The organism is Frigoribacterium sp. CFBP9029, from assembly GCF_034045305.1.
GTDB lineage: Bacteria > Actinomycetota > Actinomycetes > Actinomycetales > Microbacteriaceae > Frigoribacterium.
Window position 1 is genome coordinate 1 of sequence record NZ_JAXCWB010000004.1, and the last position, 55,559, is coordinate 55,559.

Below are 55,559 nucleotides of genomic sequence, written 5' to 3' on the forward strand. Positions count from 1 at the left end.
GCCGGCGCGCCCGCCGCGCGCACCGCGCGCGCCGCGGGCCGCGCGCGCCGCGGGCCGCCCCATCGAAGTGACGCGTCGGGGGGGGGGGGCCTGGCGATGCGCGGCGGGCCCTTTCGGGTCACCTCGATCGGCGGGGCGCGGTGCGTTGCGGCGCGCAGGGGCGCTGCCCAGCACACTGCGCAGCGTGCGTCGAAGTGACGCGTCGGGGGGCTTGGCGGCGCGCGGCGGCCCGTTTCGGGTCACCTCGATCGACACAGGGCGGGCGGCACGGCCCCACGCCCATCGAAGTGACCCAAAGGTGGCCTTCCCGGTGCGCGGCGGGCCCTTTTGGGTCACTTCGATCGAGACAGGGCTGGCGCGGCACGGCCCGGGGCCCATCGAAGTGACGCGTCGGGGGGCTTGGCGGTGCGCGGCGGGCCCTTTCGGGTCACCTCGATCGGGGGGCGCCGCGCAGCGGCGCTGCGCGGGCCTCAGCGGCGTGAGAAGACGTGGTCTGGTTCTCGCCCGTCGAGGGCGCCCGTGTAGAACCCGAGCGAGAACGACTCCGCGAAGAAGCCGTCGAAGTCGCGGTACCCGACGGCGAGGAGTCGTCCGTCGACGTCGAGTTCGAGCATGCCCTGCTCCTCGTCGAGCACAGACCAGGTGCCGTCGGTCGAGATCGAGCTCGGCCGCGGGTCCGCGCGGCAGGCCTCGAGCTCGGGGTCGCCGGCCGATCCGCCGCACGCGAGGGCGGCCGGGAGGTCGTGCGCCTCGAACGTGCCGTCCTCCGACAGGACGATCGCCGCGGCCCCGTCGCCTGAGCTCTCGATCCACGTGCCGGAGAGTCGCTCCGCGAAGGCCTCGGAGCTCCGGTCGCCGACGAACGGGGCACCGGCGCAGGCGCTCAGCACCATCGAGGTCGACGCGATCATGAGCACCGCCAGGGCCCTGCTGCGACTCGGCACCTGATCCGCCCCTCCCCCGGGACTCCTCGGCGACACGATGCACCGGTCACCGGCGACAGTGCCGCGACCCCACCGAGGAGGCGCGCGACAGTAATCGGAGCGAGTGACGGGAATCGAACCCGCGCTACCAGCTTGGGAAGCTGGAGTTCTACCATTGAACTACACTCGCGCACCGCGTCGGACGCGGACCAGTCCACTATAGCGACCCGCGCCTCCTCGGCCGCTCACGACCCCTGCGGTCAGAGGCCGCCGACGCCGACGATGCGGAGGTCGAGCGAGGGCTCGACGAGTTCGGACTCGACGGCGAGACGCCCCAGGAGGCGCTCGGCGACATCGCGCGCGACCCGCGGCCCGGCGGCCTCGTCGCTCACGGCGATGTCGAGTGTGATCCGGGTCTCGGCCTTCGTGACGACGATCCCCACGATCGGAGCCGAGGGCCCCGTCACCGTCGCCACGGCACCCGAGCCGTCCACGACATCTGCCGCACCAGCAGCACCAGCAGCACCCGCCGCACCCGCGGCACCGGCATCCGCCCCACCGCCGAGCCCCGTGCCTCCGCCGACCACGCTCGTCAGTCCGTCGACCGCGCGCCGCACGACCGTGCCGAACCCCGGGCGGGCCTGGACGCGCACGACGCCCGGTGTGCCCGCGGCGAGCGCCCCGAGCTCGGTCGCGAGCTGTGAGAGTCGGCTGTCGTCCATCACAGGCCTCCGTCGGCTTCGTCGTCGAGCTGGTGCACGTCGCGCACCGTCACATCGACACTCTCGACCACGAGCTCGGTCTGCTGCAAGAGGTGTCGGGCGACGGCGTCGCGGACCTCGTCGGCGAGCGGCTGCACGGCCACGCCGTAGAGGGCGCTGATGGCGACGTCGACCGTCACGATCGCGTCGGGCTGCGCGACGTCGCCCACGATGGCGCACGAGATCACGAGCGCCCCGTCGACCGAGTCGCCCGCCTCGCGGATCAGCCCGCGGACGGCCCCCTCGGTGATGTGCAGCGTCGTCCGCTCGTGGGTCGACGTGAGCGGGATCTCGCGGCCCGAGCGCGACTCGAGTCGTACGCGGCTCATGACGTCGGCGATCCACGACGGCGCGGGCGCGGGGGTCGCGGCGACCTCGTCGGTCAGCAGCTGGGCCGAGATGCCGCGCAGCCGCTGCAGCGCGTTGAGCTGGGCGAGCGCCGACGGGTCGTCCTCGATGAGGGGGTCGTAGGGCTGCCGGCCCTCGTCGAGGTAGTCGGCGATCCGCTCGATGCTCACGCCGTCGTCGGGGGCGGCGTCGACGGCCGCGTCGAGCTCGGCCTCGGCGTCGGCTGCGGTCACCGCGTCGCCGGCCGCGGTCGCGTGCTCGGGGTCGAGTCCGTGCGCGATCGCATCGGCGGTCGTCTCGGCGCCGGTGGGCGGCGGGGTCGCGTCGGGAGCCTCCGAGGAGGCGCGGGTCGGCCCGCTCTCGTCGCCGTCGTACCCGGAGGAGCGGGTCGGGTCGTCGCTCATCGCCAGGCCTCCATCTCTCGGGTCAGTGTCTCTCGGGCCCGGGCCAGGAGGCCTCGGACGGCGGTCACGGTCGTGCCGGTGGTCTCGGCGATGTCGGCGTACGACTCGCCTCCGATCTCGCGGAGCGTCCAGACCTGGCGTTGACTCTCGGGCAGTCGACGCAGCGCCGAACGGAGACCCGACATGGCGTCGCCGGTGACGACCGCGCGCTCGGGGTCGTCGCGGCCGCCGGGCTCGCTCGGCAGCTCCAGCTCGTCGACGTCGCTGGCCGGACGCCGCGAGCGCACCAGGTCGAACGACTTGCGCGACACGATCCGCATCATCCAGCCGCGCACGGCGGCCGGCTCGCTGAGGGTCGGCAGCTCGCGCCAGATCGCGATCGAGGCCTCCTGCACGGCGTCGTTCGCATCAGCGCGCGAGCTCGTGAGACGGGTCGCGTAGGCGGTCATCAGACCGAGGTGCCGGCGGAGCAGCTGCTCGAAGGCCCTCTCGTCTCCCTCCGCGGCGCGCGACGCGAGCACCGCGTCGGACGCTTCGGACAGGTCGACCGCCACCGCGCCTCCTCGGCTGGATCCGATCGGGGCGCATCGCTGTGACCCGACCTCCGGTGCTCCGGTAGAACGGAGCGGAACAGAGTGCCGACGGACACCGTGACGATTCGGTCGCGGCATGCGTCTCGTAGACGACTAAACCACGAACGACTCCACCGCACATCCGACAGACAGGATCCGATCATGACCGACACGACTCCCCCCATCGTCACCCCCGCTGCGACCGGCGCCGCGAGCACCCCCGTCGCGGGCACCGCCGCGGCGACCGGCACGGCGCGCGCGACCGGGCGCACCGTCATCGCCGACACCGTCATCTCGAAGGTGGCCGGCATCGCCGCCCGCGCTGTGCCCGGCGTCCACGCGCTCGGCGGCGGCGCCGCACGCGCGTTCGGTGCGATCCGCGACGTGGTCGGCAGCCAGGACCTCGCCCAGGGCGTCCGCGTCGAGGTCGGCGAGACCCAGGTCGCGGCCGACGTGTCGATCGTCGTCGAGTACCCGCTGCCCATGAGCCGGATCGCCGACGACGTGCGCGCCAGCGTCGCCGACGCGATCGAGCAGCTCGTGGGCATGCAGGTCGCCGAGGTCAACGTCGCCGTCGTGGACGTGCACATCGCCGGGGTCGACGACGACGAGGGGTCCGCACCCGTCGCGACCCGCGTCGTCTAGCGGTCAGCGGGAGCCGGGCGTCCGGGCGTCCCCGGGCGTCCGGGCCACCCCGGCCACCCGGGCCACCCGGGCGTCCGTCAGGCCTCAGCGCACGGCGAGGAGGATCTTGCCGCTGTGCCCGCCCGACTCCATGCGCTCGTGCGCGGCCGCCGCGAACTCGAGCGGGAACACGCTGTCGAGCACCGGGCGCACGTCGCCCCGCTCGACGAGCGGCCAGACGTGCTCGCGCACCTGCGCCATGATCTCGCGGCGCTCCTCGAGGGGGCGGGCACGCAGGGTGGTGCCCCAGATGCGGGCGCGCTTGGCCATCAGGCGGCCGACGTCGATGGTGGCGTCGCGGCCGCCCTGAGCGGCGATCACCATGATGCGACCCCCGACGGCGAGCGCGTCGACGTCGCGGGCGAGGTAGTCGCCGCCGACGAGGTCGAGGATCACGTCGACTCCCCGGCCGCCGGTGAGCTCGTGCACGACCTCGACGAAGTCGTCGCTCTTGTAGTCGATGCCGCGGTCGGCGCCGAGCTGCTCGCAGAACTCGACCTTGGCCGGGGTGCCGGCGGTCGCGTACACGGTCGAGCCGAGGGCCTTGGCGAGCTGGATCGCGATCGACCCGACCCCGCTCGATCCGCCGTGCACGAGCAGGGTCTCGCCCGGCTGCAGCTGCGCGTTCATGAACACGTTCGACCAGACGGTCGCGACCGCCTCGGGCAGACCGGCCGACTCGACGAAGTCCATGCCCTTCAGGTACGGCAGCAGCAGCCCCGCGTCGACCGACACGCGGTCGGCGTAGCCCCCGCCGGGCAGCAGGGCCACGACGTGGTCGCCCAAGGAGGCGCTGGTCACCTCGCTGCCGACGGCCACCACCGTGCCGCTCACCTCGAGCCCCGGCCACTCGGGCGCTCCGGCGGGAGACGGGTAGTGCCCCTCGCGCTGGTTCACGTCGGCGCGGTTGACGCCGGCGGCCGCGACGTCGATGACGACCTCGTGCGCTCCGGCGACGGGCTCGGGCACCTCGCTGACGATCAGGGCACGGGGCCCTCCGGGCACGGGGACGGTGACAGCACGCATGCGCCCATCCTCCCCCAACCGGGCTGACCGGGCCTCCCCGCGGTGCCGAGCGCGCCTCCAACCGGGCTGACCGGGCCTCCCCGCGGTCCTGACTAGGCTGGCCGCGTGCTGCTCTCCGACCACGACATCAAGCTCGAACTCGACGCGGGCCGCATCGGCCTCGACCCCTACGACCCGGCGCTGATCCAGCCGTCGAGCATCGACGTGCGGCTCGACCGGCTGTTCCGCCTGTTCGACAACCACAAGTACCCCTTCATCGACCCCGCCGTCGAGCAGCCCGAGCTGACCCGGCTGGTCGAGACGAAGGCCGACGAGCCGTTCATCCTGCACCCGGGCGAGTTCGTGCTCGGCAGCACCTACGAGCTGGTCAGCCTGCCCGACGACGTCGCCGCGCGACTCGAGGGCAAGAGCTCGCTGGGGCGTCTCGGTCTGCTGACGCACTCGACGGCAGGGTTCATCGACCCCGGATTCAGCGGTCACGTGACCCTCGAGCTGTCGAACGTCGCGACGCTGCCGATCAAGCTCTGGCCCGGCATGAAGATCGGGCAGCTGTGCTTCTTCCGGCTCAGCTCGCCGGCCGACCACCCCTACGGCTCGAGCGAGTACGGCTCGCGGTACCAGGGTCAGCGCGGGCCGACGGCGAGCCGGTCGGCGCAGTCGTTCGTGCACACCGACGTCAGCCGCTAGCCCCGCGGCGCGGCGCGGCACCCGCGCCGCGCCAGTTCGGTCGATGAGTCACGACACGCCGCGGCACCCCGAGGAGGCGCGGCGCGTCGTGACTCATCGACTTCGGTAGCGAGACCCCCGGGCCCGGCACAGAGCATGAGAAGGGGGTGCGGGGAGAAACCCGACATCTCGACCCGCACCCCGTGACTCGCGATCCTGAACCGGTCATCGCGAGGCATCAACATCTTGTAACGAATACTCACTTTTGTGAGCGTCCTGGACGAAGAACGAAGTATCAGGACGCCGCGCGAAGGTCAATCCCTTGCACGCTCGCACCTCGCACCCCTGTCGACCCGCGCCTCCTGAGCCCGGCGGCCGCAGCCGTGGCGGCGGCAGCGGCCGCAGCCGTGGCGGCGACTCGTCGTGCGTCAGGACTCGAGGGTCTCGCGCGGCGAGCGGCCGTACGCCTCGAGGTGGAGCGCCGAGAAGCGGCCCGCGTGGGCGAAACCCCAGTTCGCCGCGATGCCCGCGACGGTGTGCCCCAGGGTGGGGTCGCTCGCCAGCAGCTCGTCGTGGGCGCCGCGCAGCCGAGCCTTCCGCAGCTCGGCCATGGGGGTCGAGTCGAGGTGCTTGCGGAACGCGAGCTGCAGCCCGCGCGGGGTCAGCCGGGCGGCCTCGGCGATCTCGGCGACGCCTATGTCGTCGTGCGCGTGCTCGGCCATGAACGTCATCGCGCGGCGCACGGTCGAGGGCAGCAGGGGCCCTTCGCTCCGCTCGTCGAGCCCGACGGCGGTGGTCGAGAACCCCTCGACGAACGCCGCGACCACGGTGCGGAACGCGGCCGACCGCACGAGCTGACTCTCCATCGCCGCGTCGTTGCCGACCAGCTGCCGCAGATGCCCCGACACCGACCGCCAGTGCTTCTGGTGCGCGGGCGAGACGGGGTTCATCGAGGTGAGGTGCAGTCCGCGCGGGGCGGTGAGACCGAGCACGGCGAGCTCCTTCTCGACCGCCTCGCGATCGAGCATGATCTGCGACAGCTCGAGGTGCTCCGACCGGGTGTCCTTGACGCGACTGCTCGAGAAGGCGACGGTCTGGCCCGTCGTGCCCCGCACCTCCTCGACTCCGTCCGAGACGGTCACCCGACCCGCGACGACGGTCGCGATGCTGAAGTACGGGAGGGGGTCGCTGAGGGTCCGCACGACTCCGCCGTACTCGAGGTGACCGACGGCGAAGCGGGATTCGCCGGTGACCGATCGGCGGAACCGGAAGTCGTCGGAGACGGCGGCGTCGAGCGACTGCAGACGGTAGACGCGGTGCAGGATCTCGTGCGCGACGGCGCGGTCGGTCGTCTCGATGCTGCGGACGCGCGGGTCCGCGAAGGGATTCGGTGACATCGGTGTCGGCCCGGGTCGGGTGGTGGCCGCGGCGAACGGGGTCCGGGTTCGCGTGAGCTCGTCGACCTGATCCGTCGACTGGGCGAAGGCTACCGCGGAAACCCGCGCGACAGCAGGCTCCGCACGGGTGGGATCCCGAGCCGCGGGACGGGGCGTAGCGTCGCCGACATGGACTACAGAACTCTGGGAAACAGCGGCGCCTCCGTGTCGGAGCTGACACTCGGCACCATGACCTTCGGCGCCGAAGCCGACGAGACCACCTCCTTCGCCCTGCTCGACGCCTTCGTCGCGGCGGGCGGCACCCTGGTCGACACCGCCGACGTGTACAGCGCGGGCGTGTCGGAGGAGATCATCGGGCGCTGGCTCGCGAAGCACCCGACCGAGGAGGCGCAGGTCGTGCTCGCGACGAAGGGGCGGTTCCCGATGGGGGCCGGCCCGAACGACGTCGGGCTGTCGCGCCGTCACCTCGCGACCGCCCTCGACGCCTCCCTCACCCGGCTCGGCGTCGAGCACGTCGACCTCTATCAGATGCACGCGTGGGACCACCTGACGCCGATCGACGAGACCCTGCGGTTCCTGGACGACGCCGTCAGCGCGGGCAAGATCGGCTACTACGGCTTCTCGAACTACCTCGGCTGGCAGGTGAGCAAGGCCGTCGGTCGCGCCGCGGCCCTCGGCTTCACGCCGCCCGTGACCCTGCAGCCGCAGTACAACCTGCTCGTGCGCGACATCGAGCACGAGATCGTGCCGGCCTCGCTCGACGCCGGCATCGGCCTGCTGCCGTGGTCGCCCCTGGCGGGCGGCTGGCTGAGCGGCAAGTACACCCGCGACCAGGCCCCGACCGGCGCCACCCGCCTCGGCGAGGACCCGAAGCGCGGAATGGAGGCCTGGGAGGCTCGGAACGCGGACGAGCGCACCTGGGCCGTCCTCGACGAGGTCACCTCGATCGCCGCCGCCCACGACGCGTCGGCGTCGCAGGTCTCGCTCGCGTGGCTGCTGCGTCAGCCCGCGGTGACGTCGGTCATCCTGGGCGCGCGGTCGGTCGAGCAGCTCTCCGACAACCTCGGGGCGTCGGACGTCGCGGTCGCGCTGACCGACGACGAGGTCGCCCGCCTGTCGGCCGCCAGCGCCCCGCGGATCGACGACTACCCGTACGGCACCGCCGGGGTCGCGCAGCGCGACCGCAAGCTCGCCGGCGGCCGCTAGCCGCTCGCGCCGCCCCTGCCGCGCGCTTCGCCGCAGCGCCCGGCGCCGGCGACAGCGCGCTACACCCCGTTTTCGGCGCTACACCCGGATCTTCCGGGGTGTTGCGCCGAGAACGGGGTGTCGCGCTGAGCGGCGGCGGCGCCGGCGGCGGCGCTCAGCGGTGCAGCGAGCGGGTGGCGCCGACACGACCGCGCGCCACCCGCACGGCCACCGTCACGCCGAGCACGACGACCGCCGCGATGATCGCCGCGACGCCGGCCACCGTGTTCTCGGGTTCGCCGAGCAGACGGCCCACGGCGATCCACGACAGGCCCCAGCTCAGCGACAGGGCGGGGGCGATGCGCCCGCGCCCGGCGAAGGCGATCGCGACGCCGACCAGGGCCGCGACCCCGAGCACCACGGCCGACCAGAAGCCCGCCGGCAGACCGAAGCCGTCGAAGCCGGCGTCGACGAACCCGGCGGCCACGTTCGCGACCGTCGCCACGCTGACCCAGCCGAGGTAGAGGCCGAAGGTGCCGTCGGTCACGACCGCGTCGACCCAGCCGCTCGAGGCGGTGTGGAAGCAGATGACGAAGATGCGCGCCAGCACGAGCAGCAGCGCGACGATCACTGCCGCGCCCAGCCAGACGCTGCCGAGCTGCACGGCCGCGAAGAGCCAGCCCGCGTTCAGCAGCATCGAGGCGGCGACCCAGTAGCCGAGGCGGCGGTGCCGCGTGACGGCCCGCTGACGCGGCAGGGCCTGGTAGACGGCGTAGGCGACGAGGCCGAGGTAGATGACGCTCCAGATGCTGAACGCGGTGGTCGCGGGGGCGACGGTCGTGGCGGTGGCGCTGAGGGCTCCCCCGGCGGCGTCGGCGACCGCGGTGCCGCCGAAGGCGCCCGAGCCGACGGCCGCGAGCACGATCGCGACGACCGCGCTGACCAGCACGACGATCTGGCGGACGACGTCGGCGCCGGTGGCGGGCGAGGCGCCGGTGGCGGGCGAGTCGCTCGTGGCGCGCGAGTCGCCCGCCGCGGGCGACGGGGTGCGGGCGTGGCTGCTGGTCTGCGGGTCGGAACTCATGCGGACGACGCTAGTCGCGCCTCCTGCAGATTTCTCTTAGCAACTAAAACAATCAGCGACCTGTCAGGCGGCGGGCTTCCAGCGACGCAGCAGCTGGGCGTTGAGCGCGACGATCACGGTCGACAGGCTCATCAGCACCGCGCCGGCCGCGGGCGAGAGGACGAAGCCGACCCCTGCCAGGACTCCGGCGGCGAGCGGCACCGACAGCACGTTGTAGCCGGCGCCCCAGACGAGGTTCTGGATCATCTTGCGGTAGCCGACCCGCGACAGTGAGATGACCGACAGCACGGCCCGCGGGTCGTTCGAGGCGAGCACGACGCCGGCCGACTCGACGGCGACGTCCGTCCCGGCGCCGATCGCGATGCCCACGTCGGCGCGGGCGAGCGCCGGAGCGTCGTTCACCCCGTCGCCCACCATGGCGACCTTCTGGCCGCGCTGCTGGAGCTCGGCCACGCGGGCGTCCTTCTCATCGGGGCGCACCTCGGCGAACACCTCGTCGATGCCGAGCTCGCGCCCGACGGCCTCGGCGACGGGCCGGGCGTCGCCGGTGATCATGGCGACGCGCACGCCCGCCTCGTGCAGACGTCGCACCGCCTCGGCCGACTCGGGGCGCACCTCGTCGCGGAGGGCGAAGGCCGCCTCGACCGCGCCGTCGCGCACGAGGTAGAGCACGGTCGCGCCCTCGTCGGACCACGATGCGGTCGCGGAGGCGATCTCGTCGGGCACCTCGTGGTCGCCGTCGCGCAGCAGACCCGGGCCGCCGACCGCGACCCGCACGCCGTCGATCGTGCCCTCGACGCCGCGTCCCGTGACGGTGCGGAAGTCGGTGACGTCGACCCGCGCCTCCTCGGGTCGGGCCTGAGGCGACTCGGCCGCGGCGCGGACGATCGCCCGGGCCAGAGGGTGCTCGCTGTCGCGCTCGACGGCGGCCGCGAGGCGGAGCGCGGCGTGCCGGTGGTGGTCGGAAGAGGCGGAGGCGGAGGAGGCGGCGGCGGAGGAGGCGGAGGCGGCGGAGGCGGCGGAGGCGGCGGTGGCGGTGCCGGAGGCCGAGGAGGCGGTCGTCACGTCCGTCACGACCGGCTCGCCCCGCGTGAGGGTGCCCGTCTTGTCGAACAGGACGGTGTCGACCAGACGCATGCGCTCGAGGGCGAGGCGGTCTTTGACGAGGACTCCGGCGCGCGCGGCGCGTTCCGTCGAGATGGCGATCACGAGCGGGATCGCGAGGCCGAGGGCGTGCGGGCAGGCGATGACGAGCACGGTGACCGTGCGCGTGATGGCCTGGTCGACGTCGCCGATCAGCAGCCAGACGACGAAGGTGATGACACCCGCGCCCGCGGCGAACCAGAACAGCAGGGCGGCGGCCCGGTCGGCGAGCGCCTGAGCGCGCGACGACGACGCCTGCGCCTCGGCCACGAGACGGCGGATCCCGGCGAGCGCCGTGGCCTCGCCGACCGCCTCGACCCGCACGCGCAGGGTGCCGTCGGTGGCGACCGTTCCGGCGACGACGCGGTCGCCGACAGCGCGGGAGACCGTGCGGGACTCGCCCGTGATCATCGACTCGTCCATCGCGGCCTCGCCGTCGTCGATGCTGCCGTCGGCGGGGACCCTCCCGCCCGAGCGGACGAGCACGACATCGCCGACCGCCAGCTCGGCGATCGCGACGGGCTCGGTGTCGCCTGTGGCGGGGGTGGCGTTGGCGTTGGCGTTGGCGGTGTCGCCGGTGGCGGGGGCGGCGTGGGCGGTGTCGCCGGTGCCGGGGGCGGTCGCGGCGGGGGCGGTCGCGGCGGCGTGGGTGGCGGCGGGTGCGACGACGCGGTCGGCGGTGTCGGGCAGCAGCGCCGCGAGGGCGTCGAGGGCTCCGGAGGCGGCGCCGAGCGCCCGCATCTCGATCCAGTGGCCGAGCAGCATGATGACGACGAGGAGGGCGAGCTCCCACCAGAAGTCGAGGTCGAGCCCGCCGATGCCGAGCTGGGTCGCCCAGCTCGCGGCGAAGGCGACGGTGATCGCCATCGCGATGAGCAGCATCATGCCGGGCTGCTTGGCGCGGGCCTCGGCGACCCCTCCGCTGAGGAACGGCCAGCCGCCCCAGAAGAACAGGAACGTGCCGAGCACCGGCGAGATCCACGTCGAGCCGGGGAACTCGGGCACGTCGTAGCCGAGCAGCCCCGCGAACATCGAGCTGAAGACGATCACCGGGATCGCCACGACCAGACTCACCCAGAACTTGTCGCGGAACTGCGCCGCGTGATCGCCGTGCCCGCCGTGGCCGGCGTGACCGTGTCCGCCGTGCCCGTGTCCGCCGTGCCCAGCGTGCGCGTCGTGACCGGCGTGCGCGTCGTGGGCGGCGTGGTCGTCGTGACCCGCACCTCCTGCGTGGTCGGCGTGCGGGGTGCTGTCAGGGTGCCCGGTGCTCATACACATACCCTAGGGGGGTATACGTCAGACCGCCAGCATCCGGTCGATCCCGAGTCGAGGAGGCGCGGCGCGGCAACCCCTGCCCGTCGCGCCGGTCAGCCCCCGACCGGAGGCCCGACCACGAGCAGCACGACGAACACGACCACGACACCGGCGACGAGCAGCCCCAGGGCGAGCCCGAGGTGCGTGAGCATCCAGCGCAGCAAGCGGTCGAGCGGGCGGCGATCGCGCGGGTCATCGGTGGCGGTGCGTCGCCAGTCGCCGCGGAGTCGCCCGCTGCGGTCGATCCAGCGCTCGATCGGGACCGACGCGTACGGCACGACGGCGCTCGCCAGCGCGGCCAGCGTGACACCGAGCGACCAGCGCTGGTTGACCGCGACGACGACCCCGGCGACGAGATACGCCAGGAACACGAAGCCGTGGATCGGCCCGGCGACGCTGACCGGCCAGTCGCCGACGCGGGCGACGTACTTCAGCAGCATGCCGCCGATCAGCAGCGACCAGGTCACCACCTCGGCGACGGCGAACGAGCGGAAGAGGGTGCGAGGCGACACGAGTTGCTCCTGGTCAGGGGCCGACGGGGTACTGCGTCCATGCTCGCAGCCCCCGCCTGGGCGTGCGCCCGCGCGCCGCGGCGCGGCGCGCTGCGCGCCTCCCCTCCCCGAACGAAGTGACCCGAAACGGCCCCTCACCCGCTTGGAAGCCCCCTATTGCGTCACCTCGATGACGCGGTACGGGGCGCAGGGGGCGGCGGGCTCCCTGGGGGTCGACCCGCGCCTCCCGCACCTCCCGCCCGAACGAAGTGACTCGAAACGGGGCCTGGGGCGCCAGGAGGCCACGCTTTGCGTCACCTCGATGGGGCCGCGCGCAGGCGGGGGCCGCCGGCGCCGAACGATGTGACGCGGAACGGGCGCTGGGGCACCGGGAGGCCGCGCTTTGCGTCACCTCGATGAGGCGGGACGGGGCGGGACGCGGGGCGCAGGGGGCGGCGGGCTCCCTGGGCGCCGACCCGCACCTCCCACCCGAACGAAGTGACTCGAAACGGGGCCTGGGGCGCAGGGAGGCCACGCTTTGCGTCACCTCGATGGGGCGGCGCGCGGACGGGGGCCGCCGGCGCCGAACGATGTGACGCGGAACGGGCGCTGGGGCACCGGGAGGCCGCGCTTTGCGTCACCTCGATGGGGCGGGACGGGGCGGGACGCGGGGCGCAGGGGGCGGCGGGCTTCCTGGGCGCCGACCCGCACCTCCCACCCGAACGAAGTGACTCGAAACGGGGCCTGGGGCGCAGGGAGGCCACGCTTTGCGTCACCTCGATGAGGCCGCGCGCAGGGAGGCACCTGCGCCGAACGAAGTGACTCGAAACGGGGCCTGGGGCACCGGGAGGCCGCGCTTTGCGTCACCTCGATGAGGCGGGGCGGGGTTGGGGGCGCAGGGGGCGGGGCGCTGCCTGGGTGCCGAACCGCGCCTCCTTGGTTGGGTGGGGGCATGACGACACTCGCGATCATCGGAGCAGGCAAGGGGCTCGGCGCTGCCGTCGCCCGACGATTCGGCCGGGAGGGCTTCAGCGTCGCGCTGATCTCTCGGCACCAGGGGCGGCTCGACGCGCTGGCCGCCGAGCTCGGCGCCGACGGCGTCACGGCTCAGGGCTTCACCGCCGACGTGCGCGACCCCGCGAGCCTCGCAGCCGCGCTGGAGCAGGCGACCGAACAGCTCGGGCCGATCCAGGTGCTGCAGTACAGCCCCCTGCCGCAGAAGGACTTCATGCGCCCCGTGCTCGAGACGACGCCGGCGGACCTCGTCGGGCCGATCGAGTTCTCCGTCTACGGACCCGTCGCGGCCGTGCACCAGGTGCTGCCGGGCATGCGGTTCCTGCCCGGAGGCGGCGGCACGATCCTCTTCGTCAACGGCGGCTCGGCCGTCACCCCCGGCAAGAACCTCACCGGCACGTCGATCGCGTTCGCCGGCGAGACCGCTTACGCGCAGCTGCTGCACGAGGTGCTGGCCGACGAGGGGATCCACGTCGCGCAGCTGATCATCCCCGGCGGCATCGACCCGCAGAGCGAGGGCAAGAACCCCGACGCCCTGGCCGAGCTGCTCTGGCAGCAGCACGTCTCGCGGAGCACGTTCCGCACCACCGCCCCCGAGGCCTAGCCCGCCCGGCGCTGCGTGCGCCGCCGCCCGCCGCCCGCCACCCGCCACCCGCCACCCGCCACCCGCCGCCCGCCGCTACCGGCGCTGCCGGCGCCGCGTCACACCCCGGAAGCCGCGCCACACCCTGAGAGATCGGGGTGTGGCGCGGCGTTCGGGGTGTGGCGCGACTCTCGAGGGCGGAGAGACGAGCAGAGGCCCACGTGCACGCACGAGGGCCTCTGTGTTCTCGCCGAAGAGAGGGTGGAGCGGGATCGACTAGCGGGCGTCGATCGAGAACTGCACCGGCGCGGGCAGGTCGGCGATGTGCAGCGTGTACGTCGTCACCGCACCGGCGGGTGCCGCGAGGTCGAGAGTGACCGACTCGCCGTTCAGCCAGCTGCCGGTGACGAACCGGCCCTGTGCATCCGTGATCATGAAGCTCGCGAAGAGCGAACCGTGGATGGTCACCGCGGCGCGGCCGTCCGCGATGTCGCCGACGACGACCGTGCCCGGAGCCGGCGTGCCGGGCTCACCGGGGTCGCCGGGCTCACCCGGGTCGCCGGGGTCACCGGGCTCACCGGGCTCACCGGGGTCACCGGGCTCGCCGGGGGTCTCGCCCTCGTCGGTGCGGTCGATGACGAGGGGCTGGCTCTCGACGACCGTGCTGTAGCCCTCGCGCAGCTCGAGGGTGAAGGCCGTCTTCACCCCGGCCGGGGCCGGGAGCGACACACGGCCGACGCCGTCGGTGCCGAAGGCGTCGAGGCCGTACGAGTCGCCGGAGGCGTCGACGACGCTCCAGATCTGGCCCGCGGGGCCGGCGAGGGTGACCGTGGCGTAGCCCTCGATCACGGCGCCGACGCTGTAGGAGACGCGGAAGTCGCCGGGGATGCCGGGCTCCTCCGGCGTCTCCGGGTCGACGGGCGCCTCAGGGTCGACCGGCACCTCAGGGTCGACCGGCACCTCGGGGTCGACCGGCGTGCCGGGGTCGACGCCCTGGCGCGGGTCGACGCGCCACTCGGAGAGGTAGGGGACGCCGTCGACGACGGAGCGGACGGTGAACACGTTCTCGCGGTCGTTCGCCACGCGGATCGAGACCGTGTTGCGGCCCGAGGCGTCGAGCAGGGTGCGGGTCTCGACACCGCGCTCGTTGACGAAGGCGACGAGCGCGTGGGGCGCGCCCTGGACGGAGACCTCGACGGCGCCGTCGCTGACGCCGAGGAGGGTGATGGCGGGCCGCTCGGCCGTGCCGTCGCCGATGGTCGAGGCGATCGTCGCCGACGCGGTCGACGAAGCCGAGGAGTCGGGGCTCGCGGCGAACGCGGGCCCGGCGACGAGGGAAGCGAGGACGACGCCGGCGGTGCCGATCGTCGCGAGGCAGGTTCTGGCAGTGGACATGGTGCTCCTTGTGTCAGGCGCATCCGACGGACGCGCTGACCGGAATGCTACACGCGACATACTGGGCGTTATGGACGGCGGGTGCGGACCTGTGGACAACCGCCGCGGCCGGCACAGCCGACGCGGCCCGCCCCGTCACACGCCGCCGAAGCGCTCCGTGCGCACGCGGGTCGGCGCGCGCCCGAGCTCGACCAGCCACCCCGCGACGGCCTCGACGAACGAGTTCGCCCCGCAGACGTAGACGAGCGGGTGCTCGGCGGCGGGCAGCACGAACGACTCGAGCTCGCCGCGGGTCAGCCGGCCGGCCGGCCGCGCCTCCCCCTCCGGCACCTCGCGCGTGTAGACCCAGTCGACCCGCAACCCCGCCCCGCCGGTACGAGCACCGGCACCCGCACCCGCACCCGCCTCAGCACCAGCACCAGCAGCACCACCAGCCCCCGAGGAGGCGCGCACGGCCTCGTCGAGCTCCCCCGCGAACCAGCGCGACCGCGGGCCGCGCACCGAGGCGAGCAGACGGAACGGAGGCGCGTCGCTGCTCCGCGAGCGCACCATCGCCATGAGCGGAGCGAGGCCCGACCCGCCGCCGATCAGCTGCACGGGCGCCTCGCGCACCGGTGTCGCCCCCTCCGGCTCGGGCAGCACGGCGTGCACGGCGGAGCCGGGCTCGAACTCGGTCGGCGGCCAGACGAACCAGCCGCCGATCGGGCCACGGACCTCGATCGGGTCGCCGGGCTCGGCGGCGTCGACGAGGTAGGGCGACACCTCGCCGTCGTCCATCCGCTCGACCGTCACCTCGATCTGCGGGGCGCGACCCGCGCCTCCCGGGCCGGCGGGAACCGGGCTCGCATCGGCGACGCGACCCGCGCCTCCTGGGCTCGCGGGATCCGCACCCGTCTCGGCGAGGCGACCCGCGCCTCCTCCGGGCCGTCGGGAGCCGCGCACATCCGACAGCGAGTACGAGCGCACGGCCGTGTACCCGTCGTCGGCGGTGAGCCGCAGATCCACGTGCTGCCCGGCTCGAGCCGGCCGCAGACCCGGCACCGCGATCGTCAGCGACCGCGCCCGCCCGGTCTGCGGGGACGCTGCGACGATCGTGCCGGGCAGCCAGTCGAACGAGTCACCGACGGGGCTCACGCGTAGCGCTCCTCCTTCCAGGGGTCGCCGTGGGGGTGGTAGCCCATGCTCTCCCAGAAGCCGCGACGGTCGGTGGCCATGGTCTGCAGGCCCTGCAGCCACTTGGCGCTCTTCCAGAAGTACAGCCCGGGCACGAAGAGGCGCGCGGGCCCGCCGTGCTCGGCGTGCAGCGGCTGCCCCTCGTAGGTGTCGACCACCCACGCCTTGCCGCCCAGCAGCTCGGTGAGCGGCAGGTTGGTCGTGTAGCCGCCGTGACTGGTGGCCATCGCGAACTCGTGCTGCGTGTCGAGCCCGTCGAAGAGCGTGTCGATCGAGACGCCGCGCCAGTGGGTGCCGAGCTTGCTCCAGCTCGTGACGCAGTGGATGTCGGTCTCGATGTCCTCGTGCGGCAGCGCCTGGAAGTCGGCCCAGCTGAGCGAGCGCTGCGCCGTCTCCGTCGCGATCTGGAGCTCCCACCGCTTGATGTTCGGCGTCGGCCCGGCCGACAGCACGGGGAACCCGTTCTCGAGGTACTGCCCCGGTGGGAGGCGCGGGTCGGCTGCGCGCCGCCTGCCGAGCCCGGTGAATCCGGCCATGGTGCGCCTCCTGGGTGCTGGTGTTCGGTCTCTCGTCGCCCCCAGCTTCGCACCACCACGGCGTCGCCGTATCTGCGATCACGCTGGGAGAACGTTGACCCCGACATGGGTGGAGGTCGTACGGTGGACGGAGGTCAACTCGAAAGGACCCCACATGGCTGAGTACACCCTTCCCGATCTCCCCTACGACTATGCAGCGCTCGCGCCGCACATCAGCGCGAAGATCATGGAGCTGCACCACTCCAAGCACCACAACACGTACGTGACCGGCGCGAACACGGCCAACGCCGCCCTCGCTGAGGCCCGTGAGACCGGCAACCTCGCCAACGTCAACAAGCTCGAGAAGGACCTGGCCTTCAACCTCGGCGGCCACGTCAACCACTCGATCTTCTGGACGAACCTGACCCCCGAGACCGGCGAGCCCACCGGCGACCTGCTCGAGGCCATCGGCTCCGAGTTCGGCGACCTCGAGAAGTTCAAGGCGCACTTCACCGCGACGGCGCTCGGCGTGCAGGGCTCCGGCTGGTCGGTGCTCGCGTACGACGTGCTCGGCGAGAAGCTCAGCGTCTTCCAGCTCTTCGACCAGCAGGGCAACGTGCCGTTCGGCCTCGTGCCGCTGCTGATGCTCGACGTCTGGGAGCACGCCTACTACCTCGACTACCAGAACGTCCGCGCCGACTACGTCAAGGCCTTCTGGAACATCGTCAACTGGGACAACGTCGCCGCCCGCTACGCCGCCGCGACCACCAAGACGCAGGGTCTGCTGACCGGCTTCTGATCCGGTACCCCGCAGCCGCATCGCTGCTCTCGAGGGCGCATCCGCTTCGGCGGGTGCGCCCTCGTCGTCTCCTCCACAGACCCCCGTCGTGCGCCCCCGGGTTGAAAACGGCCCCGAGGAGGCGCGGTGCACCCCGACCCTCCCCTAACGTGACGGCATGACGAACGTACGGCGGTGGCAGCGGCACGTCGCCGCGCCGGTCGCCGCGGTCGTCTACTTCGCGTTCTGGGTGGCGAGCACCTGGGGCAACGGCGGCGTCGCCGACAACGCCGTCGTCTTCGGTCTGTTCGCGATGGCGATCGGGCTGGCCTACTGGATGCCCGTCACGGCCCTCGTGCTGGTCGTCGTCGTGCCCGTGCTGCAGCTGTTCGGCGTCGTCGAGGCCCCGCGAGAGGACACCTGGGGCGCCTACGTGGCCATCGCCCTGGTGATGTTCTTCGTCGCCGTGCGCCCCTCGCCGTGGCTGCGTCTCGCGGCCCTGCTGATCGCGGCCGGCGTCGCCGCGCTCGGCGCCTGGCTGCTCGCCGTGCCGACCATCACACGCCCCTACGTCTGGAGCAGCTGGGTCGGCACGGGCGCCGCCGGCGGGCTCCGTCTCGAGTTCTCGCTGCTGACGGCGGCGCTCTTCGGCGTCTTCGCCGGGGCGTGGGCGATCGGCGTGGCGTTCGCGAGCATCCGGCGCGTGCTGGTCATCCGGCAGGCGCTCGAGGCCACCGAGACCCGGTTCGAGGCGACCGACTTCGAGCTCCGCATCGCTCAGGAGCGCGCCCGCATCTCGCGCGACGTGCACGACGCGCTGGCGCACTCGCTGGCGGTCGTCGTCTCGCAGGCGCAGGGGGCGATCGCGTTGCAGCACACCCGACCCGAGGTGACGGCCGAGTCGCTGCAGAACATCGCCGAGGTGGGTCGCACGGCCCTGCTCGACGTGCGGCGCCTCGTCGAGCGGATCACGCAGGACGATGACGTCACGGCGCCCCGCGAGACCCTCGCCGACATCGAGGGGCTCGTCTCGGCGATGCGCGAGGTCGGCATGGACATCGGCGTCACCGAGGAGGGCGAGCCCGGCGAGCTGGCGCCGTCGCAGCAGCTCGCCGTCTACCGCATCGTCCAGGAGAGCCTGACGAACGCCCTCAAGCACGCCGGCACGACGAGCAAGGTCGTGATCGCCATGGACTGGCGGGGGCCCGGCCTGTCGCTGCTGGTGACCTCGCGGGGTCGCGGCGCCCCGCTCGTGGCCGCCCGCACCGGGGTCGACCGCGGCGCCGGGGTGCGCGGCATGGTCGAGCGGGCGCGCCTGGCCGGCGGGTGGCTGACCGCGCAGCCGTCGAGCGACGGCACCGGGTTCGAGGTGACCGTCTTCGTGCCGACCAGACGTCGGCCCGACTCGGCCCGCACCTCCGGCGCCTCGACGGGCAACTACCCGCGCACGCTGCTCGACGGGACGGGTGCGGGTTCGTCGGCCCCGCCTGCTGCGGCCGCGCCTGCTCCCGCTGCACCTGCACCCGCTGCACCTGCGGCTGCGCCGGCGCCTACGCCTGCACCCGCGCCTTCCGCTGCTCCGCCCGCTCCTCACGAGAGAGACCCTCATGCCTGACCTCACCGAGCCGACCCGCGCCATCCGCGTCGCCGTCGTCGACGACCAGCCGCTCTTCGCCTCGGGTCTGCGGATGCTGATCGAGGCGCAGCCCGACCTCGCTTGCGTCGGCACGGCCGTCGACGGGCGCGAGGCGCTCGAGCTCGTCGCCCGCGAGTCGCCCGACGTCGTGCTGATGGATCTCCGCATGCCGGTGATGAACGGGCTCGAGGCGACGGCGCGCATCCTCGAGGGGGTCTCGCCCGACGATCTGCCGCGGGTCGTGGCGCTGACGACGATCCAGCGGGACGAAGCGGTGTTCGGGGCGCTGAAGGCCGGGGCGTACGCGTTCCTCACGAAGGACGCGACGCCCGACGACGTCATCACGACGATCCGTGCGGCGTTCGCAGGCGACCCGGTGCCGACCGCGGGGGCCGCCCTCGACGTCGTGCACGAGTTCGCCGTGCCGCCGACCGCGCCACCCCGGGTCGACCCGCTCGCGCCCCTGTCGCCCCGCGAGCGCGAGATGTTCACGCTCGTCGCGAAGGGCCTGAGCAACACCGAGATCGCGACGGAGGCGTACCTCAGCGAGGCGACGGTGAAGAGCCACGTGCGCTCGGTGCTGCAGAAGCTGGGGATGCGCAACCGGGTGCAGATCGTCGTCTTCGCGTACGAGAACGGCGTGGTGTCCGGGCCCGACCGGAGGCGCGGGTGAGCAGCCGAGAGCAGCTCGCCAAGCGGATCACCGCGGTCGCCGTCGGGGTCGTCGTCGCCGGGGTGATCGCGGTCGGCATCCCCGCCAATGCGGCCTACACGCTGCCGAGCCCGCCCGAGCAGGACCGCACGGAGTGGCTGATGCCGCTCGACGCCTACATCGGCCCGAGCACGACGAGGCTGACCTACGCCGAGGAGCTGCTGATCGAGCCGTGCCTGCAGGCGGCGGGATTCGAGGGGGTCGAGGTTCCGTGGCGGGACGTCGACGCCGCGACGAACGCCCTCGAGTCGCAGCCGGTGCGGGCGTTCGATCTGACCGACGCCCGGGCGCGCGGCTACCACGTGGCGCCGACCGACGACCCGGGTGCGACGGCCTGGCGCACCTACTCGACGACGGTGTTCGCCGATCCCGTGTTCGACGCCCGGATGAGGTGCGGCGACCAGGTGCTGACGGAGCACCCCGAGCTGGCACAGGACGACCTGACGTCGTCGATCGCCATCCGGCTCGGCGACGCCGCGTTCTCGGAGGCGCGGCGCGACGACCGCGTGCTCGACACCGCCGACGAGTGGCGGAGCTGCCTGATCGACGCCGACGTCTTCGACGTGGGGCCGTTCGCGACGGAAGCGCTGGCCGAGACCCTGCCGCGCTCGCCCGCGGGGATGCCGACGATCGACATGGCGGCCGAGTTCGGGTCGGACGACCCGTCGTCGCCGATCAGCAGCGACGAGATCCGCCTGGCGACGGCCGACGCGGCCTGCCGGGAGTCGTCGGGGTATCTGGAGGCGCTGTACCAGGCCGAATGGCAGCGGCAGCTGACGGTGCCGCACGACTACGGCGAGGTGCTGGCCCAGGTCGACGTCGAGGGCATCGCGGCCGCGACGCGGACCGTCGAGCGGGTGCTCGAGACGCGCACGCCCGCACGGCGGTGACGGGGGCGGGGCTGTGCGGAGGCGCGGCGGTGCGGGGATGCGGGGGCGCGACTGTGCGGCGAGGTCATCCCCCTTTGCGGGGGCTGCACATTCGTGCGGCCGGTCTCTAAACTGCGACCAGAGGAACAGCAGGGGAGCGGGGGCGACCTGTCGGCCTGATCGACTCTACGCCCGGAGCCGTTCAGGCCGGCGGGTCACACCGGTCACGCGGGGCAGGGCTAGCCTGTCCGGGTGAGCGACTCCTCCGGCACGACCGGCCCCGACGCGGGTCTCGTGTTCGGCCTCGTCGTCCGGGCCATGGCGAGCGGCACGCTGCTCGGCATCGCCGTGGTCGTCATCATCGCGATCGTGTCGTCGATCGGGGCACCCGCCGGGGTGTCGACGTCGTCGTACCTGTTCGCCGCACCCGTCGCCGGCTTCGTCGGCGCGCTCGTCGCCCTCCTCGCCGTCACCGTCGCCCTCATCACGGTCCGCCTGGTCGACCCGCACCGCCGACACCCCCGTCGCCGCATCACACTCGGAGCGATCACCGCCGGGCTCGCCGTCGGTGCCGCCGCCCTGGCCGCCGATTCCCCCGGCTTCACCGTCCCACCCTGGGCGGCCATGGTCGGAGCCGTCGCCACCGGCGCCTTCGCCGTCCGCAGCCTCGTGCGCTACGAGCGGCTGCGACGCGCACCCGACGCACCGCGCCCCTCCGGCGAGGGCTAGCGGCGCACCCCGGCCTCGGGCGCCGCCCCGGCCGCAGCTCCGGTGGCGGCACCGGTGCCGGCGCCGCCCTGCGGGACGACACCCGCGGTGCCGACCTCCGCCGCGCCTCCTGCAGGGGCTTCCGAGTCCGCCGCAGACCGAGCACCCCGCTCCGGCACGGCTCGCACCACGCGGCTCGCGTAGAGCACCCCGCCGACCACGACCACGCCCGCCACGAGCTCGACCACGTCGGGCACCTCGTCGAAGGCGAGCCATGACGCCAGCACGCCGATCACCGGGACGAGCATCGAGAACGGCGCGACGGTGCTCGACGGATACGTGGCGAGGAGGCGCGTCCACAGCCCGTAACCGAGCACCGTCGCGACGAGCACCACGTAGAGCAGCCCCACGATCGACGGCAGCGCGTCGAGGGTGAACAGCGTCGCGAACGTCTGGCCGATCCGTTCCGGGCCCTCGACGACGAACGACAGCGCCAGCATCGGGATCGGCGGCACGACCGACATCCACAGCGTCAGATGCAGCGGGTTCGGAGCGGCGGCCCGCCGCACCGCCACGTTGCCGAGCGCCCAGCCGAGCGCCGCGCAGAGACACAGCACGACGGGCAGCAGCGCCGCGACCTGAGACCGGTGCACCGCGATCACGGCCAGCGCCAGCACCGCCACGCCGATGCCGATCGCCTGGCGTCGCGTGATGCGCTCGCGCAGCCAGATGCCCGCGATCACCACGGTGAACGGCGCCGACGCCTGCAGCACGAGCGATGCGAGGCCCGACGGCATGCCCGCCTCCATCCCGAGGTACAGGAACCCGAACTGCAAGATGCCGAGGGCGAACCCGACCATCAGGAGGCGCGGCCACGGGATCGCCGGACGCGGCACCAGCAGCAGGGTCGGCACCGCCAGCAGAGCGAAGCGCACCGCGACCAGGAGGAACGGCGGGAAGTGCTCGAGCGCCAGCGCCGTCATCGGGAAGTTCACACCCCAGCAGACCGCGACGACGAGGGCGAGGAGGCGGTCGCGGGGGCTCATGGCTCCATGCTGGCGGATGCCTCGTTGCAGGACCAGCGCGCATCTCCGCGGTGACCTTGTAGCCTCCCTTCATGGACGTGCAGCATCTCGAACTCCTCCGCGAACTCGACGAACGCGGCAGCGTCACGGCCGTCGCCGCCGCCACGCACCGATCGCCGAGTGCCGTGTCGCAGCAGCTCAAGACCCTGCAGCGCCAGCTCGGCGTCGAGCTGGTGCAGCGGGTCGGACGCGGGGTGCGACTGACGGAGGCGGGGCAGGCGCTCGCGCGCGCCTCCTTGGCGGTGTCGACGGCGGTGGCCGAGGCGGAGGCGACGCTCGAGGCGGTGCGGACCGGCGCGACGGGCGTCGTGCGGCTCGCGGTGTTCCCGTCGGCGGCCGAGCTGCTGCTGCCCGGGTTCGTGACGCGGATGCGGGCCCACGCCGGCATCGAGGTCGAGATCGACGACCGCGACGTGAGCGAAGACGAGTTCGCCCGGCTGACCGCGGACTTCGACGTGGTGGTGGGGCACCGGTCGGACGGGGTCGCGCCTCCTGATCGGTCGCGGCTGGCGATCGTGGCGCTGCTGCGCGAGCCGCTCGAGGTGGCGATGCCGCTCGATCACCCGCTGGCGGGGCGGGAGCGGGTGACGCTCGGCGACGTGATCGGCGAACCGTGGATCGGCGTTCCGGTCGGGTTCCCGATCGACCGCGTGCTGACGGCGATGGCGCTGCGGGCGGGCGTGACGCCGGACGTGGTGCACCGCAGCACGCATCTGCCGCTGCTCGAGAACATGGTGGCCGCGGGGCACGGGATCGCGCTCGTTCCGCGGCACACGTCGGCGGGGCGCGCACGGGGGCGGTTCCATCTGGCGACGCTCGAGGAGGTGCGCGCCGGGCGGCACATCGAGGCGCTGATGCGGCCGGACCGGGCCGTGCGACCGGCGGTGCGCGTCGTGGTCGACGAGCTGCTGGCGGAGGCGCGGGTGACGGAGGCGGCCTCCGAGGAGGCGCGGGTCGCCAGCGCCGTGGTCAGCTCAGGCGGAGCGGACGAGGCGGACGCGCCGGGCGCAGTGGCCTAGCGGACGCCCTGCGTGGCGAGGTAGGCGACGGGGTCGGTGGCGAGCCCGTTCTGACGGACCTCGAGGTGCAGGTGGCAGCCCGTCGAGCCGCCGGCCGTGCCGACGCCCGCGATGTTCTGACCGGGGGTCACGGTCTGACCCTGCGACACGAAGATGCCCGACGACTCCATGTGCCCGTAGGCGCTGCTGATGCCGTTGCCGTGATCGATGATCACGAGGTTGCCGTACCCGCCGGCGGGGCCCGCGTACGAGACGGTGCCGGCGGCGATCGAGTAGATCGGCGTGCCGCACGAGGCGCCGAAGTCGGCGCCGGCGTGCAGCTTGTACTGGCCCGTGATCGGGTGCACGCGGTAGCCGTACGCCTGGTACGAGCCGAACGAGCGGATCGCGGCGACCCAGCCGGTGCCGGGGTCGGGCTGCGTGGTGCCGGGGCCGGAGCCCGCACCGACGCTGATCGGACCGGTGCCCGCGGCGCCGGCCTCGAGCTTCGCCTGGGCGGCCGCCGCCTCGGCGGCCTGCGCCTGGGCGAAGGCCTGCTCCATCGAGATGCGGTCGTCTTGCAGCACGACGAGCTGGGCGGCCAGCGTGGCCTTCTCGGTGTCGATCTTCGCCGCGTCGGCCTTGGCGGCCTCGTTGGCGGTGACGGCCTCGTCGAGGGCGGCGTCGGCCTCGTCGGTCAGGCGGTCGCGCTCGTCGAGGGCGACCTTGGCCTGGTCGGCGAGCGAGGTCGCGAGGTTGTCGGCGGCGATGGCGCGATCACGCAGAGCGTCGAGGTTCTCGCCGACCTTGCTCGACATGCTGAGGCCGCGGAGGGTGTCTTCGGCGCCGGCACCGGACGACAGCAGGTCGCTGAGGGTGCCGGTGCTGGTCGGGCGGGCGAGCATCGCGGCGGCCTGACCGACGACGATCTCGGACGAGGCGGACTGCTCACGGGCCTCGTCGGCCTTCTTCTGGATGGCGGCGTAGGTCGCGTTGGCCTCGTCGGCGGCGGCCTGCGCGTCGACGAGCACCTCACCGGCGGCGTCGGCGGCCTTCTGGGCGTCGGCGGCACGGTTCGTGGCCGCCTCGAGTGCGGCCTCGACGTCGGCGATGGCGTCTTTCTTGGCCGTCTCGGAGCTGCGGGCCTCTTCGATCTGAGCCCAGGTGGGGGCGGCGGCCTGAGCCTGAGCGGGGACGGCGAGGAGCGAGGCGACGCTGAGCCCGACGACGGCGATCGCGGTCGTGACGGCACGTCGGCCCCGGGAGGCGCGGGTCGACCCGGAGAGGTCGGGGCGCGTGGTGAGGCGGTGCATGCTTCTCAGTCTCGATCAGAACGGCTGGGACATCGCTCGACGACTGTCGGCGGAGTCCCAACACTATCGTCATGCTCATGCCGCGAGGCGGACCTGCCCCGATCTGGGGATGAGAATCAGGCTTCTCCACAGGTCGTCGTCGCGGCCGCCTTCACACAGGCGACACATGACGGCATCATCCGGGCAACGCGCGTGCCCTAGCGTCGTCGTGACCGACTCACCCTGATCAGGAGGCCCCATGACCGCGAGCGCGCAGGCCGAGAAGCGACCCGTCGACCGGATCCCGCCGCTGCGACGGCTGTTCCCTCTCGGGCTGCAGCACGTGCTCGCGATGTACGCGGGCGCCGTCGCGGTTCCGCTGATCGTCGGTGGTGCGCTCGTCGGCATGGGCGAGCTCGAGCCGGGCGACATCGCGTACCTGATCAGCGCCGACCTGCTCGTCGCCGGCATCGCGACCATCATCCAGTCGGTCGGGTTCTGGCGATTCGGGGTGCGGCTGCCGCTGATGCAGGGCTGCACCTTCGCCGCCGTCGGGCCGATGATCGTCATCGGCGGCGAGTACGGCATCACCGCGATCTACGGCTCCGTCATCGCGAGCGGCCTGTTCATGATGCTGCTGGCACCGTTCTTCTCCCGACTCGTCCGGTTCTTCCCGCCGATCGTCACCGGCACCGTCATCCTCATCATCGGCGTCTCACTGATGGACGTCGCGGCCGGCTGGGTCGGCGGCGGCACCGGCTCCGAGGACTTCGGCGACCCGCTCGACATCGGGTTCGCGGCGGGGACCCTGCTGCTGATCATCCTGATCGAGCGGTTCGCGCCTCCTGCGATCCAGCGGGTGTCCATCCTGCTGGGGCTCGTGATCGGCACCCTGGTCGCGTGGCCGTTCGGCCTCACCGACTGGAGCGGCGTCGGCGAGAGCGCCTGGTTCGGCCTCGCGCTGCCCTTCCACTTCGGGCTGCCCACGTTCCCGATCAGCGCCATCGTGTCGATGTGCATCGTCGGCCTCGTGATCATGACCGAGACGACCGGCGACATCATCGCGGTCGGCGAGATCGTCGACGAGCCCGTCACCCCGCGCCGCCTCGCCGACGGCCTGCGCGCCGACGGCCTCTCGACCGTGATCGGCGGTGTCTTCAACACGTTCCCCTACACGGCGTTCGCGCAGAACGTCGGCCTGGTCAGCATCACCGGCGTGCGATCGCGCTACGTGGCGACGTTCGCCGGGGTCATCCTCGTCGTGCTCGGGCTGGTGCCGGCACTCGGCGCCGTCGTCGAGGGGGTTCCGCTGGCGGTGCTCGGCGGCGCGGGCGTGGCGCTGTTCGGCATGGTCGCCGCGAGCGGCATCCGCACGCTGTCGAAGGTGAAGTTCAACAACTCGAACATCCTGATCGTCGCGGTGGCGCTGGGTGTCAGCCTGCTGCCGACCGTCAGCCCCGACATCTACGCGCAGTTCCCGACCTGGTTCACGATCGTGTTCGACTCGGGCGTCAGCGCCGGAGCGCTCGTCGCCGTGCTGCTCAACCTGCTGCTCAACTCGGAGTCGCAGCAGCGGCGCCACGGCGGCGTCGACCGCGACGTGTCGGCGCACGACGCCGTCCGCGGCCCGTCCGCACCGGCGGCGGCCGACCGCGACGCCTGAGCAGCGGCTGGCGGTCAGCGGCGAGTTCGGCGCACCGGGCGGTGCCGGCGACGACGCGAGGCGATCATGCTGATCAGCGCGACGAGGGCGGCGATCATCATCGCCGCTCCGAAGATCACGAGCACGGGCTGCGGATCGGTGCACGTCGGGTAGTCGACCGAGCAGACCGTGAACGGAGGCGCCTCCTGCCCCTCCGCGTCGAGCACCGCGAAGGAGGCGCGCCCCAGCGAGAAGATCGCCAGACCGAGCAGGGTCACGACGACCAGCAGGCCGGCGAAGATGCGCCGCACGATCCGGCCGTCGTCCACTGAGCTCATGACTCGAGTCTCGCGCTCGGCCCCTGTGCTGTCATCGGCCTCAGGGCGGACCCGCGATCGTTCGCGAGTCGCGCCTCGCGTGCGTGTCGCGAGCCGCGCCTCCTGCAGTGCCGAACCGCGCCTCCTGCCGGTTCGGCGGGTTCCCGTCATCGGCGGCGGGTCAGCGCTGACCCGCCACCGATGACAGGAACCCGCCGCACCCCCTGCAGCGCCGCGAACGCGCACGCGCGAACGGACGCGCGGACGGCCCGCGCCCGTCGCCTAAAGTCGAACGCGCCGCATCGCGGCACCCCTCCCCCTTCTTCTCCCCAGGAGTCCTCGTGACCGCTCCCTCCCCCGCGCCCGTCGTGCGCCCGCACCGCGACGACACGGTGCTCGGCGTCCTGCGGTCACCGCGCCTCCTGACCCGGGAGGCGCTGGCCGGCATCGTCACGACGCTCGCCCTCGTGCCCGAGGTCATCTCGTTCTCGGTGATCGCCGGCGTCGACCCGATGGTCAGCCTGGTCGCCTCGATCGTGCTCGCCCTCGTCATGTCGCTGCTCGGCGGCCGCCCCGCCATGGTCACCGCCGCCGCGGGCTCGGTCGCGCTCGTCATCGCCCCGCTCGTCCGTGCGCACGGCGTCGAGTACGTGCTGCCGGCCGTGCTGCTCGCCGGCGTCATCCAGATCGCGTTCGGCACGGCGGGGCTCGCCCGGCTGATGCGGTTCATCCCGCGGTCGGTGATGATCGGCTTCGTCAACGCCCTCGGCATCCTCATCTTCATGGCCCAGGTGCCGCACCTGATCGACGTGCCGTGGATCGTCTACCCGCTGTTCGTGCTGACCATCGTGATCGTCGTGCTGCTGCCGCGCCTGACGAAGGCCGTTCCGGCGCCGCTCGTCGCCATCGTCGTCGTGACCGTGATCGTCGTCGCGGCCGGGCTCGACGTGACCACCGTCGGCGACGAGGGCGAGATGGGCGGCGGGCTGCCCGGCCTCACCCCCTGGCTCGTGCCGTTCTCGCTCGAGACGCTCGGCATCATCCTGCCGACCGCGCTCAGCGTCGCGTTCGTCGGCCTGATGGAGACCCTGCTGACCGCGAAGCTCGTCGACGACATCACCGAGACCCCGTCGCGCAAGGGCAAGGAGTCGTGGGCGCTCGGCGTCGCGAACATCGCCGCGGGCGCCTACGGCGGCATCGCCGGTTGCGCGATGATCGGCCAGACCGTCGTCAACGTCAAGATCGGCCGGGCCCGCACGCGGGTGTCGACGGTCGTCGCGGGGCTGTTCCTGCTGCTGCTCGTCACCGCCCTGAGCGAGGTGATGGCGCGCATCCCCATGGTCGCGCTGGCCGCCGTGATGATGATCGTCGCGATCTCGACCGTCGACTGGCACAGCGTCCGGCCGTCGACGCTGCGGCGCATGCCGATCCCCGAGACGCTCGTCATGGTCGTCACCGTCGCGGTCGTCGTCGCGACCGACAACCTGGCGCTCGGCGTCGCGGTCGGCGTGCTGCTCGCCATGGTGCTGTTCGCGCGGCGGATCGCGCACGTGATCCGGGTCGAGCGGACGGTCGAAGGAGGCGCGGCGAGCGCCGACGGCATCGGGCTCAGCAGTGCAGGGCCCGGCAGCGCAGGGCCCGGCGACGCGGGGCCCGGGAGCGGGGCCTCGGTCCGTTACGACGTGATCGGACCGCTGTTCTTCGGCAGCAGCAACGACCTCGTCGAGCACTTCTCGTACGCCGACGACCCGGCGCGGGTGACGATCGACCTGACCCGCGCCTCCGTCTGGGACGCCTCGAGCGTCGCCGCACTCGACGCCGTCGGCACGAAGTACGCCGCGCACGGGGTGGAGGTCGAGTTCGTCGGGCTCGACGACCGCAGCAGCGAGTTCCACGGGCGGCTGACGGGCCGGCTCGGGAGCTGAGCCTGGGCTGCGCGCGGGCTCGAGGGGCTGCGGCGGGCGGCGAGCGAGGTTCGGCGGGTTCGTGTCATCGGGGGCGGGTCAGCGCTGACCCGCCGAGGATGACGGGAACCCGCCGAACCCCTTGGGAGGTACGGAGCGCGGGGCTGCCGGAGAGCGGGGCGGGCGCAGAGCGCGGGGCGGGCGCGGAGCGGGGCTGGCGCGCAGCGGGGCTACGCGCGGCGGCGGCGCAGCTCTCGGCGGAGGGCGCGGCGCTCGCGCCACGACGGCGGGGGCGGTGGCACCTCCGCGGCCTCGCGCGCACGACGCTCGGCGCGCCGCCGGTGCCAGGCCAGCACCTCGGCGTCGACGTCGCGCGTCGGCGTCACCACGGGAGGTCCGCCGCGCAGCTGCCGCCGCGCCTCGACGATCCGCGCGTTGTAGTCGTCGACGTGCGCGCGCACCGCGGCCTCGGCGAACAGCCCGTCGAGGGTCTGCTCGAACGACGCGTGCTCCGTCCGCAACGACAGCGCAGGAGGCGCGAGCCCGGTCAGCCCCTCCCTCTCGATCAGGCCCCGGATCCACCAGTCGGGGTCGACCGTGTCACCGGCCAGACCGGGCAGCGGCTTGCCGGCCAGCGGCAGGTCGTCGAAGTCGCCGCGCGCGATCGCCTGGTCGATGGCCGTGCGGGCCCAGGCGCGCATCTCGGCCGCGGTGCGGTTGTCGGTCGGAGCGTCGGCGGCGGGAGCCGCACCGTCGGTGCGGTAGCGGGCCGCGGCCACGCGGGGGTCGCTCGTTGCGCCTCCGGCCTGACCCGCGCCTCCTGCATCGCCGGGTTCGGTTCGCCGTTCCATGCGCGCGAGAGTACGCCGCGCCTCCTGAACCGGGACGCCGAGGAGGCGCGGGTCGGGGGACGCCGAGGAGGCGCGGGTCAGGCCCGGGGGTCGTGGACGGCGGCCCCATGGGGCACCCGCCGCGCGAGCACTCCGGCGAGGAGCAGGACGATCACTCCGGCGGCCGGCATGACGAGCAGACCCCAGCGCAGCGAGGTCGCATCGGCGATCAGCCCGACCAGCGGCGGCGAGAACAGGAACCCGAGACGCATCAGCCAGCTCAGCAGCGTCAGACCGGTGCCGCGACGGAAGCCGGGCAGCTGGTCGGCCGCGTGCATCGCTCCGGGGATGAGCGTCGCCACGCCGAAACCGGCCGCACCGAAGCCGATGATCGTGCCGGGGATCGACGGGAACGCCAACGCGAGCCCCGTGCCGACCGCGACCAGCACGCCGCCGATCCGGGCGACGGTGCGCTGCCCCAGCCGATCGACCATGACGTCGCCGACCAGCCGGCCGATCAGCTGCATGCCCGCGAGCGACACGAACCCGAGCGACGCGATCGTGATGCTCGCCCCCAGCGAGCCCGAGAGGTAGACGGCGGCCCAGGTGTTGCCGGCGTCCTCGACGATGGCCGCGCCCATGGAGACGAGCACGAGGGCGGCCAGCACGGCCACCGTGCCGAAGCGGAGGGCGGAGCGGCCGGCGACCGCGGCGACCGACGCGACGGACGGGTTCGACTCGACCCGCGCCTCCTCGGCTGCTGCGGTGCTCGTCGCTTCGGCGCTCGTCGCGCTCGTGCCGGCTGCCCGGCCGTCGGCTGCGCTCGTGCCGGACGCCTCGGCGTCTGCCGCCTCGCTCTCGTCGGTCGGCTCGGGGCCGGCGAGCATCGAGCGGTACGAGAGCAGCGCGACGACGCAGAACAGCGCGGCCGAGACCGACAGGTGCACGGGGGTGGGGATGCCGAGCCCTGCGGCCGCACCGCCCATCAGGCCGCCGATGACGGCTCCGACGCTCCACGCGGCGTGGAACGAGTTGAGGATCGATCGCCCGTAGCGCCGCTGCACCCGCAGGCCGTGCGAGTTCTGGGCGACGTCGGTGATGGCGTCCATCGCTCCGGCGAGGAAGAGACCCGCGGCGAGCAGCGCCCACGACGGTGCGACACCTGCGGTGAGGACTCCGAGGCCGGTGATGATCGTGCCGACCACGGCGACCCGCGACGACCGGAACCTGCGGATCAGCAGCCCCGCCGCCAGCCCGGCCACGATCGCCCCGAGCGGGAACGCCGCCACGGCCACCCCGAACTCGGCGTTCGACAGCCCGAGCCCGTCTTTGATCGCCGGGTACCGCGGCAGCAGGTTCGCGAAGATCGCGCCGTTCGTCAGGAACAGCAGCGACACCGCCCAGCGCGCACGCTGGATGTCGCGAGGGACCGGGGGGCGAGACGTCGTCGTGCTCATGGGGGCTTCCGGGTGGGGGTGCGGGTGCGGGGGTGCGGGGTGCGGGGTGCGGGGTGCGGTGCTGGGTGGCGCGCTGGGTCGGGCGGCGCTGTGTACGAACGTACATTAGCGGCGAAGAACCCCGTTCGCGAAGATGAACCGCGATATATCGTGGTTCATCTTCGCGAACGGGGTTCATGGGCGCGTGCCGTCGCGACGCAGGCCGAGGAGGCGCGGGTCGGGAGGCACGGACCGGCTGCAGCTAGAGCGTCGCGGCCGCAGGGTCCCAGTTCTCGGGCAGGGGCGCGGGCTTCGCCACGCTCGACTCCACGTCGACGACGGCGCCGCTCTCGGCCGCCTCCGACACGGCGAGCAGCACGTCGAGCACGTGCGCCGCGACCGCGCCGCTGGCCCGCTCGCTCTCGCCCCCGCGGATCGCCCGGGCCAGGTCGAGCACGCCCGACCCCCGACCGTACGTCGACCCGACGGCCGTGAGCGTCTCGGGCTCGTCGTGGCCGAAGCGCCAGAGCGTCGAGTCGCCCTCGAACATGTTCGGGTCGGGCAGCACGATGGTGCCCTCGGTGCCGCTGATCTCGACGAAGCCCGCCCGGGGCAGCGCGTTCTGGAACGAGAAGGTCGACTGCGCCGACTGCCCGCCCTCGAACTGGATCAGGGCCGCGTGGTGCGTCGGCACCTCGACGGGGAACGTCTGCCCGGCACGCGGACCGCTGCCGATGGTGCGCGTGTCGAACGACTTCGACGACACGGCGCTCACCCTGCTGGCCGAGCCGAAGGCGTGCACCAGCGTGCTGACGTAGTACGGACCCATGTCGAACAGGGGGCCCGCGCCGACGGCGAACAGGAAGTCGGGGTTGGGGTGCCACGACTCGGGGCCGGGCACGTGGAACATCGTCGTCGCCGAGAGCGGCTCGCCGATGTCGCCACGGGCGATGGCCCGCATGGCCGACTGGATGCCGGCGCCGAGCACCGTGTCGGGTGCGCACGCGACGCGCACGCCGGCGGCGTCGGCCGCGGCCAGCAGATCGCTGCCCGAGCGGTGGTCGAGGGCCAGGGGCTTCTCGCTCCACACGTTCTTGCCGGCGGCGATGATCTGGCGACCGACCTCGGCGTGCACGGCCGGGATGGTCAGGTTGACGACGATCTCGATCTCGTCGATCGCGAGCAGCTCGTCGACCGTGCCGTGCCCGGGCACGCCGTACGTCTCGGCCTGGCTGCGAGCGCGATCGAGGTCGAGGTCGGCGACGAAGAGCACCTTCAGGTCGGCGAACTTCGTCATGTTCTCGAGGTAGGTGCCGCTGATGACACCCGCGCCGATGACGCCGACGCCGACGGGCCCCGAACCGCGGGCGGCGGCGGCGGCGGACGAGGAGGCGGATGCGGCGCTCACGCGGTGGCCTCCGTGTCGTTCTCGGCGAGCCACGCGTACGACGCGGCGATGCCCTCGAACACGTCGCCCGAGTAGGCGTCGAACTCGACGACCCGGAGGGCGTGCGGTGCGGCGGCGAGGATCGCGCGCACATCGACGTCGCCCTGCCCGGCCGGGGTCTGGTTCTCGAATGCGGCGGCCAGCGCCTCCGGCACGATCAGTGCGCTCTCGCTGCTCGGCAGGGCCGTGGCGATGTCGCCGCTGACCTTGCCGTCCTTGATGTGCAGGAACTGAACGCGGTCGCCGAGCGACTTCAGCACGGCGGGGGTGTCGGCGCCGCCGACGGTGGCCCAGAAGGTGTCGAGCTCGAGCACGACGGAGGGCGAGAGCAGCTCGACGAAGAGGTCGTAGACGGGGCGGCCGTCGACCTTGTTCGTGAACTCCCACTGGTGGTTGTGGTACCCGAAGCGGAGCCCGTGACCGGCGGCCTCGTCGGCGAGCACGTTGACGCGCTCGGCGATCGCCTTGACGTCGTCGGCGGTCTGCCAGCGGTCGCTCGGGATGAACGGGTCGATGACGGTCTCGAGACCGATCTCCTTCGCGGCGTCGAAGACGCGCTGCGAGTCGTCGGCGTCGATCACGGCGCTGTGACCGGTCGGCGCCGTGACACCGGCCGCGGTCAACGCGGCGGCGATGTCGGTGGGGTTGTCGGCGAAGCCGTACGGCTCGACCTTCGTGAAGCCGATCTCGGCCAGACGGGCGACACTGCCCGGCAGGTCGGCGGAGATCGCGTCGCGCACGCTGTAGAGCTGGACTGAGGGTGAGCTGCTCATGGGGATACTCCTTCGTTCCGGTGGTCCGATGTGAACGCCGGACACCATTCAACTACTTCTGTCGACGCACATGCAAAAGGTGTTCGATGATCGGCGACCAGCGCATGGAGCCGAGGAGGCGCGGGTGCGGAGCCGAGGAGGCGCGGGTCGGCCGCACCGCACCTCCCGCACCTGCTCGCACCGCGCCTCCTGCACCCGCTCGCACCGCGCCTCCTGCCGATCCGGGCCGCGACTCCGAACCACCGGGCATGACGACCACCGCGAGCGCCACCCGCGAGATCACGACCACCGCGCCGCTGCGACGCGCCTGGGAGATCGGCACCCCGCTCGACCCCGTGGGCTTCTACCCGAAGTGGGGGCCGCTGCCCGAGGTGCAGGCCGTGCACGGGCAGACCGGCGGGTGGGACGCACCCGGTCAGACGCGCCTCCTCGAACTCTCGGGCGGCGGGTCGGTGCGCGAGACCGTCACACGGGTCGACACGCCCTCGTTGTTCATCTACGACCTGACCGACTTCCGCGGGCCGCTCGAGAAGCTCGTCTCGGGCGGCCGGGCCGCCTGGCGCTACATGCCGGACGGCGACGGGACGCGCGTGCGCTGGCGGTACTCGTTCACCGCGAAGCCGGGCGCGGGGGCGATCGTGCGCGGCATCGTGCGCTTCGCCTGGGGGCCCTACATGACCCGCGTGCTGACGGGCATCGGCGCCGAGCTCGACCGCGTGGGCGTCGAGCGCTGATCGCGGCCTGACCAGGACTTTGCACGCTCTGCAGCTTCACAGGAGCGTGGCGGCTGCTTGGCGGCACGCCCACAGCGGACTCTCACGTAGATTCGTCTCGGGAGTCATCCCGACGGTCGACGCAACCCTGCTCACCGACCGCCAACGCGCCTCACAGCCCCAGCCCGAAACCCGGAGCCTAACCCCGTGAACATATCGCTGACCACCTGGCTCATCACCATCGCGGTGACGATCGCCTTCTTCGTCTACGAGTTCTTCACCCATGTGCGCAAGCCGCACGAGCCCACGATCGGCGAGTCCGCCCGCTGGTCGGCCTTCTACATCGGCCTGGCGCTGCTGTTCGGCGTGGGCATCGGCGTCACGAACGGCTGGGGCTACGGCGGCGAGTACTTCGCCGGCTACCTGACCGAGAAGGCGCTGTCGATCGACAACCTCTTCGTGTTCCTGCTGATCATGACCGGGTTCGCCATCCCGCGGATGTACCAGCAGAAGGTGCTGATGATCGGCATCGTGATCGCGCTCATCATGCGCGCGGGCTTCATCGCCGCCGGCGCCGCCCTCATCGAGAACTTCTCGTGGGTCTTCTACATCTTCGGTGCGCTCCTGTTCGTGCTCGCCTACCAACAGCTCAAGGGCGACCACGGCGGGAACGCCGCCGACAACATGTTCGTCCGCATCGCGCGCCGCATCCTGCCGGTGCACGACGACTTCAACGGCGACAAGTTCACCGTCAAGATCTCGGGCAAGCGCTTCGTCACCCCGCTGCTGCTCTGCGTCATCGCCATCGGCTTCGTCGACCTGGTGTTCGCGCTCGACTCGATCCCCGCGATCTACGGTCTGACCAACGAGGCGTACATCGTCTTCACCGCCAACGCCTTCGCGCTGATGGGTCTGCGCCAGCTGTACTTCCTGATCGGCGGTCTGCTCGAGCGTCTCGTGTACCTGTCGCAGGGTCTCGCCGTCATCCTCGCGTTCATCGGTGTGAAGCTCGTCTTCCACGCCCTGCACGTCAACGAGGTGCCCTTCATCAACGGCGGCGAGCCGATCCTCGCGGTGCCCGAGATCCCGATCTGGTTCTCGCTGCTCTTCATCGGCGCGACGATCACGGTCGCGACGGTCGCGAGCCTCGCGAAGACCCGCGGCGACAAGAACAAGAACGACCGCGCGACCGTCGAGGGCGAGCCGGTCACGCGTGCCACCGACGACGCGAACGACAAGGGTGCGGGTCGCCACTGACCCCGCTCGTGATCCCGTGACGCCGAGGAGGCGCGGGTCGGCTGGTGCCGGCACCGCGCCTCCTTCGTGTGTGCGGGGTGCGTGGTGCCGCCAGCACGCCAGGTTGTGGACACGACGCCGGGTTTAAGAGTGGCGTCGTGTCCATCTCCTGGCGCGGTAGCGGTGGGCGGGAACGGGAGGGTGCGGCGGGTCGGTGTCATCGGGGGCGGGTCAGCGCTGACCCGCCGCGGAGGACGCGAACCCGCCGCAGGGGCGCGCAGCACGCCGACGGTGCAGGAGGCGCGGGTCAGCGGGAGCGGGCGGGGCGCGCCGCCAGAACGCCAGGTCGTGGACACGACGCCGGGTTTAGGAGTGGCGTCGTGTCCATCTCCTGGCGCGGTGGCGCTGGGCGGGCCACGCCGCCACGGACTCGACACCCCGCCACGAGAGACGGTGGCGGGGTGTCGAGACGGTGGTGGGATGGCCGGGCAGGAGGCGCGGGTCGGCAGGAGCGCTCGGGTACCGTTGTCTCGACCGCTGGGAGGCGACGTGCTGGCTCGACAGGAACGCATGCTGCGTGCCGTCCTGTCCACCTCGGTCGGGGTGCTCGTCACGGCGACCGCCCACTCGCTCGGCGGGGGCGCGTTCCCGCCGCCGCTCCTCCTCGCGCTCGTGTTCGTCGCAGGCGTGCTCGGCTGCTTCGCCGCCGGCGGTCGCCGCGTCGCCCTGCCGAACCTCGTCGTCGCGATCGGCCTGCTGCAGGGGCTGCTGCACGTCGTCTTCTCACTCGGGCACGGCTCGGTCGGGCACGGCTCGCTCGGGCACGGTTCGGTCGGCGTCGACCCGACCAGCGCCTCCTCGGCCGGGTCCACCGGTCACGGCGCGCACGCGCACCTCGTCACGATGCCCGACATGGGGGCCGCGTCCGGAGACATGGGCGCCATGCCGTCGGGGACGATGCTCTGGGCGCACGTCGTCGCGGGCGTCGTCACGATCATCGCGCTGCGTCTCGGGGCCTCGGCCGTGCGACAGCTGGCTCGCAGCGTCGCCGTCACGGTCGGCACCGCGATCGCGTCGTCGCACCTCGGCCGCCTCGTCACGGCGCTGATCACCGCTCTGGTCGCGGCGCTCGCGTCGGCGATCACGGCGCTCGTCGATCCGGTCGCGCTGGTCCGTCGTCGACACCGCCTCGTCAGGGAGTCCGTCTGGGCCGCCTGCCGCCGGGCGTCGACGCTGCTCGGCACGACGCGGGGGCTGCGGGGCCCTCCGGTCGGGGTGCTCGCCCACTGACCGCGCGGGTCGCCTGACTCGCGTGGTCCCGGCGTGCCGCCGCCCCGTCCGGGTGCGGCCGCGCCGGACGACCGCACCCCGGGGATCACCCCGCCCGTTCGAAGGACCAGCATCGCCATGCGCTCGCGCACCCAGAACCGCCACGACTCTCATCTCGACTCCGTCGCCCGAACCGCCCGAACCGCCCGCGCCTCCCGCGCCTCCTCGGCCTCCCGCACCCGTCCGGTCGCCGCGGCGCTCGTCGCCGGCGCCGCGGGGCTCGCCCTCGCCCTCGGCGCTCCCCTCGCCGCCTCCGCGCACGTCGAGCTCGAGGCCTCGTCGACCGCGCCGGCCACGCTCAGCGTGCTGACCTTCGCCGTCGGGCACGGCTGCGAGGGCTCGCCGACGACCTCGCTCGCGATCGAGCTGCCCGCCGGCGTCCAGTCGGTCACCCCCACCGTGAAGCCCGGCTGGACCATCACCGAGTCCGCCCCGCCCGCCGACCCGACCGTGCTCGAGGCGACGACCGTGACGTACACGGCCGACACCCCGCTGCCCGACGGGTTCCGCGACACGGTCGAGATCTCGGCGCTGCTGCCGGTCGACGGGCAGGCGGGCGACCTCGTCGCGTTCCCGACCGTGCAGACCTGCGAGTCGGGGTCGTACGCGTGGAGCGAGCTGCCCTCCTCCGACCCCGACGACCCCGAGCCGAACGAGCCGGCGCCCGCACTGGTGCTGACGGACGCCACCTCGGGCGCGGGCGCGACGGACTCGGCGGACGGGTCGGCCACGACGGCCACCGCCGCCGACGCCACCGCCGCCGCCGCGCCGATCGACGACACTGCCCGTCTGCTCGGGCTCGCCGGTCTCGCCGTCGGGGTCGTCGCCGTCGTGCTGCTGACCATCGGCCTCCGTCGCCAGCAGGAGGCCCGTCGATGAGCGCCCCCACGCACGACACCGCCGCACCCGACACCGCGGGGAGCCGAGGAGGCGCGGGTCGGCCCCCGCAGTCACCCCGCGACTCCGAGGCGGTCGCGACGGACCACTCGACGGACGGGGGCTCCGCGGCCGACGCGACCCGCACCTCCTCGGCTTCGCGCCCTGCCGCACCGCGCGATGCCGCGCCGCGCCCTGCCGCACCGCGGCGCGGCTGGTTCGCGCCGATGCTGCTGCGGCTGCATTTCTTCGCGGGGGTGCTGGTCGGGCCGTTCATCCTCGTGGCGGCGCTGACCGGGGCCGCCTACGCGCTGACCCCGTCGATCGAGCGGGTCGTGTACGCCGACGAGCTCACGGTGCCGGCTGCGAGCGCCGAGGCACCCGCGCTGCCGCTCGCCGACCAGATCGAGGCCGCCGAGCGGGTGGTGGGCGACGACGGGGCGCTGGTCGCGGTGCGGCCCGCTCCCGAGGCGGGCGACACGACGCGGGTCATGTTCACGGGCGACGACCTGATCGAGAGTCAGACCCGGGCGATCTTCGTCGACCCGGCGACCGCCGAGGTGCGGGGCGATCTGCCGGTGTACGGGACGAGCGGGGCGCTGCCGCTGCGGACCGCGGTGAGCGACTTCCACCGCAGTCTCGGGCTCGGCGACGCCGGTCGGCTGTACAGCGAGCTGGCCGCCAGCTGGCTCGGCGTAGTCGTCGTCGCGGGCGGGGCGCTGTGGCTGGTGCGGTGGCGGGCGGCCCGTCGGCGGGCGCGTCCGGCGGATCGCGCCCGGGCACGACGCGGCATGCTGCGGCCTGAGACCGGCTCGACCGGTTACCGTCGCATCTTCTCGTGGCACGCGTCGACGGGGATCTGGCTGCTCGTCGGGGCGCTGTTCCTCTCGGCGACGGGCATCACGTGGTCGCAGTTCGCGGGCGAGAACGTGACCGGGTTGCGGTCGGCGCTCAGCTGGTCGAACCCCGCGCTGACGACGGCGCTGCCCACTGACGGTGCGGGGTCGGGGTCGGCGTCGGGGTCGGGGTCGGGGTCCGGGTCGTCTGCGGCGGACGCGGCCGATGTCGCGGCCGATCCGCATGCCGGACACCACGGAGCCGAGGAGGCGCCGGTCGCCGACGCGGACCCCGCCGACTTCGACGCCGTGCTCGCCGTCGCCCGGACCGTCAACGTGAACACCGGACTGGTCGAGATCAAGCCGCCCGCCGACGCCGCGAGCGCCTGGACGGTCACCGAGATCCAGCGCAGCTTCCCGACCGAGGTCGACGCCGTGGCGGTGGACGGGTCGACGCTCGAGGTGGTCGGACGCACCGACTTCGCCGACTACCCGATCATGGCGAAGCTCGCGCGCTGGGGTGTCGACACCCACATGGGCTCGATGTTCGGCCTGGCGAATCAGCTGCTGCTCGCCGTCACGGCGCTCGGCATCGCGGCGATGGTCGTGTTCGGGTACCTCATGTGGTGGAAGCGGCGGCCGACGCGCGGTGCGCGGGTGGGTGCGGCGCCGGCCGGGGCGCTGGCGCGCGCGCCGTGGTGGGGTGTCGCGCTGGTGCTCGCGGTCGGAGGAGTGCTGGCGCTGTTCCTGCCGCTGCTCGGGGTGTCGCTGGTCGCGTTCGTGGTCGGCGACGCGCTCTGGATGGCGAGCCGGCGCTGATCCGCGACCCGCGCCTCCTCGGCTCGGCGCAGCGCTGACGACTCGAGGAGGCGCGGGTCGCGACCGCCGCCGCCCGGATCTGTGCAAATCGCGACCGCGCCCGGCTGCTCCGGCGGGCCGAACCCGACCTGTGCACGCTCGCGCACTGCGAAGAACCGGGCTATGACGCCCCGAACCGCCGGAACGGTCGCGATTTGCACACCCCGGCAGGCGCGCCATGCTGTACCCGACAACCCGTGCACCGACCACCCCGCACCCCCACGCGCCCCCGACGTCAGGACCGAGCATGCCCCGCACGAACACCGCCGCGTTCCTGCGCGCACCGCGCACCTCGTTCGAGGTCGGCCCGGCCGCCCTGCCCGAGCCGGCTCCCGACGAGGTGGTCGTCCGGGTGCGCGCCGTCGCCGTGAACCCGCTCGACTGGGTGGTGCAGGGCACCGGGCAGCTGACGTACCGCTGGCTCGCGCATCCCGCGGTGCTCGGCACGGACGTCGCGGGCGAGGTGGTCGCGATCGGCTCGCACGTGACGCGGCTCGCGGTCGGCGACCGGGTCGCGGGGCTGGCGACCGGCACCGACAAGGGGCGCGATTCGACGCGTGAGGGGGCGTTCCAGCACTACACGGCGCTGCTCGAGCGGCTGACGACGGTGATCCCCGACGGGCTGTCGTTCGAGCGGGCCGCGGTGCTGCCGCTCGGGGTGTCGACCGCGGCGTGCGCGCTGTTCCAGGAGCGGCACCTGGGGCTGCGACTCCCGCCGACATCCCGAGGAGGCGCGGCGCAGGCCGAACGCGACCCCTCACCCACCGAAGGAGGCGCGGCACCGGCCGAGCGCGAGGTCGTCGTCGTCTGGGGCGGCTCGTCGAGCGTCGGGATGAACGCGGTGCAGCTGGCGACGGCGGCCGGCTACGACGTGCTGAGCACCGCGTCGGCCGTGAACGCCGAGACCGTGCGGGAGCTCGGAGCGACCCACGTCTACGACTACCGCGACCCCGAGGTGGTCGACAAGCTCGTCGCGGTGATCGCGGGTCGCACCGTCGCCGGAGCGGTCGCGATCGGCGCCCGCTCGACCGAGGCGTGCATCCGCCTGCTGGCCCGCACGGGAGGGACGCGCCTCGCGATCGCGAGCACCCCCGTGTCGCTCGCCGAGGTCGCGGCCGGCCGGAGGCTCATCCCGACGGCCCTGCCGACCTTCGCGCGCCTCGGGCTGGCGACGGCGCGCTCGGCGCTGGCCGCGCGGCAGGCGGGAGTGACGGCGCGGTTCATCTGGGGCAGCAGCCTGCGCGACGACGACCTCGGCGAGCGGCTCTGGGGCGAGGTGCTGCCCCGCGGTCTCGCCGACGGTTCGCTGCGCCCGATGCCGGAGGCGCTGGTCACCGGAGAAGGACTCGCCGCGATCCAGGGCGCGGTCGATCGCCAGCGGGCCGGCGTCTCGGCGCAGAAGCTCGTCGTCCGTCTGTAGAGCCGGGCCGAGGAGGCGCGGGTCGAGCCGACACCGCACTCACCGCGGGGCGAAGGCGAGCCGTGAGTCCTCCCCGACGATCACGAGCTCGCCGCCCTCCACACGGGCGTGGTCGGCGTCGATCAGGGCCGTGGTGAAGCGCGCGTTCAGGTCGTTCAGCACCGGGTCGACGCACGCCTGCTCGGTCGCCGTGCCCTCGTCGAGACGCCAGGGGTCGACGCTCTCGATGTCGGCGCCGATGGTGTTGCAGATGCTGGTGACGTCGAGGCGCGTCCGGTCGATGATCAGCGTCGCGCTCGCGCCGGTCGCATCGAGACCGAGGTCGCCGGCGGCGTCGCGCGCCTCGACGAGGACCCACTCGCCACGCACATATGCCGGAACCGACGCGCAGGCGCTGAGCCCGAGCACCAGCGCCGCCGCTGCCGTGATCGCCACGACGGCGGTGGTGGCGCGCTTCCGTCGGGGCTGCGTCATGGGCCGATCGTACGAGCAGGAGCAGGTGCTGTCACCCACGAGCTATTACGCATGCGTGCGTAACAGCCGAACAGACGACACCCCCCCGCTCGCTCACGCCGGCCAGACGTCGGGCTCGGGCGCGCAGCGGGCGATCAGCGCGCGGATCTCGCGGTCGTGCTGCACCGCCCAGGCGACCGCCGAGTCGAGGCTCCCCGCAGTGTGCAGCCAGGGGCGGCGCCCGCCGTCGTCACGGCAGTGCGCGTAGACGTCGAACGCGTACCCCCCGAGCACCGGGCGCATCCTGACGAAGCCGAGCGGCGCAGCCGCACCCTGCCGGATCAGCCAGAGCCCCTGCCCTCCCGGCATGGGCGGGATCGCATACGGATGCTCGTGCGGCCGCTTCGCGAGCGCGGCGGCGGCGTTGACGAACGACGACTGGACTCCCATGCCGGCCGACCCTAGGCGAGACCTCCGACAGCGGAGACCTCGGCAGCACTCACCCCTGGCGCGTGTTCCACCGGGGGTTCTTCTTGTTGATCACGTACACGCGGCCGCGGCGGCGCACCACCTGCGACCCCGGGATCGCCTTCAGAGCCTTGAGCGAGTTGCGGACCTTCACCGTGCCTCCTTCATCAGCGCCCCCAGCTTGTTACTGAGAACGGTTATCACTTAGCTTAGGGGCATGATCGAACCGCTGCCCACCCCTCGGCTCTCGCGACACCGGGGAGTCGTCCTCGTCGGCGGCCAGAGCCCCGCCCTCGTCGAACGCCTCGCCGACGAGCTCGCCGGCCCCGCCAGCCGACGACTCTCCACCGAGCGTGAGCGCCAGCCCGAGCCCCGACCCGACCTCGACCCCGACCTAGGCCCCAGTCCCGACCCGCACACCGCCGTCGACACCATCCACCGACTCGCGCTCGACCTCGCCCACGACGGCGCCGCGGTCGACATCGTCGCCTCGGTCGAACCCGGCACCCCGCTGCGGCCCACCGGGCTGATGCTCGGCGCGCTGCTCGACGCCGATCTGGGGCTGCCCGACGGCCGGTCGCTGCTGCAGCACGTCGTCTCCGTCGTCAGCGCGGTCGACCTCGCCGAGCTGGTGCTGGGCGGTGTCGACGACCGGTTCCGCGCCGCCGAGCACGTCGTCGAACTGGTCGAGTACGCCACCGTCGTCGCCCTCGCCGACACGGACGCCGTACCCGCCGCCGACCGCCGGACGCTCGAGCGGCTGCTGGCGAGGCTCGCACCCGAGGCGGCGGTGCTGCCCGTCGACGAGGTGACCCGCACCTCCTTGGCGACCCGAGGAGGCGCGGCGCACCTCGGCAGCGCCGCCGGCTGGATGCAGGCCCTCTCGGAGCACACCCCCGACCTCGCCCACGACGGGACGATCACGACCTACGTGTACCGCGACGAGCGCCCGTTCCACCCAGAGCGCCTCGCCGCCGTCGTCGAGCGCACCTTCGCGCCGGGGACCGTGGGGACGGTGCTGCGCTCGCGCGGGTTCACCCAGTTCGCCACGCGGTGCGACCGGGTCGGGTCGTGGTCGAGCGTCGGGCAGATGCTGAGCCTCGACCCCACGTCGAGCCCGTCGTGGCACCCCGACTCGCCGCACGGTCAGCAGATCGCGTTCTTCGGTCTGGATCTCGACGTGGCGACGATCCGTCGTGAGCTCGACTCGTGCCTCCTGAGCGACGCCGAACTGCTGCGGGATCCGGCCGAGTGGCGGGACTTCGCCGACCCGTTCCCGGTCTGGGCCGCCGGCTGAGGCAGAGGTAGGGCGGGGTCTACGGTCGAACCGGGTCGCTCCACGAGGGGAAAGGCTCATACTCGCCTGGCACAGACTCCTCAGGGAAGTCGGTCGGGAGCCGATCAGCGACAGCAGCGAGCAAGGCGCTGTAGTCGTTCGTCCAGTACGACTCGCTGTACACGACCAACGAGTACTGCCCGCTGTCACGCACCGTGTACGTCAGCCACCATCCGTCACCGGTGTCGGCGCGCACCTCGCTCTTCGTGTCACTCTCACGGGTTCCGTACTTCCACCCCTTCTCATCGAAGTACGAACTCATCGGCTCGAGATCAGCGACCGCACCACTGGCACCGTCGGGCCGGAGTGATCGGCCTGCTCGGAAGGAGTAGCTGTCGTCTCCATCCGCGCCGGGCAGAGGCTCACCGAACGACCCCGGGCCGCCCGCACTGGGCAGCACATCCCCGCCGTTCCACCGCCACGAATCGTCCGACACCTGCAGCTGCGCCTCCTCGAGCACGGCCTCGATCTCCGAATACCGCTCCGCAGCCAACCCGAACTCGTCCTCCAGCGACATCCCGGCGACCTCCGCCTGCGTCAACCCCGCCGCGTCCCGTGCGTCCTCGCCTGCCGCCCCCGCCCCGGAGGCGCACCCCGCCACCGCGAACACCGTCACCACAGACAGCACCACCGCTCGAAGAACACCCCCAGGTCTGATCATGAACTAAGGCTGAACCGGGTCGTCCCACGAAGGGAACGGCGAGTACTCGCCCGGCACGGACTCCTGCGGGAAATCGGCCGGATCACGATCGGCGATCGCCGAGAACAACGCACGCGAGTCGTTCGTCCAGAACGGCTCGCTGTACACGGCGAGGGAGTACTGGCCGTTCGGACGAACCGTATAGGTGACCCACCACCCGTCACCGCTGTCGGCTCTCGCCTCGAAATTGCGGCCGATCTCGCGACTGCCCGACTCCCAGCCCTTCTCGTCGAAATACGCGATCATCGGATCGAGATCCGCCCGCTCACCCTCGGCACCCTCCGGCTCGAGAATCCTCCCCGCTGTGAAGAAGTACGAGTTGTCATCGTCCGCACCAGGCAGTGGCTCACCGAACGCGTCGGCCCCCGCCGCGACAGGAAGCACGTCACCACCGTTCCAGAACCACGAGCCGTCCGAGATCTGGAGTTGCGCCTCCTCGAGCACACCCTGCATCTCGACGTACCGCTCCGAGGCCAACCCGAACTCGTCCTCCAGCGACATCCCAGCCACCTCCGTCTGAGTCATCCCCGCGGCATCCCGTGCATCCTCGCTCGCCGACCTCTCCCCGGAGGCGCACCCCGCCACCGCGAGCACCATCACCACTGACAGCACCACAGCTCGAAGAACACCCCCAGGTCGCGTCACGATCTACGGCTGAACCGGGTCGCTCCACGAGGGGAAAGGCTCATGCTCGCCCGGCACGGACTCCTCAGGGAACGGAGTCACGTCCCGCTTGCCGATCGCTAGTCGCAACTCGCCCGCGTCGTTCGTCCAGTACAGCTCGCTATACACGACCAACGAGTACTGCCCGTTGTCACGCACCGTGTACGTCAGCCACCACCCATCACCCGTGTCAGCGCGCACCTCGCTTTTCGTGTCACTCTCACGGGTTCCGTACTTCCACCCCTTCTCATCGAAGTACGAGCTCATCGGCTCGAGATTGGCGACCGCACCACTGGCACCCTCCGGCCGAAGCGTCCGACCCACACGGAAGTAATAGCTGTTGTCACCATCGGCCCCCGGTAATGGCTCACCGAACGACCCCGGACCGCCCGCGCTCGGCAGCACATCCCCGCCGTTCCACCGCCACGCATCATCCGACACCTGCAGCTGCGCCTCTTCGAGCACGGACTCGATCTCCGAATACCGGTCCGCAGCCAACCCGAACTCGTCCTCCAGCGACATCCCAGCGACCTCTGCCTGCGTCAACCCCGCCGCGTCCCGTGCATCCTCGCCTGTCGACCCCGCCCCGGAGGCGCACCCCGCCACCGCGAGCACCGTCACCACTGACAGCACTACGGCTCGAAGAACACCCCCAGGTCTGATCATGAACTAAGGCTGAACCGGATCGCTCCACGAGGGGAATAGTTCGTATTCGCCCGGCACAGACTCGCGCGGAAACGGTGTCACGTCCCGCTTGCCGATCGCCAGACGCAGCTCACTCGAGTCGTTCGTCCAGAACACCTCGCTGTACACATCCACCGTGTACTGCCCGTTAGGTCGAACCGTGTACATGACCCACCACCCGTCACCGGTGTCGGCCCTGGCCTCGAAGTTCCGGCCGATCTTCATGCTGCCCGACTCCCAGCCCTTCTCGTCGAAGTACTGGATCATCGGATCGAGATCGGCACGCTCGCCCGTCGTCCCCTTCAGTTTGACGTTTCGGCTGGTACGGACGTAGTAGCTGTTGTCCTCGTTGGCACCCTCAGGCGCCTCACCGTACGCATTGGCCCCACCCATGACCGGGAGCACATCACCACCGATCCAGACCCACGAGCCGTCTGAGATCTGTAGCTGCGCCTCCTCGAGCAGGCCCTGCATCTTGACGTACCGCTCCGATGCCAACCCGAACTCGTCTTCCAGCGACATCCCGGCGACCTCTGCCTGCGTCAACCCGGCGGCGTCCCGTCCACCCTGTCTCACCACGTCATCTCCGTTCTTCGCGTTCGTCCCGCAGCCTGTCGTCACGAGCACCAGGATCGTCGCCACCAACGCGGCGACATGATGCAGGCGTTGGTTCTTGACTTCGTTCATCAGTCCGGTCTTCCATTAGCGACGATCTGCGAGATGGTCTTGAGGGATGTCGTGTCCGCCGAGAGGTACCCGTTCTGGTCGGACCCGGAATCCAAGAACATGTCATGCTGCGTCACAGCCTCGGTACCCGGTCCGGCCCCGGACGAGAATACGTGCACACCGTCGAGGATCGTCGGGTTCGTTCGCGTACCGAGACCGAGAGCCAGCCCGACAGGCGCGAGCCCGTCTCCCCAGGCCTGAGTCGCATAGACCTCATCGGCGTTGAGGTCATAGACCGTCGCTTCGTTCGTCAACCCCACGGAACCGTAGGAGATGAACGAGTCGACACGATGCTGGGTCAGCAGCAATGCCTCCGACGTCGTCGTCGAACCGTATGAGTGGGCCATGACGGAGTATGAGTCCGCCGGGACGTCGGCACGACTGTCATGCAGGCCGTCCATGAACGACGCAAGTTCGGCTGCCCCGGACAACGCACGAGCGGGAGACGCCACTTCGAATTCACTAGGCGAGTTGTAGCCCATCCACGAGACGACGGCATAGCTAGCGTCCGGGTTCCCTCTCACAGCGGCTCGGACCAGCTCATCCGCTGCCGTCAACGCCGACTTCATCTCCCCCGCGTTCGATTTCATCCCTGGGACGTTCACGGTTACGTTGGAAGCGGTGTCAAGGTCGCCAAGCGAGATGGCGGCCACGACGGCCCCGTCGTGCACACCAAAACCGACAAGCTGCGCAATGCTCGAGGCGCCATCCTGCCCGAGCAGTTCTTTCGCCGTTAGGTCGGCCTGGTCCACCGCCTTCCTCAGCGCGACAACCTGCTCCTCGAAGTCCTGCTCGGCCAGCGGCCCGTCCGGCACGATTCCCATCAACTGCGCTACCGCTTCTGGATTCGCGACGGCGGCATCCAGAACGGCACGGGAGGCAACGTCCCGCGAGACCGCAGGGACGCCGTCCAGGTTGGCCAGGAAGTACTGAGCAACGAGCGGCAATCCTTCAATGTATGCGTCTGACTGCGGCAGCAGCGCATACGCCTCGGCGACCTCAGCAGGGGTGAGACCGGGCTGCAGCAGTTTGGTGAGTGCCGGTGAAGCGGCGGTGATGACCACTCCATCCAGCCGCAGGTCGGGCAGTGACGCGCCGCCCGCCGCATCGAACTCCGCCGCGATCCCCTCGATCCAGGTCGCGTCCAGTGCGTTCTCTGCCATGAGGGTGTCGAGACTCGTGATCGCCGTCGACGACTCGATGGGCACCCATGAGCATGCCGACGCGAAACGCGTCCAAGCGTTCTTCATCTGGATCACGTGCTGAGCCGTGCTCAGATCGGAAGCTCGACTCATGCCGACGAAGGTCCGCAGCACGTCTGGATCAGCTGACGAGGTTCCACCGGACGCACCGCCACGTGTGCGGTTTCGCTCGCGGGCGCTGTAGGCAACGGAGATGGGCGTCGCCCTGATCGGAACTTCCGACGGTCTTCGGTCGACGAGCTCCGAGACGAACGCCGAAGACTCCTGGAGCACATCACCAGATCCACGCTGACGTTCGCGCTCGGCCTCTCGCTTCTTCCAGTCAGACAGGTCGGAGAGACGCTGACGCTCGTCGTCAGCCTGTCGCCTGGACTCACCCACGGCAGTCATCAGGTCTGTGAGCACACCAGTCAACGACAGCGTGTCCTCGGATCGCACGATGTTGGCTTGCGTGAAGAGAGTCGCGTACGCGCCCTTGAAGTCCGCCACCACGCCCTCGACCGAGAACCGGTTCGTGAACGCTTGCTCACCCAGGTCGCTCGACGCCCCGTCCGCCGCAGCGATCAACGCATCGGCCGCGCCATCGTCGAACTCGATCGTCGTCATGCCCACCACACCCCCGCGTGAACCCACTTGTCTGTGCCTCTGAAGGTACACCCCGTCCGCCCGCGTCCCCCGCGCCTCCTGCGACACCCCGTTCCCGGCGCTGCACCCGCATCCATCGGGGTGCAGCGCCGAAAACGGGGTGCAGTGCGAGCCGAGGAGGCGCGGCGCGGCTCAGCGGGCGGCGAGCGCCTCGACCGGGGTCACCGAGGTCGCCCGGCGAGCCGGCACGAGCGCCGCCACCCCGGCCAGCACCGCTGCCGTCAGCGCCAGCCCGACGAGCAGCGGCACGGGCAGCGTCGGCGCGATCAGCATCCCCTGGTTGGCGGCCCCGAGCAGCGACTGCGCCCCGGCCCAGCCGTAGACGGTGCCGAGCACGACCCCGACGACGATCGCCGTGACGGCCATCTGCGCCGCCTCGAGCAGGATCATCCCGCGGATCTGGCCCACCGTCGACCCGACGGCGCGCAGCAGCCCCAGCTCGCGCCGCCGCTGCAGCACGCTGAGCGACATGTCGTTCACCATGCCGACCGCGGCGATCACGGCCGAGAAGCCGACGAGGCCCGCCATGACGAGCAGCGTCGTCGTGAACACGGTGTCGAGCTCGGCCGCGTAGGCAGGGTCCTGCTGGATGCTGCCGATGAAGCTGCGGAGCGTCTCGAGCGCCACCGACATCGTCGTCACCAGGGTCACGCCGATCACGATGCCGATCGTCGCCCGGGTGCTGCGCTCGGGCTGACGCACGGCGTTCTCGGCGGCCAGGCGCGCCACCTGACCCGAGCCGAACAGGCGGCCGACCGCGGCGAGCCCGGCGGGCATCACCGTGTGGGCGCCGACGACGACACCCGAGAAGGAGAGGACCCCGCCGACGAAGGCGACGAGCACGCCGGCCTCGTTCGCGAGCCCCATGAGCACCCCGGCGAGCAGCAGCACGCCGCCCCCGACGACGAGCAGCGCCGCCAGCACCGTGCGGAGCACCCGGCGGGGGCGCGAGCCGACCGGCTCCTCCTGCACGACGCCCGTGGCCTGCAGCGGGGTGACCTGCAGCACGCGACGCGAGCCGATCCAGGCGGCGGCGACCGTGGTCGCGACGACGGCGACGGCCGGCACGAGGCCGCCGACCGAGACGAACGAGTAGTCGAGGTCGGGCAGGGTGCCGCGGGCCACCAGCACGCCGACGGCGACGACGACCAGCAGGGTGCCGACGACGACGCCGATCAGCGCACCGGCGACGCCGACGGCGAGCCCCTCGCGGGCGACGACCCGACGCTGGTCTCGGGCCGACGAGCCGAGCAGGCGCATCAGGGCGATCGTCGGCGTGCGACCGGCGACCACCGTGGTGAAGGTGTTGGCCGTCACGATCGCGCCGACGTAGAGGGCCAGCCCGACGAAGACCGACGCGACGAGATCGAGCATCGTCGACACGGTGCCGCTGGCCGCGACCGCCGGGTCGGACGCGATCAGCTGCTCGAAGACGTGCGACACCGAGAGCAGCGCCACGCCGAACGTGGTGCCGAGCGCGGCGACGAGCACGCTGGGGCGGTGCTCGCGCAGCTGGTCGCCGAGGGCGGAGCGGGCTGCGGCGCGGGCTCCGGTGGGCGCAGAGCCGCGGGCACCGGCGCGGTCGACCGTGGTGGCGCTCACGCGGCACGCTCCAGCTCGAGCATGACCTGCGAGATCTCGGCCGGCGTGCTGGCGCCGACCTCGTGCACGATGCGTCCGTCGGCGAGGAACACCACGCGGTCGGCGTAGCTCGCCGCGACGGGGTCGTGCGTGACCATGGCGATGCTCTGGCCGTGGTCGCGCGAGGCGGTGCGCAGCACCTCGAGCACGTCGCGGCCGGCCTTCGAGTCGAGGTTGCCCGTGGGCTCGTCGGCGAAGATCAGATCGGGCCGGGTGGCGAGCGCGCGGGCGATCGCGACGCGCTGCTGCTGTCCGCCCGAGAGCTGGTGCGGCCGGTGCGTCAGACGCGAGTCGAGGCCGAGGGTGCCGACGAGCCAGTCGATCCAGGCGCGCTCCTCGACGGAGGCGCGGCGGCCGTCGAGCCGGAACGGCAGCTCGATGTTGGCCGACACGTCGAGCGTGGGCACGAGGTTGAACGCCTGGAAGACGAAGCCGATCCGGCGGCGGCGCAGCAGCGTCAGCTGCGTGTCGTCGAGGCGCGTGATGTCGGTGTCGCCGAGCATCACCCGGCCCGAGGTCGCCTGGTCGAGCCCGGCGGTGATGTGCATGAGCGTCGACTTGCCCGAGCCGCTCGGGCCCATCACGGCGGTGAACTGCCCGGCGCGGAGGTCGAGCGACACGTCTCGCAGAGCGTCGACGCGGCCGTCGCCGAGGCCGAACGACTTCGTGACGTTCTCGACGCGGGCGACGGGCGCCGCGCCTCCTCGGCTGGTGCGGGTGGTGGGGTGGGCTGCGGGGTGGGCTGCGGGGTGGGTCATGAGGGGGGTCCTGTCGGAGAGAGAGGGGTCGAGGAGGCGCGGGTCGGCACCGGCGAGGAGGCGCGGGTCGAGACCGGCGCGGAGGCGCGGGTCAGCGGCGCAGCGTGCTGCCGCCGTCGTCGCCGGGCACGGCCTCGAGGGTCGTCCAGCTGGCCCAGCGGTCGTCGACGGTGGCGGTCACGCGACCGTCGCCGCACGACACGAGACCGGTCGTCGGGAGGGGCTGCGGCAGCGTCTCGGTCGGCATCGCCGGTCCGCCGAGATCGCCGTCGACGGGCTCGCAGGCGTCGAGGTCGACACCCTCCGCCGAGGTGAACGACAGCTCGTAACCGGGCTGCTCGGTGTCGAGACGCACGTCGATGTCGCGGGCGTCGGCGGGCACCCAGTCGGGCATGAACCAGGCGACGTCGTCGGAGGTGCGCGAGCTCGGAGCATCGGCGTACGTGTCGTAGTGGCGCTGCTGCACCTGCTCGCTGCCGAGGGCCTCCTCGGCGGCGCTGACCATCGACGAGCAGCCGGTCAGGGCGGCGATGCCGGCGACTCCGAGGGCGGCGAGCGCCCCGGCGCGCAGACGGCGGCGGGTGGTGCAGGCGCGGGTCGGGCGGGTCTCGGAGGTGGCGGTGGGCGTGGTGGGGGCGGCGTGATCTTCCATGCCTACGATCCTCGCGACGTGCGCCGCGCGGCCCTATGACGCCCGCACCCAGACCCGCGCGGGGGTTATCCCCCGATGAATCGTCGAGCCATCGACACGACCTAGCGGGTCTGGATCTTGCAGAGCTCTTGGGCGGTCTTCAGATCGGCGTCGTCTTCGTCGATCGTCGCCTCATCCGTCACCGTGATCGGCTCGTCCAGGCCGGCATCGGCGGCTCGCATCCAGTACGCCCAGCATGTTCCGGTGCCGCCGGCGGGGTGCCCGTGTTTGGACGTGAAGCGAATTCCCAGCGGTTGCGTGCCGTCGAAGAGCGTTGCGGTATTGCGCAACCACCTGGCGATGAGAGTCGTGATGGCTCGGTCATCGGCTGTCACGTGGGCAACCGTGAGACCACCGGTGACGCCGAGCTCGGCGAGTTCGTCTTCGACGTGGTGAGACAGTGCGGCGAGGGTGCTGGTGGACATGATGTCGACCCACCATCCGGCCGGGTAGTCCACGCGGTAGAGCGCGCGGCCGTCACGCCACGCCCGTGGCAGCCACCGGGCACGCATGGTGCCGGCCTGATCCCAATCGGCGACGACCATCGCCCAGTACTCCTCGAGGGGGATCCCCATCGCGTCCGCGTCCTTCTGCAGAGCGCGGCGGGCACCGTTGATCTCCGTTCGATACGGGGCGAGGAGCTCCATGAACGACGTCAGACGGTCATCGGTCGTGTACAGGGTGCGGCCGGGGGTGTCGAAGCGGCTCCACCCCGAGGTGTCGAGGGATCCATCGGCTTCGGCCCCGCGTAGCTGTGGCGAGAGGGCGCCGTAGGAGCTTCGGGCGATGCGGTAGTTTCCCGGACCTGGACTTCCGATGAGCTCGAGCCCGGTGGCTGTGCAGAGGGTCATCACCCAGAGAAGGAGTCGTCGAGCACCGCCTGGACGGCCTTGCCGGCGTCTTTGAATCGGTCTTCACGGATAGCGGTGATCGGGGTGTCGTACTCCAGCCACGGGTTCGCACCGATGAACCATGCACGAGCAACATGCTCACCCTCGGCCTCGGCGAGCCTCGTCCACTGCTCGTACGCGAACTGCAGACGACGCATCGCTTCGTTCTTCGGTGCCGGGCCATCGACTTTCGCCCACCGGTAGGGGAGTTTCGCGTCTTTGCTCCCGGAGAGGGATGCCACGAGAGTCCCGCCGAGCGAGCCGTTCAGGCGCCGAGTGATCTCTCGGACGTCGAGCTTGATCATTCGCGTGTGCGCTGTGGCGACATGCGTCGTGTCCGTCATGGTTACCTTCGATCCGGTGGTCGTCTACGCGCCAGACTACTCTCGACCACCCGCAAACCACTATTTTTACACCGCAGAAGCGTCGTCTTAACCACGCCTGCGCATCGCCGCATCGCGCGTGGAGCACGAGGGGTCATCCCCTGGCTGCCGCGGCGCGGCCGCCGCCGCGCCGAAGAACCGCGTTCGCGAAGATGAACTGCGATACATCGCGGTTCATCTTCGCGAACGCGGTTCATGGCGCGGCGCGGGCGACGGGGCGGGGCGGCGGCGGCTACGGACGGGGGTGCGTCGTCACTCCGACCAGCCGGGGGTCGGTCAGGGCGACAGGGTGCACGTCGCCGGTGAGCAGGAGGCGCGCCTCCGTCTCGCGGGTGTCGCACGACGGTCCTACCCACAGCTCGACGTCGCCGGGCTCGACGACGCGACGGCCGTGCCGGTCGGTGAACGCCAGACGGGAGGTGGGCACATCGAACTCGACCCGCGCCTCCTGACCCGGTTCGAGCGTCACCCGGGCGTAGCCGAGCAGCTGCGCGACCGGCCTCGTGACCGAGCCGATCACGTCGCGGGCGTAGAGCTGCACGAGGTCGGTGCCGGAGCGGTCGCCCGTGTTGGCGACGCGCACGGAGGCGGTGAACGAGCCTCCGGCGGCCACTTCCGCGGCCGAGGCCGACGAACCGGCCGAACCTGACGAGCCCGGCGAGCCCGGCGAGCCGGCCGAGGCCGACGAACCGGCCGAACCCGACGAACCCGCCGAACCCGCCGAGCCCGACGAGCCGGCCGACGAGCCACCCGCCGACCCGACCACCAGGTCGGTCCGCTCGAACGTCGTGTACGACAGCCCGTGGCCGAACGGCAGCACCGGCGTGCTGTCGGCGCTCGTCACCTCGGAGGGGCCGCCGAGCACGGGGTGCAGGTACGAGAACGGCTGCGCTCCGGCCGAACGGGGCAACGACACGGGCAGGTGACCCGAGGGCTCGACGCTCCCGGTGAGGACGCCCGCGACGGCGGCGCCGCCCTCCTCCCCCGGGAAGAACGCCTGCACGACGGCCGCCGGCGCCCCCGCGCCACCGACCGCCCACCCGATCGCATAGGGCCGCCCCGACAGCACGACCATCACAACGGGCGTGCCGGTGGCGACGACCGCCTCCACCAGGTCACGCTGCACCCCTGGCAGCTCGAGGCTCTCGACGTCGTTGCCCTCGCCGACGGTGCCGCGACCGAACAGACCGGCACGGTCGCCGACCACCACGATCGCGACCTCGGCGTCGCGGGCGGCGGCCACGGCCTCGTCGATGCGCGACCGGTCGTCGCCCTCGACGTCGCAGCCCGCCACGACCGTGACGTCGGCGCCCGGCAGCTCGAGCCGCAGCGCGTCGGCGACGGTCGGCAGCTCGATGCCGAGCGGCACACCGGGGTGGTGCGCCAGCACGTGGTTGACGAACGAGTAGCAGCCCATCAGGGCCTCGGCGCTGTCGCCGTTCGGGCCGAGCACCGCGATCGAGGCCGGGCCCGCACCCGCACCCGCAGCCGCACCGCCAGCCGCACTAGCGTCAGCCCCAGCACCCGCACCCGCACCCCCACCGACCAGCGGCAGCACCCCGTCGTTCGTCAGCACGACGACCGACTCGTCGGCCAGTCGCCGTGCGACGGCGCGGTGCTCGCTCGAGTCGAGGTCGAACGCGGCGGGCGGCGGCGTCTCGAAGGTCTCGTCGAGGAGGCCGAGCTCCTCCTTCTGCGCGAGCACGCGCAGCACGGCCTGATCGACCAGTGCCTCGTCGACCAGCCCGGCGCGCACCCGCTCGGCCAGCGGCGCGAGGTACGCGTCGCCGGTCGGCAGCTCGACGTCGATGCCGGCCTCGAGGGCCAGCGCGGCGGCCTCGCCCCGGTCGGCCGCCACCGCGTGCATCACCTGGAGGAACGCCACCGAGAAGTAGTCCGACACGACGACCCCGTCGAACCCCCACCGGCGGCGCAGCAGATCGGTCAGGTACGACGGGGTCCCGGCGACGGGCACCCCGTCGATCTCGGCGTACGAGTTCATCACCGAGCGGACCCCGCCGTCGAGCACGGCCATCTCGAACGGCGGCAGCAGGACGTCCTCGACGAACCGCGGCCCGATCTGCGCCGGCGCGTGGTTGCGCCCCGCAGCCGACGCCGAGTACCCGACGAAGTGCTTCAGCGTCGCATGCACCCCCGCGTTCTGCAGCCCCCTCACGTAGGCGGTGCCGATGGTGCCCACCACGTACGGATCTTCGGCGATGCACTCGTCGACCCGCCCCCAGCGCGGGTCGCGGATCACGTCGAGCACGGGTGCGAGCCCCTGGTGCACGCCGAGCTCGCGCATCGACCCGCCGATCAGCTCGGCCATCCGCTCCACCAGCTCGGGGTCGAACGACGCGCCCCAGGCCAGCGGCGTCGGGAAGGTCGCGGCCTGCCAGGCGGCGAGCCCGGTCAGGCACTCCTCGTGCACGAGGGCCGGGATCCCGAGACGGGTCTCGTCGCGCAGGCGACGCTGTTCGCGCCACAACCAGGAGGCGCGCTCGGCGGGGTCGACCGGCCTGGTCCCGTAGACCCGCGTCAGGTGCCCGAGTCCGTGTCGGGTGGCCTCCTCGTAGTCGCCCGACGTGGCCATCTCGCCCTGCATCGGCGCCACGTTCTCGGCCCCCTGGTCGACCCACCAGCCGACCAGCTGCGCGAGCTTCTCGTCGAGGGTCATGTCGGCGAGCAGAGCGGAGACCCGGCCGGAGGCACGGGGTTCGCCCCGCAGGAGGGTCGCCTCGGCCGTGTCGGTCGCGGGAGACTGCGGTCGCTGGGCGGTGTCGGTCATGTCGGCTCGCGCCTCCTGGTCTGAGGGGTTCTGCACCGTCTCGGTGACGGTGTCGGCGGCGGTCATCCCTTGACCGCCCCGGTGAGTCCGCCGACGATGCGGCGCTCGAAGAGGCTGAAGAAGATCAGCGCGGGCAGCATCGACAGCGCCGTGAAGGCGAGCACCCGGGCGGTGTCGACCGAGTACTGCGACGAGAACGCCTGCACGCCGAGCGGCAGGGTGAACGTCGACGGGTCGTTGAGGATGAACAGCGGCAGCAGATACGAGTTCCACGCGCCGATGAACGCCAGGATGCCCACGGTGATCACGCCGGGCAGCGACAGGCGCACCACCATGCGGAAGAAGAAGCCGAGGCGGCTGCAGCCGTCGATGAACGCGGCCTCCTCGATCTCGTCGGGGATCGCCCGGAGGAACGGCACGAGGATGATGATCGTCGTCGGCAGGGCGAACGCGATCTGCGGCAGGATGACGCCGGCCAGCGAGTTCGTCAGCCCCAGGTCGCGGATGACGAGGTACAGCGGCGTGATGGCGACGGTCATCGGGAACATCAGCCCGGCGGCGAACATCGCGTAGAGCACGCCGCGACCGGCGAAGCGGTAGCGGGCCAGCACGTAGCTCGCGGCGAGACCGAGCGCGACGGTGCCGATGGTGGTCGCCCCGGCCGAGATCAGCGAGTTGCCGACCTGCCGCCAGAAGGTTCCCTCGGTCAGCACGTCGAGGTAGTTGCCGATCTGCCACGGGCTCGGGAACCCCGACGGGTCGGTCGTGATCTGCGCATTCGTGCGGAAGCCCCCGAGCACGATGAACGCGACGGGCGCGAGCATCGCCACGATGACGACCAGGGCGACCACGTACGCGACGCCGCGTCCGGGATCGGCGATCCCGCGCCTCCTGCGCTTCGGCGGTCGGTCGTCGGTGGAGGCGGACCCGCGGCCCCGAGGAGGCGCGGCGAGGGTCGAGGCGGTCATCGTTCTTCTCCTGCGGTGGTGGCGGAGGTCGTCACGGCGCCGGCCGTGTCGCGACGCAGCACGTAGCGCTGGTAGACGAGGGCGACGACGAGCGAGATGAGGAACAGCACGACCGCGACGGCGTTGCCGTAGCCGTAGCTGCCCGAGGTGCGGCCGTTCGCGACCATGTAGGTGGCCATCGTCGAGGTGC

Annotated in this window: 54 protein-coding genes and 1 tRNA gene (1 of these 55 running past the window's edge); 19 read left to right on the forward strand and 36 right to left on the reverse strand. The window is 72.3% G+C overall.

The genetic code is table 11. The annotated features are described in order from the left end of the window. Window positions 1-470 precede the first annotated feature (470 nt). From SOM11_RS06635 to SOM11_RS06655, 5 genes are all read right to left on the reverse strand, one after another. Window positions 471-944 carry a hypothetical protein gene (locus SOM11_RS06635; protein WP_320477564.1) on the reverse strand — a complete coding sequence of 158 codons (474 nt, stop codon included), beginning with the start codon at window positions 942-944 and terminating at the stop codon, window positions 471-473. Between the two features lie 98 nt (window positions 945-1,042). Next, window positions 1,043-1,113, reverse strand: a tRNA-Gly gene (locus tag SOM11_RS06640). Window positions 1,114-1,183: 70 nt separating this feature from the next. Then, window positions 1,184-1,645: a hypothetical protein gene (locus SOM11_RS06645; protein ID WP_320477565.1), complete on the reverse strand. Its 462-nt coding sequence runs from the start codon at window positions 1,643-1,645 to the stop codon at window positions 1,184-1,186. After that, window positions 1,645-2,436, reverse strand: a complete 792-nt coding sequence (locus SOM11_RS06650) for an Asp23/Gls24 family envelope stress response protein (protein ID WP_320477566.1) — start codon at window positions 2,434-2,436, stop codon at window positions 1,645-1,647. Before SOM11_RS06650 ends, SOM11_RS06645 begins: the two co-directional genes overlap by 1 nt. Then, a complete protein-coding gene (locus SOM11_RS06655; RefSeq protein WP_320477567.1) occupies window positions 2,433-2,990 on the reverse strand; it encodes an RNA polymerase sigma factor in 558 nt (185 codons plus the stop codon). The genes SOM11_RS06650 and SOM11_RS06655 overlap by 4 nt, the downstream gene beginning before the upstream one ends. A gap of 180 nt (window positions 2,991-3,170) precedes the next feature. Between SOM11_RS06655 and SOM11_RS06660 the strand changes: the two genes are divergently transcribed. Continuing rightward, window positions 3,171-3,653, forward strand: coding sequence for an Asp23/Gls24 family envelope stress response protein (locus SOM11_RS06660; RefSeq protein ID WP_320477568.1), 483 nt, complete (start codon window positions 3,171-3,173; stop codon window positions 3,651-3,653). 84 nt (window positions 3,654-3,737) lie between these two features. Here the strand turns inward: SOM11_RS06660 and SOM11_RS06665 are convergent, their stop codons facing one another. Next, window positions 3,738-4,718, reverse strand: a complete 981-nt coding sequence (locus tag SOM11_RS06665; RefSeq protein WP_192061694.1) for an NAD(P)H-quinone oxidoreductase — start codon at window positions 4,716-4,718, stop codon at window positions 3,738-3,740. 105 nt (window positions 4,719-4,823) lie between these two features. Between SOM11_RS06665 and dcd the strand changes: the two genes are divergently transcribed. Next, window positions 4,824-5,405, forward strand: coding sequence for a dCTP deaminase (dcd, locus tag SOM11_RS06670; protein WP_192061693.1), 582 nt, complete (start codon window positions 4,824-4,826; stop codon window positions 5,403-5,405). Window positions 5,406-5,812: 407 nt separating this feature from the next. On the opposite strand, the gene SOM11_RS06675 is transcribed toward dcd, so the two are convergent. After that, window positions 5,813-6,781: an AraC family transcriptional regulator gene (locus SOM11_RS06675; protein ID WP_192061692.1), complete on the reverse strand. Its 969-nt coding sequence runs from the start codon at window positions 6,779-6,781 to the stop codon at window positions 5,813-5,815. A 168-nt stretch (window positions 6,782-6,949) separates the two neighbouring features. Between SOM11_RS06675 and SOM11_RS06680 the strand changes: the two genes are divergently transcribed. Beyond that, complete coding sequence (locus tag SOM11_RS06680) at window positions 6,950-7,987, forward strand: aldo/keto reductase (RefSeq protein ID WP_192061691.1); 1,038 nt, start codon at window positions 6,950-6,952, stop codon at window positions 7,985-7,987. A gap of 154 nt (window positions 7,988-8,141) precedes the next feature. Here the strand turns inward: SOM11_RS06680 and SOM11_RS06685 are convergent, their stop codons facing one another. From SOM11_RS06685 to SOM11_RS06695, 3 genes are all read right to left on the reverse strand, one after another. After that, window positions 8,142-9,050, reverse strand: coding sequence for a TspO/MBR family protein (locus tag SOM11_RS06685; protein ID WP_320477569.1), 909 nt, complete (start codon window positions 9,048-9,050; stop codon window positions 8,142-8,144). A gap of 63 nt (window positions 9,051-9,113) precedes the next feature. Next, window positions 9,114-11,465, reverse strand: coding sequence for a heavy metal translocating P-type ATPase (locus SOM11_RS06690; RefSeq protein ID WP_320477570.1), 2,352 nt, complete (start codon window positions 11,463-11,465; stop codon window positions 9,114-9,116). A gap of 95 nt (window positions 11,466-11,560) precedes the next feature. Continuing rightward, the gene (locus SOM11_RS06695) at window positions 11,561-12,019 is read right to left on the reverse strand and encodes a DUF3817 domain-containing protein (RefSeq protein ID WP_320477571.1); all 459 of its coding nucleotides are present in this window, start codon (window positions 12,017-12,019) and stop codon (window positions 11,561-11,563) included. 931 nt (window positions 12,020-12,950) lie between these two features. Here SOM11_RS06695 and SOM11_RS06700 point away from each other — a divergent pair. Beyond that, the gene (locus SOM11_RS06700) at window positions 12,951-13,616 is read left to right on the forward strand and encodes an SDR family NAD(P)-dependent oxidoreductase (protein ID WP_055798758.1); all 666 of its coding nucleotides are present in this window, start codon (window positions 12,951-12,953) and stop codon (window positions 13,614-13,616) included. 255 nt (window positions 13,617-13,871) lie between these two features. Here the strand turns inward: SOM11_RS06700 and SOM11_RS06705 are convergent, their stop codons facing one another. The 3 genes from SOM11_RS06705 to SOM11_RS06715 all read right to left on the reverse strand — a co-directional run bounded on the left by SOM11_RS06705 (window position 13,872) and on the right by SOM11_RS06715 (window position 16,699). Next, window positions 13,872-14,990: a collagen-like protein gene (locus SOM11_RS06705; protein WP_320477572.1), complete on the reverse strand. Its 1,119-nt coding sequence runs from the start codon at window positions 14,988-14,990 to the stop codon at window positions 13,872-13,874. Between the two features lie 135 nt (window positions 14,991-15,125). After that, entirely contained in the window at window positions 15,126-16,124 is a 999-nt protein-coding gene (locus tag SOM11_RS06710; protein WP_320477573.1) for a hypothetical protein, read from the reverse strand. Beyond that, window positions 16,121-16,699: a molybdopterin-dependent oxidoreductase gene (locus SOM11_RS06715; RefSeq protein WP_192061686.1), complete on the reverse strand. Its 579-nt coding sequence runs from the start codon at window positions 16,697-16,699 to the stop codon at window positions 16,121-16,123. Before SOM11_RS06715 ends, SOM11_RS06710 begins: the two co-directional genes overlap by 4 nt. Window positions 16,700-16,853: 154 nt before the next feature. On the opposite strand from SOM11_RS06715, the gene SOM11_RS06720 reads away from it, so the two are divergent. The 5 genes from SOM11_RS06720 (at window position 16,854) to SOM11_RS06740 (ending at window position 21,402) form a co-directional block, all read left to right on the forward strand. Further along, window positions 16,854-17,477 (forward strand): superoxide dismutase, encoded by a 624-nt coding sequence (locus SOM11_RS06720; protein ID WP_243215559.1) that lies wholly within the window; start codon window positions 16,854-16,856, stop codon window positions 17,475-17,477. A gap of 157 nt (window positions 17,478-17,634) precedes the next feature. Continuing rightward, window positions 17,635-19,071 carry a sensor histidine kinase gene (locus tag SOM11_RS06725; protein WP_320477574.1) on the forward strand — a complete coding sequence of 479 codons (1,437 nt, stop codon included), beginning with the start codon at window positions 17,635-17,637 and terminating at the stop codon, window positions 19,069-19,071. Continuing rightward, window positions 19,064-19,765: a response regulator gene (locus SOM11_RS06730; RefSeq protein WP_192061683.1), complete on the forward strand. Its 702-nt coding sequence runs from the start codon at window positions 19,064-19,066 to the stop codon at window positions 19,763-19,765. Before SOM11_RS06725 ends, SOM11_RS06730 begins: the two co-directional genes overlap by 8 nt. Beyond that, on the forward strand, window positions 19,762-20,694 hold the full coding sequence (locus SOM11_RS06735) for a hypothetical protein (RefSeq protein ID WP_320477575.1): 933 nt from the start codon (window positions 19,762-19,764) through the stop codon (window positions 20,692-20,694). The genes SOM11_RS06730 and SOM11_RS06735 overlap by 4 nt, the downstream gene beginning before the upstream one ends. Before the next feature lie 231 nt (window positions 20,695-20,925). Next, complete coding sequence (locus SOM11_RS06740) at window positions 20,926-21,402, forward strand: hypothetical protein (protein WP_243215566.1); 477 nt, start codon at window positions 20,926-20,928, stop codon at window positions 21,400-21,402. Here SOM11_RS06740 and SOM11_RS06745 read toward each other — a convergent pair. Continuing rightward, the gene (locus tag SOM11_RS06745) at window positions 21,399-22,427 is read right to left on the reverse strand and encodes an EamA family transporter (protein WP_320477576.1); all 1,029 of its coding nucleotides are present in this window, start codon (window positions 22,425-22,427) and stop codon (window positions 21,399-21,401) included. The two genes, SOM11_RS06740 and SOM11_RS06745, sit on opposite strands and share 4 nt — an antisense overlap. A 71-nt stretch (window positions 22,428-22,498) precedes the next feature. On the opposite strand from SOM11_RS06745, the gene SOM11_RS06750 reads away from it, so the two are divergent. Further along, entirely contained in the window at window positions 22,499-23,485 is a 987-nt protein-coding gene (locus tag SOM11_RS06750) for a LysR family transcriptional regulator (RefSeq protein ID WP_320477577.1), read from the forward strand. Here SOM11_RS06750 and SOM11_RS06755 read toward each other — a convergent pair. After that, complete coding sequence (locus tag SOM11_RS06755) at window positions 23,482-24,777, reverse strand: M23 family metallopeptidase (RefSeq protein WP_320477578.1); 1,296 nt, start codon at window positions 24,775-24,777, stop codon at window positions 23,482-23,484. The two genes, SOM11_RS06750 and SOM11_RS06755, sit on opposite strands and share 4 nt — an antisense overlap. Window positions 24,778-25,015: 238 nt before the next feature. Between SOM11_RS06755 and SOM11_RS06760 the strand changes: the two genes are divergently transcribed. Next, entirely contained in the window at window positions 25,016-26,419 is a 1,404-nt protein-coding gene (locus tag SOM11_RS06760; protein ID WP_320477579.1) for a nucleobase:cation symporter-2 family protein, read from the forward strand. A 14-nt stretch (window positions 26,420-26,433) separates the two neighbouring features. On the opposite strand, the gene SOM11_RS06765 is transcribed toward SOM11_RS06760, so the two are convergent. Next, complete coding sequence (locus SOM11_RS06765) at window positions 26,434-26,736, reverse strand: hypothetical protein (protein ID WP_243215577.1); 303 nt, start codon at window positions 26,734-26,736, stop codon at window positions 26,434-26,436. Window positions 26,737-27,056: 320 nt separating this feature from the next. Between SOM11_RS06765 and SOM11_RS06770 the strand changes: the two genes are divergently transcribed. Next, window positions 27,057-28,640 carry a SulP family inorganic anion transporter gene (locus SOM11_RS06770; RefSeq protein ID WP_320477580.1) on the forward strand — a complete coding sequence of 528 codons (1,584 nt, stop codon included), beginning with the start codon at window positions 27,057-27,059 and terminating at the stop codon, window positions 28,638-28,640. Window positions 28,641-28,849: 209 nt separating this feature from the next. Here SOM11_RS06770 and SOM11_RS06775 read toward each other — a convergent pair whose 3' ends face one another. The 4 genes from SOM11_RS06775 to SOM11_RS06790 all read right to left on the reverse strand — a co-directional run bounded on the left by SOM11_RS06775 (window position 28,850) and on the right by SOM11_RS06790 (window position 33,105). Further along, the gene (locus SOM11_RS06775) at window positions 28,850-29,470 is read right to left on the reverse strand and encodes a DUF1992 domain-containing protein (protein WP_320477581.1); all 621 of its coding nucleotides are present in this window, start codon (window positions 29,468-29,470) and stop codon (window positions 28,850-28,852) included. A gap of 77 nt (window positions 29,471-29,547) precedes the next feature. Further along, the gene (locus SOM11_RS06780; protein ID WP_320477582.1) at window positions 29,548-30,906 is read right to left on the reverse strand and encodes an MFS transporter; all 1,359 of its coding nucleotides are present in this window, start codon (window positions 30,904-30,906) and stop codon (window positions 29,548-29,550) included. A gap of 241 nt (window positions 30,907-31,147) precedes the next feature. Further along, a complete protein-coding gene (locus tag SOM11_RS06785) occupies window positions 31,148-32,293 on the reverse strand; it encodes a Gfo/Idh/MocA family oxidoreductase (protein ID WP_320477583.1) in 1,146 nt (381 codons plus the stop codon). Continuing rightward, window positions 32,290-33,105, reverse strand: a complete 816-nt coding sequence (locus tag SOM11_RS06790; protein WP_192061277.1) for a sugar phosphate isomerase/epimerase family protein — start codon at window positions 33,103-33,105, stop codon at window positions 32,290-32,292. Before SOM11_RS06790 ends, SOM11_RS06785 begins: the two co-directional genes overlap by 4 nt. Before the next feature lie 86 nt (window positions 33,106-33,191). Between SOM11_RS06790 and SOM11_RS06795 the strand changes: the two genes are divergently transcribed. From SOM11_RS06795 to SOM11_RS06820, 6 genes are all read left to right on the forward strand, one after another. Then, a complete protein-coding gene (locus SOM11_RS06795) occupies window positions 33,192-33,839 on the forward strand; it encodes an SRPBCC family protein (RefSeq protein WP_320477584.1) in 648 nt (215 codons plus the stop codon). 186 nt (window positions 33,840-34,025) lie between these two features. Further along, a complete protein-coding gene (locus SOM11_RS06800) occupies window positions 34,026-35,075 on the forward strand; it encodes a TerC family protein (protein ID WP_192061275.1) in 1,050 nt (349 codons plus the stop codon). Between the two features lie 549 nt (window positions 35,076-35,624). Further along, window positions 35,625-36,344, forward strand: coding sequence for a hypothetical protein (locus SOM11_RS06805; RefSeq protein ID WP_320477585.1), 720 nt, complete (start codon window positions 35,625-35,627; stop codon window positions 36,342-36,344). A gap of 117 nt (window positions 36,345-36,461) precedes the next feature. Continuing rightward, window positions 36,462-37,262, forward strand: coding sequence for a YcnI family protein (locus SOM11_RS06810; protein ID WP_320477586.1), 801 nt, complete (start codon window positions 36,462-36,464; stop codon window positions 37,260-37,262). Further along, window positions 37,259-38,914, forward strand: a complete 1,656-nt coding sequence (locus SOM11_RS06815) for a PepSY-associated TM helix domain-containing protein (RefSeq protein WP_320477587.1) — start codon at window positions 37,259-37,261, stop codon at window positions 38,912-38,914. Before SOM11_RS06810 ends, SOM11_RS06815 begins: the two co-directional genes overlap by 4 nt. Window positions 38,915-39,200: 286 nt before the next feature. Further along, entirely contained in the window at window positions 39,201-40,373 is a 1,173-nt protein-coding gene (locus SOM11_RS06820; RefSeq protein ID WP_320477588.1) for a zinc-binding alcohol dehydrogenase family protein, read from the forward strand. 39 nt (window positions 40,374-40,412) lie between these two features. Here SOM11_RS06820 and SOM11_RS06825 read toward each other — a convergent pair whose 3' ends face one another. From SOM11_RS06825 to ykgO, 3 genes are all read right to left on the reverse strand, one after another. Beyond that, window positions 40,413-40,847 (reverse strand): META domain-containing protein, encoded by a 435-nt coding sequence (locus tag SOM11_RS06825; RefSeq protein ID WP_320477589.1) that lies wholly within the window; start codon window positions 40,845-40,847, stop codon window positions 40,413-40,415. A gap of 93 nt (window positions 40,848-40,940) precedes the next feature. Further along, a complete protein-coding gene (locus SOM11_RS06830) occupies window positions 40,941-41,276 on the reverse strand; it encodes a hypothetical protein (protein ID WP_192061269.1) in 336 nt (111 codons plus the stop codon). Window positions 41,277-41,325: 49 nt separating this feature from the next. Further along, window positions 41,326-41,448, reverse strand: coding sequence for a type B 50S ribosomal protein L36 (gene ykgO / locus SOM11_RS06835; RefSeq protein ID WP_192061268.1), 123 nt, complete (start codon window positions 41,446-41,448; stop codon window positions 41,326-41,328). 63 nt (window positions 41,449-41,511) lie between these two features. On the opposite strand from ykgO, the gene SOM11_RS06840 reads away from it, so the two are divergent. After that, on the forward strand, window positions 41,512-42,591 hold the full coding sequence (locus SOM11_RS06840; protein ID WP_320477590.1) for a GTP-binding protein: 1,080 nt from the start codon (window positions 41,512-41,514) through the stop codon (window positions 42,589-42,591). Window positions 42,592-42,610: 19 nt separating this feature from the next. On the opposite strand, the gene SOM11_RS06845 is transcribed toward SOM11_RS06840, so the two are convergent. The 13 genes from SOM11_RS06845 to SOM11_RS06905 form a co-directional block, all read right to left on the reverse strand. After that, window positions 42,611-43,291 (reverse strand): hypothetical protein, encoded by a 681-nt coding sequence (locus tag SOM11_RS06845; RefSeq protein WP_320477591.1) that lies wholly within the window; start codon window positions 43,289-43,291, stop codon window positions 42,611-42,613. A gap of 3 nt (window positions 43,292-43,294) precedes the next feature. Then, window positions 43,295-43,831 (reverse strand): hypothetical protein, encoded by a 537-nt coding sequence (locus tag SOM11_RS06850; RefSeq protein ID WP_243215260.1) that lies wholly within the window; start codon window positions 43,829-43,831, stop codon window positions 43,295-43,297. A 147-nt stretch (window positions 43,832-43,978) separates the two neighbouring features. Continuing rightward, complete coding sequence (locus SOM11_RS06855; protein WP_320477592.1) at window positions 43,979-44,659, reverse strand: hypothetical protein; 681 nt, start codon at window positions 44,657-44,659, stop codon at window positions 43,979-43,981. Window positions 44,660-44,662: 3 nt separating this feature from the next. Beyond that, the gene (locus SOM11_RS06860; protein ID WP_192061263.1) at window positions 44,663-45,364 is read right to left on the reverse strand and encodes a hypothetical protein; all 702 of its coding nucleotides are present in this window, start codon (window positions 45,362-45,364) and stop codon (window positions 44,663-44,665) included. Further along, window positions 45,364-47,211, reverse strand: a complete 1,848-nt coding sequence (locus tag SOM11_RS06865) for an alpha/beta hydrolase (RefSeq protein WP_243215258.1) — start codon at window positions 47,209-47,211, stop codon at window positions 45,364-45,366. Before SOM11_RS06865 ends, SOM11_RS06860 begins: the two co-directional genes overlap by 1 nt. A gap of 171 nt (window positions 47,212-47,382) precedes the next feature. Then, window positions 47,383-48,852, reverse strand: coding sequence for an ABC transporter permease (locus SOM11_RS06870; protein WP_320477593.1), 1,470 nt, complete (start codon window positions 48,850-48,852; stop codon window positions 47,383-47,385). After that, a complete protein-coding gene (locus SOM11_RS06875) occupies window positions 48,849-49,649 on the reverse strand; it encodes an ABC transporter ATP-binding protein (RefSeq protein ID WP_320477594.1) in 801 nt (266 codons plus the stop codon). The genes SOM11_RS06870 and SOM11_RS06875 overlap by 4 nt, the downstream gene beginning before the upstream one ends. A gap of 91 nt (window positions 49,650-49,740) precedes the next feature. Next, window positions 49,741-50,301 carry a hypothetical protein gene (locus tag SOM11_RS06880; RefSeq protein WP_320477595.1) on the reverse strand — a complete coding sequence of 187 codons (561 nt, stop codon included), beginning with the start codon at window positions 50,299-50,301 and terminating at the stop codon, window positions 49,741-49,743. A gap of 101 nt (window positions 50,302-50,402) precedes the next feature. Further along, window positions 50,403-51,191: a hypothetical protein gene (locus SOM11_RS06885; RefSeq protein WP_320477596.1), complete on the reverse strand. Its 789-nt coding sequence runs from the start codon at window positions 51,189-51,191 to the stop codon at window positions 50,403-50,405. Then, complete coding sequence (locus SOM11_RS06890) at window positions 51,191-51,574, reverse strand: hypothetical protein (protein WP_320477597.1); 384 nt, start codon at window positions 51,572-51,574, stop codon at window positions 51,191-51,193. Before SOM11_RS06890 ends, SOM11_RS06885 begins: the two co-directional genes overlap by 1 nt. Window positions 51,575-51,845: 271 nt before the next feature. Further along, window positions 51,846-54,290, reverse strand: coding sequence for a beta-glucosidase family protein (locus SOM11_RS06895; protein ID WP_320477713.1), 2,445 nt, complete (start codon window positions 54,288-54,290; stop codon window positions 51,846-51,848). Window positions 54,291-54,463: 173 nt separating this feature from the next. Then, a complete protein-coding gene (locus SOM11_RS06900; protein ID WP_192061259.1) occupies window positions 54,464-55,369 on the reverse strand; it encodes a carbohydrate ABC transporter permease in 906 nt (301 codons plus the stop codon). Beyond that, window positions 55,366-55,559, reverse strand: partial view of a carbohydrate ABC transporter permease gene (locus tag SOM11_RS06905; protein WP_192061258.1) — the 3' end only. Its footprint extends 841 nt past the window's final position; 194 of the gene's 1,035 nt are visible here — the last part of the coding sequence; the start codon falls outside the window, past its right edge; its stop codon occupies window positions 55,366-55,368. Before SOM11_RS06905 ends, SOM11_RS06900 begins: the two co-directional genes overlap by 4 nt.

Excerpts from the sequence above, each read along its gene's own strand:
- SOM11_RS06645 (WP_320477565.1), bottom strand. The coding sequence starts at position 1,645 with ATGGACGACAGCCGACTCTCACAGCTCGCGACCGAGCTCGGGGCGCTC.
- SOM11_RS06650 (WP_320477566.1), bottom strand. The coding sequence starts at position 2,436 with ATGAGCGACGACCCGACCCGCTCCTCCGGGTACGACGGCGACGAGAGC.
- SOM11_RS06660 (WP_320477568.1), top strand. The coding sequence starts at position 3,171 with ATGACCGACACGACTCCCCCCATCGTCACCCCCGCTGCGACCGGCGCC.
- SOM11_RS06665 (WP_192061694.1), bottom strand. The coding sequence starts at position 4,718 with ATGCGTGCTGTCACCGTCCCCGTGCCCGGAGGGCCCCGTGCCCTGATC.
- SOM11_RS06675 (WP_192061692.1), bottom strand. The coding sequence starts at position 6,781 with ATGTCACCGAATCCCTTCGCGGACCCGCGCGTCCGCAGCATCGAGACG.
- SOM11_RS06680 (WP_192061691.1), top strand. The coding sequence starts at position 6,950 with ATGGACTACAGAACTCTGGGAAACAGCGGCGCCTCCGTGTCGGAGCTG.
- SOM11_RS06685 (WP_320477569.1), bottom strand. The coding sequence starts at position 9,050 with ATGAGTTCCGACCCGCAGACCAGCAGCCACGCCCGCACCCCGTCGCCC.
- SOM11_RS06690 (WP_320477570.1), bottom strand. The coding sequence starts at position 11,465 with ATGAGCACCGGGCACCCTGACAGCACCCCGCACGCCGACCACGCAGGA.
- SOM11_RS06700 (WP_055798758.1), top strand. The coding sequence starts at position 12,951 with ATGACGACACTCGCGATCATCGGAGCAGGCAAGGGGCTCGGCGCTGCC.
- SOM11_RS06705 (WP_320477572.1), bottom strand. The coding sequence starts at position 14,990 with ATGTCCACTGCCAGAACCTGCCTCGCGACGATCGGCACCGCCGGCGTC.
- SOM11_RS06715 (WP_192061686.1), bottom strand. The coding sequence starts at position 16,699 with ATGGCCGGATTCACCGGGCTCGGCAGGCGGCGCGCAGCCGACCCGCGC.
- SOM11_RS06720 (WP_243215559.1), top strand. The coding sequence starts at position 16,854 with ATGGCTGAGTACACCCTTCCCGATCTCCCCTACGACTATGCAGCGCTC.
- SOM11_RS06725 (WP_320477574.1), top strand. The coding sequence starts at position 17,635 with ATGACGAACGTACGGCGGTGGCAGCGGCACGTCGCCGCGCCGGTCGCC.
- SOM11_RS06730 (WP_192061683.1), top strand. The coding sequence starts at position 19,064 with ATGCCTGACCTCACCGAGCCGACCCGCGCCATCCGCGTCGCCGTCGTC.
- SOM11_RS06745 (WP_320477576.1), bottom strand. The coding sequence starts at position 22,427 with ATGAGCCCCCGCGACCGCCTCCTCGCCCTCGTCGTCGCGGTCTGCTGG.
- SOM11_RS06750 (WP_320477577.1), top strand. The coding sequence starts at position 22,499 with ATGGACGTGCAGCATCTCGAACTCCTCCGCGAACTCGACGAACGCGGC.
- SOM11_RS06755 (WP_320477578.1), bottom strand. The coding sequence starts at position 24,777 with ATGCACCGCCTCACCACGCGCCCCGACCTCTCCGGGTCGACCCGCGCC.
- SOM11_RS06760 (WP_320477579.1), top strand. The coding sequence starts at position 25,016 with ATGACCGCGAGCGCGCAGGCCGAGAAGCGACCCGTCGACCGGATCCCG.
- SOM11_RS06765 (WP_243215577.1), bottom strand. The coding sequence starts at position 26,736 with ATGAGCTCAGTGGACGACGGCCGGATCGTGCGGCGCATCTTCGCCGGC.
- SOM11_RS06775 (WP_320477581.1), bottom strand. The coding sequence starts at position 29,470 with ATGGAACGGCGAACCGAACCCGGCGATGCAGGAGGCGCGGGTCAGGCC.
- SOM11_RS06780 (WP_320477582.1), bottom strand. The coding sequence starts at position 30,906 with ATGAGCACGACGACGTCTCGCCCCCCGGTCCCTCGCGACATCCAGCGT.
- SOM11_RS06790 (WP_192061277.1), bottom strand. The coding sequence starts at position 33,105 with ATGAGCAGCTCACCCTCAGTCCAGCTCTACAGCGTGCGCGACGCGATC.
- SOM11_RS06795 (WP_320477584.1), top strand. The coding sequence starts at position 33,192 with ATGATCGGCGACCAGCGCATGGAGCCGAGGAGGCGCGGGTGCGGAGCC.
- SOM11_RS06805 (WP_320477585.1), top strand. The coding sequence starts at position 35,625 with ATGCTGCGTGCCGTCCTGTCCACCTCGGTCGGGGTGCTCGTCACGGCG.
- SOM11_RS06810 (WP_320477586.1), top strand. The coding sequence starts at position 36,462 with ATGCGCTCGCGCACCCAGAACCGCCACGACTCTCATCTCGACTCCGTC.
- SOM11_RS06815 (WP_320477587.1), top strand. The coding sequence starts at position 37,259 with ATGAGCGCCCCCACGCACGACACCGCCGCACCCGACACCGCGGGGAGC.
- SOM11_RS06820 (WP_320477588.1), top strand. The coding sequence starts at position 39,201 with ATGCCCCGCACGAACACCGCCGCGTTCCTGCGCGCACCGCGCACCTCG.
- SOM11_RS06825 (WP_320477589.1), bottom strand. The coding sequence starts at position 40,847 with ATGACGCAGCCCCGACGGAAGCGCGCCACCACCGCCGTCGTGGCGATC.
- SOM11_RS06830 (WP_192061269.1), bottom strand. The coding sequence starts at position 41,276 with ATGGGAGTCCAGTCGTCGTTCGTCAACGCCGCCGCCGCGCTCGCGAAG.
- SOM11_RS06840 (WP_320477590.1), top strand. The coding sequence starts at position 41,512 with ATGATCGAACCGCTGCCCACCCCTCGGCTCTCGCGACACCGGGGAGTC.
- SOM11_RS06845 (WP_320477591.1), bottom strand. The coding sequence starts at position 43,291 with ATGATCAGACCTGGGGGTGTTCTTCGAGCGGTGGTGCTGTCTGTGGTG.
- SOM11_RS06850 (WP_243215260.1), bottom strand. The coding sequence starts at position 43,831 with ATGTCGCTGGAGGACGAGTTCGGGTTGGCCTCGGAGCGGTACGTCGAG.
- SOM11_RS06855 (WP_320477592.1), bottom strand. The coding sequence starts at position 44,659 with ATGATCAGACCTGGGGGTGTTCTTCGAGCCGTAGTGCTGTCAGTGGTG.
- SOM11_RS06860 (WP_192061263.1), bottom strand. The coding sequence starts at position 45,364 with ATGAACGAAGTCAAGAACCAACGCCTGCATCATGTCGCCGCGTTGGTG.
- SOM11_RS06865 (WP_243215258.1), bottom strand. The coding sequence starts at position 47,211 with ATGACGACGATCGAGTTCGACGATGGCGCGGCCGATGCGTTGATCGCT.
- SOM11_RS06875 (WP_320477594.1), bottom strand. The coding sequence starts at position 49,649 with ATGACCCACCCCGCAGCCCACCCCGCAGCCCACCCCACCACCCGCACC.
- SOM11_RS06880 (WP_320477595.1), bottom strand. The coding sequence starts at position 50,301 with ATGGAAGATCACGCCGCCCCCACCACGCCCACCGCCACCTCCGAGACC.
- SOM11_RS06885 (WP_320477596.1), bottom strand. The coding sequence starts at position 51,191 with ATGACCCTCTGCACAGCCACCGGGCTCGAGCTCATCGGAAGTCCAGGT.
- SOM11_RS06890 (WP_320477597.1), bottom strand. The coding sequence starts at position 51,574 with ATGACGGACACGACGCATGTCGCCACAGCGCACACGCGAATGATCAAG.
- SOM11_RS06895 (WP_320477713.1), bottom strand. The coding sequence starts at position 54,290 with ATGACCCTCGACGAGAAGCTCGCGCAGCTGGTCGGCTGGTGGGTCGAC.
- SOM11_RS06900 (WP_192061259.1), bottom strand. The coding sequence starts at position 55,369 with ATGACCGCCTCGACCCTCGCCGCGCCTCCTCGGGGCCGCGGGTCCGCC.